This window comes from Bradyrhizobium liaoningense (assembly GCF_018130955.1).
Taxonomy (GTDB): domain Bacteria; phylum Pseudomonadota; class Alphaproteobacteria; order Rhizobiales; family Xanthobacteraceae; genus Bradyrhizobium; species Bradyrhizobium liaoningense_C.
The window spans coordinates 1-56,975 of record NZ_JAFCJM010000029.1 but is presented as its reverse complement, the minus strand read 5'-3'; the positions used below and the strand labels follow the sequence as shown (position 1 = coordinate 56,975).

Sequence of the window (56,975 nt, the reverse complement as noted above, 5' to 3'; positions counted from 1 at the left end):
TTTGCGCGTCATCAACTCGCCTGCCGACGACCTCGCCTTCGAGCGCATCGTCAACGTGCCGAAGCGTGGCCTGGGCGATGCCACCGTCCAGATGCTGCACGACCACGCCCGCAAGCGGCGCATCCCGCTGTTCGAGGCGGCGCGCGCCGTGGTCGAGACCGACGAGTTGAAGCCGAAGGCGCGCGGATCGCTGCGCGAGGTCGTGACGCAATTCGACCGCTGGCGCGCCCAGCGCGAGGTCACCGCGCATACGGACCTTGCCCAGATCGTGCTGGACGAGAGCGGCTACACGGAGATGTGGCAGAAGGACCGCTCGGCGGACGCCGCGGGCCGGCTCGAGAACTTGAAAGAACTCGTCCGCTCCATGGAGGAGTTCGAGAACCTGCAAGGATTTCTCGAGCACATCGCGCTGGTGATGGATCGCGACCGCGGCTCGGAGGAAGACGCGGTGTCGCTGATGACGCTGCATTCGGCCAAGGGGCTCGAATTCGACAACGTGTTCCTGCCCGGCTGGGAGGAAGGCCTGTTTCCGAGCCAGCGCACCCTGGACGAACAGGGCCGCGCGGGCCTGGAAGAGGAACGCCGGCTCGCCCATGTCGGCCTGACCCGCGCCCGGCGGCGCGCAAAGCTGTATTTTGCGACCAACCGGCGGATCCATGGCACCTGGTCGACCACGATCCCGTCCCGCTTCCTCGACGAGCTGCCGGCGGCCAATGTCGAGATCACGGAATCCAAGGGGGGCTCGGCCTGGGGCGGCACCGGCGGCTACGGCGCCTCGCGCTTCGACGACATGGAGGCGTTCGGCTCGAGTTATACGACGCCGGGCTGGCAGCGCGCGCAGGCGAATCGCAACCGCGGGCAAGGTGGGAGCCAAGGCGGCGGCCGTGGTGGCGGCGGGCGCGGTGGTTTCGAGGAGGAAGCTTCGTCGTTTTCGTCCTCGCCCGATTTCGGCGGCAGCTTCGGTTCGCGCCGCCGCGGGCCGATGACGATCGAGGGCGAGCTGGTCGCCAAATCGACCGGCACGACCTCGGAATTTGCGCTGAATGACCGTGTCTTCCACCAAAAATTCGGCTATGGCCGCGTCGTCAAGATCGACGGCAACAAGCTCACCATCGCCTTCGACAAGGCCGGCGAGAAGAAGGTCGTGGACAGTTTTGTGCAGAGGGCGTGAGTGCCTAGGTGTTGCGGCGGCGTTACGCCGCCGCCTTTACCCTGTGCACAGCCCTTGACCACCGCGAACTTCCCCGTATCAGATGCACCCATGCTCCGGGGTTCCGTTACATCAATCGTGCTTGCATTGGTCATACCGCAGATCGCGGCGGCCGAGACGATGAGCTTTGGCGATTCGATCGGAATGCTGGCCAAGAGTTGTGGCGCCGAAATCGTCGCCAATTGCCGCGGCGTGAACCCGGATTCGACCCGCCTGAAGGAATGCCTGTCCCGCAACCGGGACGTTCTGACGCCGCAGTGCCAGAGCGACTACCTCGCGGCCTTCGACGCCATCCAGAAGCGGGTCGCCGCGCGCGTGACGGTCGCGAACGCCTGCGGACGCGAGATCGTCAAGGTCTGCGGCGGGTCGACCAAGGAGACCAGCAAATCGATCCCCTGCCTGATCTCGACGCCCAAGGGTATCGGCAACAACTGCCTGAAGGCCGTCGACGACGCGGGATATCGCTGATGCGCGCGACCCTGCTCAGCCTGTCCCGGATCGGACTTGCCATCGCACTCACTCTGGCGGCTGGCGCGGTGCGCGCGCAGAACGCCGCTGCGCCGGCAGCGCCGCCAACCCGGGACGACATCGTCGCCAAGCTCAATCATTACGAGCAGGATGGCGAGCTCGACGGGCCTGCGCTGAAGCAGCAGGTGCTGGAGCGGGCGAAGACCCGGATCAAGAACGATCCGGGGCCGGTCAATCGGCCGCTGATCGCGCCTGATCTTGCCAAGCTGCCGGCCTTCAACGCGGCGATCCAGTTCGACAGCGACACGCCCATTATCCAACCCGCGTCGTATCAGACCGTCGGCCGCATCGCGGATGCACTGGTCCACGCCTCGCTGCTGCCCTACACGTTCCTGATCGTGGGCCACGTCGAGTCCAACACGAAGACGCGCGAAGCCAACGCAATCCTGAGCCAGCGCCGCGCGGACGCGATCCGCGACGTGCTGGTGAACACGTTCAAGATCTCCGCAAAACGGCTCCACTCGATCGGCCTTGGCGAAGAGCAGTTCCTCGACCGGGCGAAGCCGACCTCGGCGGTGAACGGCCAGATGCAGATCATGACGCTGGCAAAGGTCCCGGACGAGCAGCCGGCGGCACCCGCCAAGCCGGCCGCGCCGGCGAAGAAACCGGCCAAAAAACGATAATCGATCGCATCTCGCGTCAAACGCGGAACTCCTTGAATTATTGCCCGTTTTGCTTGCTATGCACGCCACGCTGCGCTGCGCCGCGCGACAATTGAGCCGGTTTGTGCGGGGGGCATCCTGATGCTATAGGCTTTCCAATCTTCCCAACCTGAACACCGCGCGAGACCGAGATGGGTGGCTATTTTCAACGCCAACTTGCCGTTTACGTCGAATACCATCGCGACCCCCGGAACACCGCGATGCACGTGGTGGGGATCCTGCTGCTGTTCACCGGCGCCGTGATGCCGCTGACGCTCGTCAATGTTCCCCTGTTCGGGGTCGAGGTCAGCCTCGCCGTGATCCTGGCGCTGCCGGTGCTCCTCTACTGGCTCCTGCTCGACATTCCGCTCGGGCTTGGCATCCTCGCGACCTCGGTTGCGCTGTTCTCGATCGCCACGACTGTCGCCCATCAGACCAGCATCGCCATGATGTGGTCGATCTGCGGCGTGATGATCGCGCTCGGCCTCGCCGCGCAGGCGATCGGCCACAAGGTATTCGAGGGCCGCGAGGCCTCGCTGTTCACGTTTCCATCCCATCTTTTTCTCGGACCCATGTTCGTCATGGCAAAATTGTTCATTGCTTTGGGCTTTCGTCGCGATCTTGCCGCGATCCTCGCGCCTGTTCCGGCAAATTCGCTTTCGACTCGATAGGCTTCTCAGGGAGCAGCACCTTTATTCATGACGCGTGTACTCGTTACCGGTGGCAGCGGTTTCATCGGACAGCATCTTGTAGCGGCGCTCCACGATAGGGGGCACAAGGTCCGCATTCTCGATGTCCGCCCGCCGACCGCGCTCAGTCCGGACATCGACTTCGTGCAAGGATCGGTGCTCGACCGCGCCGCGGTCGATCGCGCGCTTGCGGGAATCGAGCAGGTCTATCACCTCGCCGGCCTGCCGGGCATGTGGGTCGCCAACAAGCAGGACTTCCACGACGTCAACTGCGGCGGCACCGAGGTCGTGCTCGCGGCGGCGCAGTCGCGCGGCGTGTCGCGCTTCCTGCACTGCTCGACGGAATCGATCCTGTTTCCTTACTCCGACCTGGGCAATGCCCGTGCCGAGGAGGCGCTGCAGCCGGCGGACGTGATGCCGGGTGCCTATACGCGCTCGAAGGCGCTCGCCGAGCATCATGCGGCCCGCGCCGCGGCGGCCGGATTTCCGATCGTGATCGGTACGCCGACCATGCCGATAGGCCCGACCGACCACAATCTGACGCCGCCGACCGCGATGCTCTGGCGTTTCCTGCAGCAGCGCCTGCAGCCGCACATCAACTTCCTGGTCAACCTCGTCGACGTGCGCGACGTAGCCACCGGTCTGGTGCTCACCATGGAGCGCGGACGGCTCGGACAACGCTACATCCTCGGCGGCGAATGCGTGCGCCTGCGCGAGATCCTGCGCATGATGTCGGCGATCTCGCGTCGGCGGCAGCGCCCGATCGAGGTCCCCGGCAGGCTCGCCGAGTTCTCGGCGACCATGCTCGAATATCTCGCCGACCATTTCACCCACCGTGCCCCCGACGGCACCGGCGAGGGCGTGCGCATCGCGCTCCACGCCAGCGACCTCTCGATCGAGAAGGCGCGGACCGAACTCGGTTATGCGCCCCGCCCGGTCGAGCCGGTGCTGCGCGACACCATCAACTATCTGCTCGCCCGGGGTGCCCGACCGGCCTCCGCCGGGCTGAAACATCCCGCCCTCAGTTCACGCGCCGGCTGACTTGCAGCCGCGATCCGCGTAAGAAGCGTCCCCATGTCCTTTGATTTCAGCAAACTTCTTTCAATCGCCTGGGGTGGCTGGACCACGACCTGGCCGACCAAATTGCTGGCGCTGATCTGGCTCGCCTGGCTCGCGAGCTGGGTCGGGGCCTCGTTCTGGCAGGGCCGCACCCAGAAGCAGGTGATGACGCTGGAATCCGGCCGCTACCGCCTGCCGATCCTGATCGGCGGTATCTTGTTCACGCCCTGGACGGCGGAAGTGCTGAACGAGAAGCCGCTCTGGGTCTTCAGCGAGACCGGCGTCTACATCACGGCCCTGATCGTGCTGGCCGGCATCTCCTTCACCTGGTGGGGACGGCTGCATCTCGGAAAGTTCTGGTCCAACACCATCACCCACAAGGAAGACCACCGCGTCATCGACACCGGGCCCTATGGCATCGTGCGTCACCCGATCTACACCGGGCTGATCGCGGGCATGCTCGCGACCGGCATCGCGGTCGGCACTGTGACGGCGATCCTCGGCGCCATCCTGATCTCCTTCGGCATGTGGCAGAAGGGGCGTATGGAGGAGGTGTTCTTGTCGAAGGAGCTCGGCGCGGACGCCTATGGCGCCTATTGCCGCCGGGTCCCGATGATCATCCCGTTCCTGTCGCCGCGCTGAAGCAGCCGGGTAAAGCGCAAGGTCGTGTGTTTAATGAAAGTTGAATCTATCCGCTTTACGCAATCGTAGCCCGGACCGGGTTAGAAGGCAGCGTTTGATAGGGGCTGCCCAAATGACTGTATTGAAGCGTTTTCTGATCGACGAAAGTGGGACTACCGCGATCGAGTACGGGCTGATTGCAGCGGGCATCGCGCTCGCGATCATCGCGACGGTCAACAATCTCGGGACCGTCCTGTTGAACAACAAGTTCGCGTCGGTCAGCGCCAGCCTCAAGTAACCGTCCAGCGACCGCCGCTCGGCGCTGCCTTCGCGGGCCCGCGGCCGGCTGTGTGAGACCTAAAGCCGCAGAGCGCATCGGATCGCGCTATCTTCGGCTGCATCCATACATTTTCGTCTTGTTAGAAATCCTCTAATTGTGCGGCCTCAGACATCTTAGACCTTCTCTAAGATGCGTTGGCGGCCCGTGCTGTTGACTTTCCGCACCCCGTCGTCTCCTAGCAGATCAGCCGCCGCTGTCGCGCGGTCATTGTCCAAAGGGAGAACTTGATGAAGGGCCTTGTCGGAAAGTCGCTGCTCGTGGTGTCGATGGTGGTGTTGGGCGCATCCGCTGCATCGGCTGACGGCTTCAAGAATTGCACCAAGCTCGACAAAGCTTCCTGGAAGTCGGTGGATCAAGCTGAAGCCAAGGCGAAGGCCGCCGGCTACGAAGTCCGCCGCACCAAGATCGAGGGCTCCTGCTACGAAGTCTACGGCGTCAAGGAAGGCAAGCTGTACGAGCTGTTCTACAGCCCCGAAGATCTCAGCCTGAAGCACACCATCGCGAAGTAACCGCACGGACGTGCCTGACGACGTCAAAACCCTCCGCACCGATCTGGCCGCGCCGGATCGTGCGGAGGCGCAAAATTCGGTGCCGGTGTGGGACCGGCCGCTGCGCGCTTGGCATTGGGCGCTCGCCTTCTTCGTGCTGGTCGCCTGGTTCACGCCGACCGTCTATGACCGCGCGCATCGCGTCGCGGGCTACACAATCATCGCGCTGCTGGTCTTCCGCCTCGCTTGGGGCTTTTTCGGCACGCGCTATTCCCGCTTCAAGCGACTGATGCCGCGGCTGCGCGCGATGCCGTCCTATCTGTGGGGGCTGCGTCACGGCAAGACCGGACGCTATCTCGGGCTCAATCCCGCGGGCGCCGCGATGCTCGTCGCACTGCTGCTGGCGCTTTCGATCTCGGCGATCACCGGCGCCATGCAAGTCACCGTCACCTTCTTCGGCGTATGGTGGGTCGAGGACACTCACACTTACGCATCCGATGCAGTCATCGTGCTCGTGATCGTGCACGTGCTCGGTACGATCCTGATGAGCATCCTCCAGCGCGAGAACCTGCCGCGCGCGATGATCACGGGACGCAAGCGGCGCCACGTCGCCGGAAAATAGTCCGCACGCGCACACGTCGAGCATGGCGACTGATGCGCACCGAGTTCCGCAAGCGTCAAATGGAACTCAACTCGTAGTGTTCTTTCCCTGTGTTATCCACCTCACGAACGGCGCGGCGGCGTGAGCCTATCCTCCGATGCGTGGACGGATCGGCCGTCCATCCGAGCGCGGATGACGCTCGTGTGATGCTTGGAGCACCCAGATGTCTCAGGACTTACTCACGATCAAGCAGGCCGCGACCATCCGCAAGGATGGCAGCGTGGAACTCGTGACGCACAACGCCTCGCTTGCGCCGGGCCGCTACTCTTTCGCCAACTACGACGAGTTCACCGCGTACTTGAAGGAACTCGGCGGACGCAACTCGGGCCGCGGCGTGCGCGGGACGATGGCGCGCAAGGGCCTGTACACGCGGAGCGGCGTCACGTTTGGCGACCCCGTACTCGATGCGATCTCGTCGTCGACCGGCTCGCTCGTGATCGGAGACAAGACGATTGATCTTCGCGAATTCCTCGACCGGGTGATGGACGATACAGCCGCTGGCGGCGTCATTCTCGCCTCCCCTGCGCTGAAGTTCACCGGCATGGTCAACGGTGCGGAACGCTGGGCCTCCGATGATGGCTCGACGGTCGAATATCGCCTGGGCAAGGGACGGCTGACCTTCCACGCCTGGAAGAAGAGCTCCATCACCCAGTATTGGTCGATGGGCGCTGAAGTCACCGTCAGCAACACGCCGGCCAATTTCCAGGTCGCCGACATCACGTCGCACTACTACATGTCCGTCGACGCGCCCTGCCAGGTGGTCAAGGTCGATTCCGACTCCGATCGCCACGACAGCTACGTCGACGAATATGAGTGGGGCTGGAATTCGCAGCAACCCGAGCGCGTCGCCTCGCTCTGTCGCGCGGTCTGGCACGGCATGAAGTTCGCCGACCTCGTGACCGCGGGCAGCGGCTGCGAGATCTTCAGGAACGACAACTGGCCGATCGGCTTCCCTGCCGACTGGAACACGATCAGCACCGTGCCGAACCTCAACGGCAACTGGACCGACGGCTCTTCGCGCAGCGCCGTCATCTCCATCGACTTCAAGGCGATCACGGTCAACATGTCGGCCTTTGGCCGCCCCACTGCGCACGGCACCGTGCAGGACGGATCATCGATCAGCGTGACGTTCCCCGACGACAAGACCTATACGGGTCAGCTCATCGCGCCGAACCGCATCCGATGGTCGAACGGATCGACCTGGACCAAGATCATCAACACCGTGATGGATCTGAACGGCAACTGGACCGACGGAAGCGCCCGGAGCGCCGCGATCACCGAAGGCCCGTCCGCGATCAAGGTCGACATGTCCGACTACGACCGTCCGAACGCGCAGGGGTCGATCGTCAACGCCTCGACGATTTCGATCACCTTCCCGGACGACAAGACTTACACGGCGCAGCTCCAGCCGCCGAACCAGATCCGCTGGTCGAACGGATCGGTCTGGACCAGGAAGCCGTAAATCCGGCGAGCGACGCCCCGGAGGAGGCTGCCGCTTGCAGCCTCCTTCCGCGACTTCTGCAATGCAGGCGCGAGTTCGTTGGCACCGAGCCGATGGATACCGGCGGCGAAAAGGAAGCCCGCCAACCTGGGCGGGCAAAGGATTGATCAGGGAGGAAACGCTCTGACAAGGGAGCGCCCATGCAATCTCGGTGATTCGGTTGCACGCGGTAAGATCGTATGATTACGGTCATCCGCGCCGGCGCCCTGACCTCTCCAGGGGGCTCCGGCGCGCGTCCAACAGGGGAACTCCATGAATTTCTCGAGCATTTTCGCGCGCATCGTCGCGGTTATCGGCGCTTGCGCCGTTCTGTGGCGACGCATGCAGGGCGTCCCGCAGAAGGCGGCCTGGGGCCAGGCGCCGGAGATTCCGGCCGCCAAGCCACAAGGCGCGGTCCCGACGCTGAAGATGCCGACGGCGCGGGGCTGGAGCGAGGGGCAGAAGCCGATCGCGGCACCCGGCCTCAAGGTCAACGCCTTCGCGACCGGGCTCGACCATCCGCGCTGGATCAACGTGATGCCGAACGGCGACGTGCTGATCGCCGAGGCGACGCAGATTCCCGGCCCGGCCCGCAGCATGTTTCACCTTGCGATGCAGGCGACGATGCGGCGCGCGGCGGCGCTCGGCGTCAGCGCCAATCGCATCACGCTGTTGCGCGACAAGGACGGCGACGGCGTTGCCGAGCACCGAGGCATCTTCATGGAAGGGCTGAGCCAGCCCTTCGGCATGGCACTGGTCGGCGATACGTTCTACGTCGGCAACACCGACGGCGTGGTGGCGTTTCCCTACACCGCAGGCGCGGACCGCATCACCGCGCAGGGCAAGACGCTCGTCACGTTCAAGCCCGCCGGACACTGGACGCGGAGCCTGCTGCCGAGCTCGGACGGCAAGAAGCTCTACGCCGGCGTCGGCTCGCTCAGCAACATCGCGGAGATGGGCATGGAGGTCGAGCAGGGCCGCGCCGCCGTCTACGAGCTCGATCTCGCTGATGGCACGAGCCGCATCTTCGCCGCCGGCTTGCGCAACCCGGTCGGCCTCGCGTGGGAGCCGAACACGGCCACGCTGTGGACCGTCGTCAACGAACGCGACGGCCTCGGAGACGAGACGCCGCCGGACTACCTTACCTCGGTGCGCGACGGCGGCTTTTACGGCTGGCCGTATTGTTACTGGGGACAGACCGTCGATGATCGCGTGCCGCAGGATGCCGCGATGGTCGCCAAGGCGATCACGCCGGACTATGCGCTTGGCGGCCACACCGCCTCGCTCGGCCTGTGCTGGATGCCGGCCGGCACCCTGCCCGGCTTCCCCGACGGCATGGCGATCGGCCAGCATGGCTCGTGGAATCGCAGCACACTGAGCGGCTACAAGGTGGTGTTCGTGCCGTTCGAGAATGGACGGCCCTCCGGACCGGCGCGCGACATCCTCTCGGGCTTCCTCGCTCCGGACGAGAAGGAGTCCTATGGACGGCCGGTCGGCGTGACGCTCGGACCCGATGGCTCGCTCTTGGTGGCCGACGACGTCGGCAATGTCATCTGGCGCGTCACCGGCGCCTGACCACAGCCTCGACGCTCGCGCGCGAGCTCATGCCAGGCCTGCGCAAAACGAATCAGCCGATGGCGTTCGAGACCTTCGGACGCCACGGCCAGCTTCATCGCAGCCTCGGCTAACGCTTGAGGATCGTACTCGCAACTCATGACGCCGATTGTAGCCGGCTAAGTGCGACCATGGGGTGGCAAATCGTTCCGTATGATTGCGGGCGTATGATTGCGGAGGCCGCGCTCACGTCCCCACGCTGAGCGTGGCGCGCTGCTTGCGCAGCAGGGCGATGACAGACAGTGCCGTGATCAGACCCGTCTTCGGGTTCTCGGAAGGGATATTCTCGATCGACATCGCGAAGCGGGCGGAATCGGATTCGACCTCGATACGGTGCACGTTGCGTGTCACGGTCGGGTCGGCCCAGATCTGCACGGACGTGCGGTCCGGACCGACGCCCGCGAGCGAGAGCGCAACAGCGACGTTCAAATTGGCTGGAAATCCCTTCGCTGCCTCGCGCGCCGTGCCCTCGAACAGCTTGAGGGGTTCGCGCAGCCCGTCGATGTCAATGTTGTTCTGGATGATAAAGGGCGCGCCCTTCAGGCCGTCGATCGGCTTGCGCGTGACCATCTTGACCGAATGGATGGTGCCGACGGCGGCAGCCGCCACCGCGTCGAGCCCGATCAGTGCGCCCGTTGGCACGACGATGCGACCGCCATTGGACCGCGCGATGTCGACGAGATCGTCGTTGTCGAGCAGCGCGCCGACGCTGACGACGACCGCCGTCTTGCCGCGCTTCACCGCCGGCTCGACGATGGCGCGAAGCTGGCTGCTCGGCGCGCATTCGACCACGATCTCGGCGACCTCGCCGAGCTGGTCGAGGGGCAAGACAGACGGATGGCAGCGCAGGCTACTCAGGAACGATTGATGCTTGCTGACATCGCGCACCGCGACCGCTGACAGCTCCAGCCCTTCGATGCCGCGATCGAGTTCGCGCGCGATCTTCGAGCCGATCGAGCCCAGGCCCGCGATTGCGACGCGCAAGTTCTTCTGCTGACCGTCGACCATGGCACAACCCCTCTTCGCTCAGAATATTCCATAGCTCAGCTATCGCGATCGCGTAAAGCATCGTCCGGGATCGAACCGGCTCACATCGCGGCGCGACTGCAACAACGGCAGCCAATGCTCTGCCTTCGCGATCATGTGCATCACGCCGCCGCGAACCAGTCACGGCAGCAAATGACGCAGCCGTGATGCTGCACGGCATCCTCAGAAAATCTGGACAGCTTCCTTCCGAAAAATCACGCGGCTCTCAAGCTTAGCGTGAGGACGCCGCCATTGGCCACCGCCTAGCATCACGGCACGGGGCTCGATTTGTTTAAAGGATGAAATGCAATGGCGACCACGGCAGTATTTTCCAAAAACACCGGCGTGCTCACGGAGTTCGGCGACAGTCTCGATAACTCCATCGTGACCAGCCGCGACGCAGCCGGCAATATTCTCGTCAATGGCGGTGCCGTGTCGATTCTCGGCGACAAGCCGACCGTTGCCAACACCACCGAGATCGACGTGTTCGGTCAGGCCGGTGACGATACCATCTCGCTGAATGAAGCCAATGGCGCGTTGCCGTCCGCGCATCTGTTCGGCGGCACGGGCAACGACACGCTGATCGGTGGCTCCAGCGCGGACATGCTGTTCGGCCAGGCCGGCAACGATACTCTCAGAGGCCAGGGCGGCAACGATCTCCTGTTCGGTGGTGCCGGCAACGACGTCATGGATGGCGGCACTGGCGACGACCAGCTCTTTGGCGAGGCCGGCAACGACCGGATGATCTGGAATCCCGGCGGCGGCACCGACCTGTTCGAAGGCGGCGACGGAACCGACACGGCAGAGGTCAATGGCGGCAACGGCGCCGAGACCTTCGCGATCACGCCAAACGGCACGCGCGTGCGCTTCGACCGCCTCAGCCCGGCGCCGTTCTCCCTCGACATCGGCACCACCGAAAATCTCGTGGTCCACGCCAATGGCGGCGACGACGTCATCACCGCGAGCAACGGTCTTGCAACCCTCATCCAGCTCACGCTCGATGGCGGTGACGGCAACGACAGGATCACCGGCGGTGACGGCAACGATGTCCTGATCGGCGGTAACGGCGACGACATCGTTGCCGGCGGACGCGGCAACGACACCGCCCAGCTCGGCAGCGGCGATGACACCTTCATATGGAATCCCGGCGACGGCAGCGACATCGTCGACGGCGGCGACGGCACGGACAAGTTGGTGTTCAACGGCGCGAACATCAGCGAGAAGATCGCGATCTCCGCGAACGGAAATCATGCGAGGTTCATGCGCGACGTCGCCAATATCACGATGGACCTGACGAAGGTGGAGCAGATCCAGTTCAACGCACTCGGCGGTGCCGACAATATCATGGTCGACGATCTCACCGGTACCGGCGTGACCGCTGTCTCAATCGACCTCGGCGCAAGCGGCGGCACGCAGGGCGACGGCTCGAGTGACACCGTGACGATCAACGGCACCGGCGGCGCCAACCATATCCAGGTGACGGCTACCGGCACCACGGTGACCGTCAGCGGCCTGCAGGAAGTCGTCACGCTGAGCAATGTCGAGGCCGGCGATCGCCTGGTGATCCAGGGTCTCGGCGGCAACGACGTGATCGACGCCTCGACGGTTTCGGCCGGCGTGATCGGCCTGACCATCGACGGCGGCACGGGTAATGACACCATCACCGGCAGCCGCGGCGACGACCTTCTGATCGGCGGTGACGGCAACGACAATGTGAATGGCGGCATCGGCAACGACTTTGCCAACCTCGGCGCCGGCAACGATACCTTCACCTGGAATCCCGGCGACGGCAGCGACACCGTGGAAGGCGGCGCGGGCACCGACACGCTGGTGTTCAACGGCTCGAATGCCGCCGAGACCATGGACATCTCGGGCAATGGAAGCCGGGTGCGCCTGTTCCGCGACGTCGGCAATATCGTGATGGACCTCAACGCCGTCGAGCGCCTTCAGCTCAACGCGTCAGGCGGAGCCGACCAGATCACGCTCAACGACCTCACCGGCACCGGGGTCCAGCGCGTCACCATCGACCTCGCGGGTACGCCGGGCGGCACCGGCGCCGATGGCGCCGCAGACGTCGTCACCATCAACGGCACGGCCGGCGAGGACCATATCAATCTCGTCAGCAGCGGCAACTCGGTGCTGGTGAACGGTCTGTCCGAACAGGTCACGGTCGCCAATGTCGGCGCCGAAGACTCCATGGTGGTCAACGGGCTCGCCGGAAATGACGTCATCAATGCGTCGCTGATCAGGGCGGGGCAACTCGCCAACCTCACGATCAATGGCGGCGACGGCGACGACAGCATCATCGGCAGCGCTGGCAAAGACACCGTATTCGGCGGCCGGGGCAACGACGTTGCGCTCCTCGGTGCGGGCGACGACACCTTCGTCTGGAATCCGGGCGACGGCAACGACATCGTTGAAGGTCAGGCCGGCTTCGACACGCTCAGGTTCAACGGCGCAAACATCGCGGAGACCATCGACATCTCCGCCAATGGCAGCCGAGCCCTCTTCACCCGGAACGTTGCCAACATCACCATGGACCTGAACGGGGTCGAGCGCATCGAGTTCAACGCACTCGGCGGAGCCGACACCATCAATGTCAACGACCTCACCGGCACCAGCGTGAATGAAGTCGATCTCGACCTCGGCGCCGGCGATGGCGCGGCAGATACGGTGGTCCTCAACGCGACCGCAGGCGACGACGTCATCACCGTGACCAACAACAATGGCGTGGTCACCGTGACCGGCCTCAAGGAGGAGGTCAAGATCTCCAACTTCGGCGCCGGCGATCGTCTCGTCATCAACGGGCTCGGCGGCGACGACGTCATCACGGCGTCCGGGCTCGGCAACAGCGGTCTCCAGCTCACGGCAAACGGCGGCGACGGCGACGACATCCTGATCGGCAGTGCCGGCAACGACGTGCTGAGCGGCGGCAACGGCGACGACGTCCTGATCGGTGGCGGCGGAATCGACGTCCTCGACGGCGGGCCGGGCAGCAATGTCGTGATCAACGGCGGGGGTGCAATCGCCCCGGTCGTAGGCGCGGCGCTGCTCAGCCAGGCCATGGCCGGCAGCTTCGTCACGGACGGCGGCCCAGGCGGGATGCCGATTGCCGATCCACATCAGACGGAAGCGCCGGTGCTGGCACCGCCGCAGCACGCCTGAAGACGAGCTCGCCTGTTCCGGAGGAACCAGATGACGACCGATCTCAAGACAGGGAGCGATGAGTCTGGGCTCAACGCGCTCCTGACGTTACTGCACCTCCAGAACGTCCCGGCCGATCGCGAGCAGATCAGGCATCGGCTGGGAACGGACCTCCTCGGCGCACCGGATATCCTCCGGTGCGCCAGGGATCTCGGACTGAAGGCGCGCGCCTGCCGCAGCGACTGGCTGCGCCTGATGAAGACACCCCTGCCCGCCATCGCGATGCTCCGCGACGGCAGCTTCATGGTGATCGCCAAGGCCGGCGCCGAGGCTGAGATCGAGAAGGTGCTGGTTCAGCCGCCGCAGGAGCAGCGCCCCCGGCTGATGACGCGCGCCGAACTCGCCGCGATCTGGGATGGCGACCTCATCCTGATGACGCGGCGGGCCGGCCTCTCCGACCTCACCCGGCGTTTCGACATCAGCTGGTTCCTGAGCGCGATGGGCAAATACCGGCGCCTGCTCGGCGAGGTGCTGGTCGCCTCGTTCTTTCTCCAGCTCTTCTCCCTCGTCTCGCCGCTGTTCTTCCAGGTGGTGATCGACAAGGTTCTGGTTCACCGCTCGGTGACGACGCTCGACGTGCTGGTGATCGGCCTCGTGACGATCTCATTGTTCGAAACGATACTGGGCATCATGCGGACCTATCTGTTCGCGCACACCACGAACCGGATCGACGTCGAGCTCGGCGCGCGGCTGTTCAGGCATTTGCTGGCGCTGCCGATGTCCTACTTCCAGGCGCGGCGTGTCGGCGATTCCGTGGCGCGGGTCCGCGAGCTCGAGAATATCCGCAATTTCCTGACGAGCTCGGCGCTGACGCTCGTGATCGACCTGCTCTTCACCTCGGTCTTCCTCGCCGTGATGTTCGCCTATTCGCCGCTTCTGACCGCGATCGTGCTTACCTCGTTCCCGTTCTACATCGCCATCTCCGCCGTGGCGGCGCCCCTGTTCCGCCGAAGGCTGGACGAGAAATTCCGCCGCGGCGCCGAGAACCAGGCGTTCCTGGTCGAAAGCGTGACCGGCATCGAGACGCTGAAAGCCATGGCGGTCGAGCCGCAGATGCAGCGGCGCTGGGAGGAGCAGCTCGCCGGCTACGTCACATCGAGCTTCCGCGTCCTGAGCCTCGGCAACACCGCAAGCCAGCTCGTGCAGTTCGTGAGCAAGGTCGTCACGGCCTCGATCCTCTATTTCGGTGCGCGGCTGGTGATCGGCGGCAGCATGTCGGTCGGCGAACTCGTCGCCTTCAACATCCTGGCCGGCCGGGTGAGCACGCCGGTGTTGCGGCTGGCGCAGCTTTGGCAGGATTTTCATCAGGCGCGGCTCTCGATTGCGCGGCTCGGCGACATCCTCAACACCACGCCAGAGCCGACCTATGCGGCTGCGCGCGCGGCACTACCCGGCATCCAGGGCCGAATCCGCTTCGACCACGTTACGTTTCGTTACCGCGTCGACGGCCAGGAGGTGCTGAACGACGTGTCGTTCGACGTGCCGCCCGGACAGACGGTCGGCATCGTCGGCCCGTCGGGCTCCGGCAAAAGCACCTTCGCCAAACTGGTGCAGCGGCTTTACGTGCCGCAGGGCGGTCGCGTCCTGATCGACGGCATGGATGTCGTGATGGCCGACCCCGCATGGCTGCGTCGGCAGATCGGCGTCGTGCTTCAGGAGAACGTGCTGTTCAATGCCACCGTTCGCGAGAACATCGCCCTGAGCGATCCGGCGATGCCGATGGAGCGCGTCATCGCCGCGGCAAAGCTTGCCGGCGCGCATGACTTCATCCTGGAGCTGCCCGAGGGCTACGACACCGCGGTGGGCGAGCGCGGCTCGACACTATCAGGCGGCCAGCGGCAGCGCCTCGCGATCGCCCGCGCTCTCGTGAGCGATCCGAAGATCCTGATCTTCGACGAAGCGACCAGCGCGCTCGACTATGAGAGCGAGCGCATCATCCAGCAGAACATGAAGGAGATCGCGCGCGGGCGCACCGTTCTGATCATCGCGCACCGGCTGTCCACCGTGCGCGGCGCGGACCGCATCTTCACGCTGGAGCGCGGCCGCCTGGTCGAGGACGGCTCCCATGAGGCGCTGATCAAGACCGGCGGTCCCTATGCCGCGCTCTATCGTCTCCAGGGAGGGCTCCATGAGGTCGGGTAATCCAGCCGCAGCCGCGGCGATCAAGCCAAACGTTGTCCCGTTTCGCCAGACGGGCGGCACACCGACGCAAGAGCTGGGTTTCCTGCCTGCCGCCCTCGAAGTCATGGAAACGCCGCCCTCGCCGATCGGCCGCGGCATCGCGGCAATTGTCATCGCGTTGTTCTGCGTGGCCCTGGCCTGGGCGGCGTGGGGCACCATCGATATCGTTGCGTCAGCGCCGGGGAAGATCGTATCGAGCGGACGCAGCAAGGTGGTTCAACCGTTCGAGACCAGCGTGGTACGCGCCATCCGCGTTCAGGACGGACAGATAGTCAAGGCCGGCGACGTGCTGATCGAGCTCGACCCGACGGTCAATGCAGCCGACCGCGATCACCTCCGCGACGATCTTCGCGCCGAGCAGCTCAATATCGCACGCCTGCGCGCGGCCATCGCAAGCGGCGAACGAGGGAACGTCGATCTCGTCGCGCCCGCCGATGCCGATCCCGCGCTGGTGGAGACCCAGCGCCAGCTTCTGCTCAACCAGATCAACGAGCATCACGCCAAGGTCGCCGCGCTCACGCGGCAGCAGGGCCAGAAGGAGGCCGAGCACCAGACCACGCTCGCCGCGATTCACAAGCTCGAGCAGCTCATCCCGGTGATCCAGCAGCGCGTCGATATCCGCAAAACGCTGATGGAGAAGGAGATCGGCTCCAAGCTGACCTATTACGAGGTGCTGCAGCTGTTGGTCGACCAGCAGGAGGAGCTCAGCATCCAGAAGAGCCATCTGCGCGAGACGGACGCGGCCGTCGCCGCGATCCAGGAGACGCGCGCCCAGGCGATCGCCGAATTCAGGCGCTCGCTTTCGGACGATCTTGCCAAGAGCGAGCAGAAGGCCAATGGCCTCGTCATGGATCTGATCAAGGCCCAGCAGAAGACCAGCCTGCAACGGCTTACAGCGCCGGTGGACGGCGTCGTGCAGCAGCTCACGATCCATACGGTCGGCGGCGTCGTCACCCCGGCGCAGTCGCTGCTGGTGATCGTTCCAAGCGACAGCCAGCTCGAAATCGAGGCGATGATCTCGAACCGCGACATCGGCTTTGTCGAGGCCGGGCAGAGTGCCGAGGTCAAGGTCGACACCTTCAATTTCACCCGCTACGGCCTACTGCACGGCACCGTGCTCAGCGTCTCCCAGGACGCGATCATCCGCGAGCGGCCGATGGATCGGCCGCGCGACCGTGCGCTCGGCCCGGAGCGAGACAGCAGCGAGCCGATTGGCCAGGAGCTGAGCTACAGCGCACGCATTTCGCTCGACCGTACCCGGATGCAGATCGACGGCCGGGCCGTCAATCTGTCACCCGGTATGGCCGTGACCGCCGAGATCAAGACCGGGACGCGCACAGTCCTGAGCTATGTGCTGTCGCCGCTGCGCCGCTACAGCCAGGAAGTCTTGCACGAGCGGTGAGTCCGGGGCGAGATGCGGACAAAGTGAACCATATCCGGGCCGGTGCGAAAGGCGTAGTCTCGCACGCGCGCACCCGGGAGGAAGCCATGCCAGAGAGCGTGATGTTTCACGATGGAAATCGGCAGTTGCAGGACCAGTTCGACAGCCGCCGGATTTCGGACCGGCTGGAGGAGAAGCTCACCCGCAAGGAATTTTCGACAGACGACAAGTTGTTCATCGAGAGCCTGCCCTACTTCTTCCTCGCGACTGCGGACGCCGACGGACGGCCGGATTGCTCGTTCAAGGGCGGCCCGCCGGGCTTCGTGCGCGTGACCGGCCCGTCCGAGATCGCGTTCCCCGACTATGACGGCAACGGGATGTTCAAGAGCCTCGGCAACGTCACTGTCAATCCAAGCATCGGCCTGCTCTTCATCGCCATGCACGGCAAGCCACGGCGGCTGCGCGTCAACGGCGAGGCGCGCGTGAGGGACAATGATCCGCTGCTGGCCGAGACCGTCGGTGCCCAGCTCATCGTGCGCGTCACCGCGCGGGCGATCTTTCCGAACTGTCCGCGCTACATTCCGGCGATGCAGATGACCGAGCCGTCGGCCTACACGCCGCAGGCCGGATGCAACGCGCCGGAGCCGAAGTGGAAGGAATTTGCGGACTTCAAGGACTACATCCACCCGCGCCAGCCGACCTTCAAGGGTTGAGCTGGACGCGCTTGTCGGCCTCAATGACGAGCCGGCGCCGGGTTGGAAACAGCGTCAGGCCGTGGCGTTCGGCGACGAGACCCCACAGGCCCTTTGGCGCGAACAGCATGACGAGGATGCCGAGCGTGCCGAGCAGGATGAGATAGTACGCGCCGAAATCGGCGAGGTAGCGCTGCATCAGATAGAAGATGATGGCGCCGACCACCGGCCCTTCCATCGTGCCGATGCCGCCGATAACGACAATGAAGATGACATAGGCGGTCCAGTCCAGCACCGAGAAGGCGGCGTCCGGCGAAATGCGCGCCTTTTGGAGATAGATGAGCGCGCCGATCATCCCGGTCATGGCGGCGGTCGCGACATAGACGGCGAGCTTGATGCGATAGATGTCGACGCCGAGGCCCGCGGCCGCGGCTTCGTGGTCACGGATGGCGCCGAGCGCCAGGCCGCGGCGCGAGCGGAGAATGAAGTAGACGGCGGCCAGCGTGGCGACGACCAGTGCCAGCGCCACCCAATAGGAGACGATGTCGCGCGCCGCCGGTGTGCGCAGGTCGAGCAATGTCTTCACCCATTCGATGCCGGGCACAGACGAAGTGATCGTCGGCGTCAGCGACGTCCCGGTGCCGCCGCCGAGCGGTTTTATCTGCGCGAAGACCAGGCGATAGACCTCCGCCACCACCCAGGTGCCGATCGCGAAATAGGCGCCGCGCAGGCGAAAGACAATCAGCGCGGTCGGCAGCGCGAACAGCGCGGAGACGACACCCGCGATCGGAATCGCGAGCAAGGGATTGAGGCCGCCGATCAGCGTGAGCGCGAACAGCAGGTAGCCGCCGAGACCGACGAAGGCCTGCTGTCCCACCGAGATCAGGCCGGCATAGCCGGCGAGCAGGTTCCAGCATTGCGCCAGCGCCAGCATATAGAACAGGAAGATCAGATCCTGGATCAGGGTGCGGCCGGCGAACATCGGGAGCAGCGCCAGCACCAGGACAATGAGAAGGGCGATGGACGCGGCGATGCGCGAGGCGCCGCCCGCGGTCTCGATGCGGAAGGTCTGCACGGGCCTTGCTGCGGCGTCATCCATCGCGGTCAATCCTGTGCCCGCGGGAACAGGCCGCGCGGCCGGACCACGAGCACCGCGAGGAAGGCGAGATGGCCCGCAAGGATCTGCCACTCCGGATCGATGCGCGCGCCGATGGTCTGCGCAAGGCCCAGCACAATGCCGCCAGCGAGCGTGCCCCAGAAGCTGCCGAGCCCGCCGATGATGACGGCCTCGAAGGCATAGAGCAGTCGCGCCGGCCCGATGGTCGGATCAAAGTTCGCGCGCAGCCCGAGATAGAGCGCCGCGATCGCGATCACGACGAAGGCAAGCCCCATCGCGACGGCAAAGATGCGCCTGTGATCGACGCCCATCAGCTGCGCGACCTCGAGATCATCAGACGTGGCGCGGAAGGCGCGGCCGATCGGCGTGCGATAGAAGATGAAGTTGAGCAGCACGATCACCGCGATTGCGGATAACAGTGTCAGCAGCGGCACGACGCCGACCGCGATGCCGCCGCCGAGCGGGATGGAGGCGGTCTCGATCGCACCGGAGCGCAGCCGCTGGCTGTCGGCGGAAAAGAGCTGCAACAGGCCATTCTGGATGATGATGGAGAGGCCAAAGGTGACGAGCAGCGGCGGCAGCAAATCGCGCCCGAGCGTGCGGTTCAACAGCACGTGCTGGAGCGCGAAGCCGATGACGAACAGGATCGGGACCGCCACCAGCACCGCAACGAAGGGATCGAGGCCGAGATTTGTCGCGACGAGCAGGATCGCGAAGGCGGCAAGCACGATGAGGTCGCCGTGGGCGAGGTTGACCAGCCGCATCACGCCGAACATCAGCGACAGCCCGGCCGCGAACAGGGCGTAGAGGCCGCCGAGCAACACACCCTGGATCAATGCATCGAGCCAGCCGGTCATCTCACGCCCCGAAATACGCGCGGTGGATCTGGTCCCGCGTGAGGTCGCGCGGACGGCCGGTAAGCGACAGGCGCCCCTCCTGGAAGCAGTAGATGCGATCGGCAACCTTCATCGCCTGCACGATGTCCTGCTCGACCAGCACGACGCTGGTGCCCTCCGCCTTGATCTGCGGCAGGGCCGCGTAAATGTCGGCGATGACGATCGGCGCAAGCCCGAGGCTGATCTCGTCGCAGAGGAGAATGCGGGGATTGGACATCAGGGCGCGGCCGATCGCCGCCATCTGCTGCTGGCCGCCCGACAGGGTCGGCGTCGCAAAGAACCGCCGCTCCTTCAGGATGGGAAACAGGGCATAGACGCGGTCGAGCGTCCACGCGCCGCTCGCCCTGCGGCCATAGCCGCCGATCAGGAGGTTCTCCTCAACCGTGAGCGAGGGAAACAGCCGCCGCCCCTCCGGCACCAGCGCGATGCCAAGCTTCACGATCTCGGCCGCCGGCCGCGCGCCGATCGGCGCGCCATCGAGCAGCACGCTGTCGGGTGCGCCGTGGATGAGGCCTGCAATGGATTTGAGGAAGGTCGACTTGCCCGCGCCATTGGCGCCGATGATGGCGATGGTTTCCCCTCGATCGAGCGTCGTGTCGACGCCATAGAGCGCCTGGAAGTCGCCGTAGAAGGCCGTGAGGTTGCGCGTCTCCAGCAGCGGCATGGTTCAGGCCTCGATGCCGATATAGATCTGGTACACGTCGGGCCGCTTCATCACTTCTTTCGGCACGCCTTCTGCGATCTTGCGGCCGAAATTGAGCACGACCAGCCGGTCAATCACGGCAAGCAGCGCGTGCACGACATGCTCGATCCAGAGGATCGCGACGCCGGTCTTGCGGATCTCGCGGATGGTGGCGACGAGCTCGGTGCATTCGCCCTCGGTCAGGCCACCGGCGATCTCGTCGAGCAGCAGCAGGCGCGGCGCTGTCGCGAGCGCGCGCGCCATTTCCAGCCGCTTGCGCTCCAGCAGTGTCAGCGAGCCCGCCAGCGCATTGGCGCGCCTGAGCAGGCCAAGGCGCTCCAATATCTCGCCGCAGGACTGCGCAACCTCGCGCTCACTCTGGTGGCGGCCATAGACCGCGCCGACGAGCAGGTTCTCGAACACGGTGAGCTTTTCGAAGGGCTGCGGGATCTGATGCGTGCGGCCGATGCCGGCGCGGCAGCGCGCCGGCAGCGCCACGCCGAGGAGATCGCGGCCGTCGAAGCGGATGTGGCCGGCGGTCGGTGTGAGACCGCCGGCGATCAGGTTGAACAACGTGGTCTTGCCGGCGCCGTTCGGCCCGATGATGCCGACCGCCTCGCCGGGTGCGACCACGAGATCGAGATCGTCGGCGACGACGATCGAGCCAAAGCTTTTCTTCAGGCCGGCGACTTCCAGCAGCATGAGATGTCAACGCGCCGCGCGCTCAGGCGATGGCCTCCATCTGGCCGCCGACGGGAATCGTCGGCGCCGTCTTGTTGTCGGTGATGACGATCTCGTATTTGCCGTCCTTGAACCGCCACTGGCCACCGACCAGCGGCGTCTTCGCGACGTTCTTGGCGGCGAACGGCGGCAGGTTCGCACCGCCCCACTGCACCTTGCCGACGACGGTGTCGAGATTGGTGGCGGCAATCGTCGCGGCGATCGCCTTGCCGTCGCGGTCCGGCGTGCGCTTGAGCACGTCGACGGCGACCTCGAACAACGCGTGCCCAAAGCCGATCGGCTGGGTCCATTGCTTCTTGGTCGCGGCTTGATAGGCGCCGGCGAGATCTTTTGCGCTCATGCCGTTCAGCGACGATTTGAAGGGATGGCTCGGCGACCACCACACTTCCGACGACAGATTGTGGCCGTCCTTGCCCAGCGCCTCGACGGCGACGGGGAACAGGATCGCCTTGCCGATGGAGGCGACCTTCGGCCTGAAACCCTGCTGAAGCGACTGCTTCCAGAACGTGGTGAAGTCAGGCGGCAGCACCACGCCGGTGATGATCTCGCAATTGGCCGATTTGAACGCGCCGATCTGCGCCGAAAAGTTGTCAGTGAGGTTCTGGTAGCGACCGGGATCGGTGAGCTTGTAGCCGCCCTTCTCCAGCACCGGCGGGAAGCCGACGGCCTTGTCGCCCCAGGCATTGCCGTCGCCGTCGTTGGGAAACAGGCCTCCGACGGATTTGTTGGTCGCGACCTGGCTCCACATGTTGGTGAAGACGGCGATGACGTCCTCGAGCCCCCAGAAGAAGTGATAGGTGTAGTTGAAGCCTTTCCATGCTGGCGGCCCGCCCCCGGGATTGGCCTGGCGGCCGATGAACCAGGGCTGCCACGGCGCAACGGTGGAGATGCACGGCACCTCCTCGATCTCGCACTGGGTCGAGACCGGGTTCGTCGTCTCCGGCGTCGATGCGACCAGCATCAGGTCGATCTTGTCCTGGACGATCAGATCCTTCGCGACCTCGGCGGCGCGATTCGGATTGGACTGGCTGTCCTTCACCACCACCTCGACTGGCACGGTGGCGTTTCCGACCTTGATGCCGGCCTTCGTCGCTTCCTTGAAGCTGGCGATGATGAAGTTGTCGGCCTCGGCGAAAGCGGCGAGCGGACCGGTCAGCGGCGAGACATAGCCGAGCTTGATCGCGCGCGTCTGCGCGATCGCCGGCGCCTCCAATCCCACCGACAGTGCGGCACCGGTTGCGGCGGAGTATTTCAGGAGCGTGCGGCGATCGATGGAGTGACGATGAGTCGAGCTGATCTTGTGGCAGGTCATCTGCGCGTCCTCCCCTCTGGATGCGCCGGATTCCCATCGTGGATCGATTGACACACGGGCCGGCGTTCGATATTCGAACTAACGTTCGTATGTCGACCAGTGTCCGCCAGACCTCAGATGGAGTCAACAGGCCGCCTCATGACGCAAGCTCCGCCAGCCCACAAGGGCGAGCCCGGGCATCGCAACGGCGAGCCGGGGCATCGCAAGGGCGAGCCCGACGACAAGGAGTTCATGACGACGCTCGCCAAGGGCCTCGCGGTGCTCGGCGCGTTCGGACGGCAGCGACCGACCATGACCCTGTCGGAGGCCGCTGAGGTCACGGAGCTCTCGCGCGCAACCGCGCGGCGCGTGCTGCGCACGCTGACCCAGCTCGGCTATGTCGAGCAGGACGGCCGCTCGTTCTCGCTCGCGCCGCAGATCCTCGACCTGGGTTTTGCGTATCTCTCGACGCAAAGCTGGATCGACCGCGCGACGCCGTTGATGCGCGAACTCAGCGAGCGGCTCGGCGAGTCCTGCTCGGCCGCGATCCTGCAAGGCAATGACATTGTCTATGTCGCGCGCGTCCCGGCCCGCAGAATCATGTCTGCGGCGCTGTCGGTCGGCAGCCGCCTGCCGGCGCTGCACACCGCGCTCGGGCGGGTCATGTTCGGCTACCTCGACGAGGCCGAGATCTGGCGGCGGCTGAAGTCGCAGCGGATCGAGGCCTATACGCCGCAGACCATCACCGATCTGCAGGCGCTGTTCGACCGCATCCGCTCCGACCGCGCCCAGCGCTTCTCGATCGTCGACGAGGAGCTCGAGCGCGGCCTGCGGGCGCTTGCCGTGCCGGTGCTCGATCGCAGCGGCCAGGCGGTCGGTGCGATCAATCTGTCGACGCATTCGACGCGGACGACGCGCAACGAGATGCGCGAGCATTTTCTCCCCGAGCTCAACCGCATCGCCGAGCAGGTCTCCGCGATGACGGTGTGATCGACGCCCTCCCCTTGCCAATCGGCGGGGCTGGCCGTATCGTTTTGCCAAGTTCGGAATACGGACACTAGTTCGATAATCGAACGCAAATGGGGAGATGATGCGATGGCTGGCAAGGCAGCGGCAATGGCGATCCCGCCGGAGCACACGGGCAACGTCAAAGTCACGAGGCCGCAGACCGGTGCGGAATATCTGGATTCGCTGCGCGACGACCGCGCCGTGTTCATCTACGGCGAGCGGGTCAAGGACGTCACCACACACCCGGCGTTCCGCAACACCGCGCGCATGACCGCCCGCCTCTACGACGCGCTGCACGATGACAAGCACAAGGACAAGCTGTTGGTGCCGACAGACACCGGCAATGGCGGCGTGACCCACGCCTTCTTCAAGGCACCGAAGACCATGGACGACCTTCTCGCCGGTCGCAGCGCGATCGCCGAATGGGCCAGGATCACCTATGGCTGGATGGGCCGCGCGCCCGATTACAAGGCCGCGTTCCTGGCGACGCTGGGCGCGAACGCCGACTTCTACGATCCGTACCAGGACAATGCGAAACGCTGGTACAAATTCAGCCAGGAGCGCGTGCCTTTCATCAACCACGCGATCATCCATCCGCCTGTCGATCGCGACCGTCCGCCGAACGAGGTCGCCGATGTCTGCTGCCATATCGAGAAGGAGACCGACGCCGGCCTGATCGTGTCAGGCGCAAAAGTGGTTGCGACCGGATCGGTGCTGACCAACTACACGTTTGTCGCACATCACGGCCTGATCCCGCTCCAGGACAAGAAGTTCGCGGTCGTGTTCATGGTGCCGACCAATGCGCCCGGCGTGAAATTCATCTGCCGCACCTCCTATGAGATGAGCGCGAGCGTGATGGGCAGTCCGTTCGACTACCCGATCTCGAGCCGGCTCGACGAGAACGACGCCGTGTTCATCCTCGACAAGGTGCTGGTGCCCTGGGAGAACGTGTTCGTCTATGGCGACATCGAGAAGGCCAACAATTTCTTCCCGCGCACCGGCTTCCTGCCGCGCTTCGTCGTGCATGGCTGCACGCGGCTTGCAGTGAAGCTCGACTTCATCAGCGGACTTCTCTTGAAGGCGACGGAGGCCGCGGGCACCAAGGATTATCGCGGCGTGCAGGCCAATGTCGGCGAGGTCATCGCCTGGCGAAACCTGTTCTGGAGCCTGTCGGATGCGATGGTGAGGGATCCAAAGCCGTGGATCGGCGACTATGTGCTGCCCAACATGGATCCCGGCAACGCCTACCAGATCATCGCCACCATGGCCTACACCAAGGTGAAATACCTGATCGAGCAGACCGTCGCCTCCGGCCTGATCTATCTCAACAGCCATTCCAGCGACTTCAAGAACGGCGAGATCCGCCCCTATCTCGATCGTTACTTGCGCGGCTCCAACGGCTACAAGGCCGAGGAGCGCGTCAAGCTGCTCAAGCTGCTGTGGGACTGCATCGGCAGCGAATTCGGCGGCCGCCACGAGCTCTACGAGATCAACTATGGCGGCTCGACCGAAGAGATCCGCCGCTACTGCCTGTTCGGCGCACAGGCCTCCGGCAATGCCGATCGGTTCAAGGGTTTTGCCGAGGACTGCATGGCCGAGTACGACCTCGACGGCTGGAAGGTGCCTGATCTCACCGACCCCGGCGAGCTCAGCTATCACATGATGAAGAAGTGACCTTTGCCGGCGGAGCGGCACCGCCGCTCCGCCCGCTGCTGCGGGGCTGTGGTGACATGAATATGCAGACCATCGATCCCAAGCGCTTCCGCTCCGTGATGGGCGCCTTCCCGACCGGCGTCGCCATCGTTGCGACCGAGTGGGAGGGCGACCTCTTTGGAGCGACCATCAATTCGCTGACGTCGGTGTCGCTTGCCCCCTGCATGCTGCTCGTCTGTACCAATGAAGGCAGCGCCACGGGCACGGCGATCCGGCAGCGCGGATTGTTTTCGGTCAACATTCTCGGCCAGCACCAGTCCGAACTGTCTGCCCGTTTCACCGGCAAGCTCAAGAACCGGTTCGACGATCTAGCCATTGCCTTCAGCACCGACGGCCTGCCGCTGCTGCAGGGCGCCGCGGCGCAGCTCTGCTGCCGGGTGACCGCGGTCCACAAGGCCGGCGATCACGACATCATTTTGGGCGAAGTGCTCTCAGGCGAGGAAGCCGCCTGCAATCCGCTGGTGTTTCACAAGGGATCTTACGGCGGTTTCCAGCCCGGATGACGCTCCCGCTCACATGTCGCTGAGCCGCCGTCGACCGCGAGCGTCTGCCTTGTGATCAGCTCCGCGTCTTGCCGCCGTCATAGACCTTCATGCCGGCGGCGGGATCGAGATCGGTCTCGGTCGCCTCGGTGAGCCGCGCCATCATCATGTAGAAGCCGAGCGCGACGATCGATTCCACGATCTCCTGATCGCTGAAGTGCTTGCGCATGGCGCCAAAGGCGGCGTCGTGCACGCGCACGTTCTCGACGACCTCGCGACCGAAAAAGAGCAGTGCCTGCTCTGCGGCGTTCAGCGACGCGTCGGCATAGTCGCCGCGCTCCACCGCGTCGATCTGGCTCTGGGCCACACCGACGCCGAGCGCGATCGGCACGTGCTGGCGCCACTCATAGGCGCCGCCCTCGAGTTGCGCGGCCTGCAGGATCAAAAGCTCGCGGTTGACCGCGCTGAGCTTCTGCTTGTGCAGGATGGAATTGCCGAGCCGCATCGCCGGGATCATGTTGGCTTCGGCATGCGCCATCATGCGAAAAATGTTGAGCTTGACCGGCATGCGGTCGAAGGACGCGCGGATGTCGCCGCTCGTCGCCTCCGGGTCAATCAGGGGCAGCCTTGCCACGCGTCTCTCCCTCGCGTTGTTTCTTGTTCGTTGCATCGCCCCTACCCGTCCGCTAGTCAAGACCAAGCGAACGTAAGGTGAGCAGCCCATGAGCCGGATCTTCGGAGCCGTCCGCCAGAACGGATACATCGTCCGCGACATCCATGCCGCGATGGACCACTGGATCAACGTGATGGGTGTCGGCCCCTGGTATTACATGGACCGCGTCAAGACCGACTATTTCCGCCATCGGGGTGAAGACTCGCCCGTCGAGATGAGCATCGCGCTCGCCAATTCCGGTGATCTCCAGATCGAGCTGATCCAGCAGCGCAACGACGCGCCGTCGATGTACAAGGAGTTCCTTGACGGCGGCCGCGAAGGTCTCCAGCACATGTCCTACTGGAGCACGGACTATCAGGCGCTCTACGACCGCGCCTTGTCACTCGGCTACAAGGTCGGCCATGAGGGCCAGATCGGCGGGCCGCAGGGGCGCTTTGCCTATTTCGACACGCAAGCGCATCCGGGCACGGTGATCGAGATCTCCGACGTCAGCGGCGCCAAGGGCCAATTCTTCGAGCATGTCCGGCAGGCCGCACTCGGGTGGGATGGTTCGCGTCCCATCCGCGAGGTCGGCGGCGTGAAGCGCTAATCAGGCATCCTTCGCGTAAGCGCGCAGCTTCGTTGCGAGCACCGACAGCATCGCATCGCGCGCCGGATCGCGCGAGCCGCGCAGCCAGGCCGCCGCGAGCGGAAGGCGGCCGGCGGGGCCACTCCCCGTCAGCTTTAGCGGCACGAATTTGACGCCCGGAATCGCCATCCGCGTCGTCCAGCGCGGCACGATCGCAACGCCAAGCCGGGTCGCGACGAGACTGATGATGGTCTGCTTCTCGTCCGCCACCTGCACGACGCGCGGCGCGAGGCCGGCTTCCTCGAACAGCTTCATCGTCAGATCATGACTATGCGGACGCGAGCGACGGTCGGGCACGATCATCGGTTCTCCGGCGATCTCGGCAAACGAGACCGATTTTCGCTTGGCAAGCGCATGCCGCTGCGGAAGGGCGACGATCGCCGTCTCCATCAGCAGCGGCTGGAATTCGAGCCGCTTGTCCGCGCGATCGGGCGGACGGACGAAGGCAAGGTCGAGCGCACCGGACAGGATTTTTGGCAGGAGACGGATGGTCTTCTCCTCCAGGAGCTGGACGGCGACTTCCGGATGCTTTCCGCGAAAATCCCGCAGCAGCGGCGGCAACAACCCCGCAGCCGCGCTGTCGATCGCGCCGACGCGCAGGCGCCGCGCGCCTTGCGACCGCGAGCGGTTCCGCAGATTGCTCTCGACCGCTTCGACCCGGGCGAGGATGGCGCGCGCGTCGCGCAGCAATGTCGCGCCGTCCTCGGTGAGTGACACCGCGCGCGTCGTGCGAGCGAACAGCCGCGTCCCAAGATCGTCCTCGAGCAGCTTGATCTGACGCCCGAGCGCCGACGGCAGCATCTGGAGCTGCTGCGCGGCACGGCCGAAGTGCAGCTGCTCGGCGGCTGCCACGAAGCATCGGAGCTGGTGCAATTCCATTTGTCGGCCGTCCTCCCCGGCGCCGGGCGATTATATCATTTTTTTGTATAAACCCGAGCCAATTGAGTCCAGCCGATCCACCCGCCTAGGCTTCCCCGTGGCGTAACCAGACATGGCCGCCAACCAATAATGACCAATACATGGAGGTCCAAGGTGGCGAGCGAGCTTCAGACGCGCGTGCTGCGCAAGATTACCCTGCGCATCGTTCCTTTCATCATGCTCCTGTACTTCGTGGCCTTCATCGATCGCGTCAATATCGGCTTCGCGTCGCTGACCATGAACAAGGACCTCGGCCTGTCGCCGGCCGTCTATGGCTTTGGCGCCGGCATCTTCTTCTGGGGCTACTTCCTGTTCGAGGTTCCCTCCAACATCATCTTACACAAGGTCGGCGCCCGGATCTGGATCGCGCGCGTCATGATCACCTGGGGCCTCGTCTCGGCAGCGATGGCCTTCGTCCAGGGCGCAACGAGCTTCTACATCCTGCGCTTCCTGCTCGGTGCGGCCGAGGCCGGCTTCTTCCCGGGCATCATCCTCTATCTCTCCTACTGGTTCCCGGCGCAGCAGCGCGCGGCCGTCACCGCCCTGTTCATGGCGGCGGCGCCACTCTCCACAGTGCTCGGCTCGCCTCTGTCAGGCGCGCTGCTCGAGATGGACGGACTGCTCGGCTTCAAGGGCTGGCAATGGCTGTTCGTGCTGGAGGCGCTGCCTGCGGTCGTCCTCGGCTTCGTTGTTCTGGGCTATATGACCGACCGTCCCGAGCAGGCCAAGTGGCTCGCCGACGACGAACGCAACTGGCTGGTTCAGACCATGAATGCCGAGAACGCGCAGAAGGCGGCGACGGCGAGCCACAGCATCTGGGCGGGCCTCGCCGACATCCGGGTGCTCGCTCTCGCCTTCGTCTATTTCGGGACCTCGGCGGGCCTCTACACCCTCGGCGTCTGGGCGCCGCAGATCATCAAGCAATTCGGGCTGTCCGCGCTCCAGGTCGGCTTCCTCAATGCCGTCCCGCCGACGGTCGCCGTGATCGCGATGATCCTCTGGGCACGTCACTCCGACCGCACCGGTGAGCGTACGTGGCATGTCGTCCTGGCCTGCGTGCTCGCTGCGATCGGGCTTGGCCTTGCCGGCATGGCGACCAGCGTCGTCGCAGTGCTGATGGCGCTTACGCTCGTCAATATCGGCATCTCCTCCTCAAAACCGCCACTGTGGAGCATGCCCACGATGTTCCTGTCCGGCTCGGCGGCCGCAGCGGGCATCGCCACCATCAACTCGATCGGCAATCTCGGCGGTTTCGTCGGACCGGCCATGATCGGCTGGATCAAGGACCAGACCGGCAGTTTCGTCGGCGGCCTCTACTTCGTCAGCGGCCTGCTCGTCCTCTCCGCGGTGCTGACGCTGCTGCTCTCACGTTCGCAAACGGTCCGCACCGCGGCCGCCCCTCAACCCCGCTAATCCCACAATCGGAGCATTTTCATGCGCACCCACTCGATCGCAGCCATTCCCGCCGACGGCATCGGCCCCGAAGTCATCTCCTCCGGCATCCGCGTGCTGGAGGCGCTCGCCAAGCGCAGCGGCGACCTCGCCTTCAACTTTAGGACTTTTGACTGGGGCTCGGACTACTACAAGAAGCACGGCGTGATGATGCCGTCAGACGGCCTCGCAGAACTGAAGAAGTTCGACGCCATCTACTTTGGCGCGGTCGGCGCGCCCGACGTGCCCGATCACATCACGCTGTGGGGACTGCGCCTGCCGATCTGCCAGGGCTTTGACCAGTACGCCAATGTGCGTCCGACAAAAATCCTGCCCGGCGTCGCCTCGCCGCTGCGCAATGTCGGCGTCGGCGATCTCGACTGGGTCATCGTGCGCGAGAACTCGGAAGGAGAATATGCCGGCATGGGCGGCCGCGCCCATAAGGGCCTGCCCGAGGAGGTCGGCACCGAGGTCGCCGTCTTCACCCGCGTCGGCGTGACGCGCATCATGCGCTACGCGTTCCAGCTCGCGCAGTCGCGTCCGCGAAAGCTGCTCACCGTCGTCACCAAGTCGAACGCGCAGCGCCACGGCATGGTGATGTGGGACGAGATCGCGGCTGAGGTCGCGACCGAATTCCCCGACGTGACCTGGGACAAGATGCTGGTCGACGCCATGACCGTGCGCATGACGCTCAACCCGAAGAGCCTCGACACCATCGTCGCGACCAATCTGCACGCCGACATCCTCTCCGACCTCGCCGGCGCGCTTGCCGGCAGCCTCGGCGTCGCGCCGACCGGCAATATCGATCCGCAGCGCCGCTACCCTTCGATGTTCGAGCCGATCCACGGCTCGGCCTTCGACATCACCGGCAAGGGCATCGCCAATCCGGTCGCGACGTTCTGGACCGGTGCGCAGATGCTGGAGCACCTCCGCGAGAAGGACGCCGCCGCAAGGCTGATGGCCGCGGTCGAAAAGGTCTGCGCGGCAGGCGTGCTGACGCCCGATGTCGGCGGCAAGGCCACCACCAGGGAGGTGACCGACGCCGTGATCGACGCCATCCACGGCTCCAACGTCTGACCTGCGATGCGCGCCGAATGGACGGACGCGCGGGCGCGCGCGGTGCTGCGGCGCATGTTCGACGCCGCGATCGCCAGCGCCGATCCAAGGCTGACGATCGCGCGCGCGTTGCCGACGAAGCCCAGGGACCGGTGCATCGTCATCGGGGCCGGTAAGGCCTCGGCAGCGATGGCCGCCGGTCTCGACGCGGCATGGCCCGACGTGGACGTGTCGGGTGTCGTCGTCACCCGTCACGGCCATGCGGTCCCGGCGGGCCGCATCGAGATCCTGGAGGCGTCGCATCCGGTGCCGGACGCGGCGAGCGAGACTGCGGCACGGCGGATGTTTTCCGCCGTGCAGGGACTAACAGCGGATGATCTCGTCATCGCGCTGATGTCCGGCGGGGGATCGGCGCTGATGACGCTGCCCACGCCACCGATGACGCTCGCCGACAAGCAGGCCGTCAATCGCGCGCTGCTGGCGAGCGGTGCGACCATTGCCGAGATGAATGTCGTCCGCAAGCATCTCTCCGCGATCAAGGGCGGCCGGCTGGCGCTGGCCGCGCGTCCCGCACGCCTCGTCACACTGGTGATCTCGGACATCCCCGGCGATGATCCTGCGGCGATCGCCTCGGGCCCGACATTGCCTGATGTCAGCACCCGGGACGACGCGCGCGAGATCATCTCGCGCTTCGCAATCGAGCTTCCCGAAGCGGCGCGGCTCGTCCTCGAAACATCGAGCGAAACGCCAAAACCCGGCGAGATCGACACCGACGTCCGCATCATCGCCGCTCCCGTGCTCGCGCTTGATGCGGCCGCCCGGATCGCGCGCGACGAGGGGCTGACACCGGTGATCCTGGGGGACGCGATCGAAGGCGAGGCCCGCGAGCTCGGAACCGTGATGGCCGGAATTGCGCAATCGATCGCAAGACATGCGCAACCAACCGCAGCTCCAGCCGTTCTGCTGTCGGGCGGCGAGACAACGGTCAGCATCGGCCGCGGCCCTGCGGGTCGCGGCGGACGCAACACGGAATTCCTGCTCGCCCTCGCCGTCGCGCTATCAGGTGCGCCCGACATTTGGGCCGTTGCCGGCGACAGCGACGGCATCGACGGAACGGAGGATGCGGCAGGCGCCTTGATTGCCCCTGATACTTTGATGCGCGCGAGCGCAAAGGGACTCGACGCGCGCTTTTCTGGCGGCACATAATAGCTACACATTCTTCGACCATCTTGGAGACCTTGTGCGCACCGGGCCAACGCTTACAAATGTCAACGACATTCGCGCCGTGCTGATTCGAGCCGGCAAGATCTGACCAAGGATGAGGTGATCCATGCGTCGTCATCGACGGGCCAAGATTGTTGCAACCGTCGGCCCCGCCAGCTCTGCGCCGGAGATGCTGAAGGCGCTGTTTCTCGCGGGAGTCGACACCTTCCGTCTGAACTTCAGCCATGGCGAGCAGGAGGATCACGCGAAGGTCCATGCCGCGATCCGCAAGCTGGAGCAGGAGGTCAACCGTCCGATCGGAATCCTGATGGACCTCCAGGGTCCAAAGATCCGCGTCGGTACGCTGCGCGACGGCAAGATCGCGGTCGAGGCCGGCGAGACGATCCGCTTCGTGCTGACGGGCGCGGAAGGCGACCGGACTTCAATTCCGCTGCCGCACAAGGAGATTTTTGCGGCGGTGGCGCCCGGTCACGACCTGCTGATCGACGACGGCAGGGTCCGCGTCCGCGTCACTGGGCCCGGCGACGATTTCATCGATGCCAAGGCGATCGTCGGCGGCACCATCTCCAATCACAAGGGCGTCAACCTGCCGGGTACGGTGCTCGACCTCTCGCCGCTGACCGCGAAGGATCGCGCCGACCTCGAATTCGGCCTCAAGCTCGGCGTCGACTGGGTTGCAATGTCCTTCGTGCAGAAGCCTTCCGACGTCATCGAGGCGCGCGGCCTGATCGGCGAGCGGGCCGGGCTGATGGCGAAGATCGAAAAACCTGCCGCGCTCGAGCGCATCGACGACATCATCCAGCTCTGCGACGCGATCATGGTGGCGCGCGGCGATCTCGGCGTCGAGATTCCGCACGAGGACGTGCCCGGCCGTCAGAAGGAGCTGGTGCGCGCCTGCCGGCTGGCGGTGAAGCCGGTGATCGTCGCCACGCAGATGCTGGACTCGATGGTCGCAACTCCCACGCCGACGCGCGCCGAAGTCTCGGACGTCGCGACCGCGATCTACGACGGCGCTGACGCGGTGATGCTGTCGGCGGAATCGGCGAGCGGCCGCTATCCGCGCGAGGCGGTCGAGATGATGGACCGCATCATCCACAGCACCGAGCAGCACAAGATGTACCGTTCGATCGTCGAGGCGACGCAGCCGGGCGAGGAGCAGACACCGCCGCACGCGGTTGCGACCGCGGCTGCTGACCTCGCCTCCGTCGTTCATGCCGCCGCCATCGTCGCCTATACGTCGAGCGGCACGTCGGCGGCGCGCGTTGCGCGCAAGCGGCCGAGCTTGCCGATCCTGGCGATCACGCCGAGCCGCGAGGTGTCGCGCCGCCTCTGCCTGCTCTGGGGCGCGCATAGCGTCTTGTCACCGGACGTGCAGAGCTACGAGGAAATGGTCCAGCGTGCGACGACGTTCGCGCGCCAGGAGGAATTTGCGCGTCAAGGGGATCTGCTGGTCGTCGTGGCCGGCATCCCCTTCGCGCAAGCCGGCACCACCAACAACCTTCGCGTCGTCACGGTCGGCGCGCCGGATTGAGATCGCGCCGGCGCGATCAGCGCCGGGCTGGCGGAGGAGGTGTGGCGGCGACCGCGTCGGCCGGCTGCAGGTGACGCGGCACGATGATGGCCTGGCCGACGGTCAGCGGCGCATTTTCCGGCAGCGAGTTGATCTGCGCGATCGACCAGGCGGGGACGCGATGGACCGCGGCAATGCTCTCCAGCGTATCGCCGGCGCGAACAGGGAGGCGAACGCCGGAGTCCCATAGCTCCACCAGCGTGTTTGCGGGCACGAGATAGCGCAACGGCACGGCATCGGCCTGCGTCCGCACCGAAACGCGCGGCAGTTGCAAAACCATCTCGACGATCTGGCGGTGGATGTCGTCGGACTTCTCGATGTTGATGTGGGTGACGCGCTTGTTCTCCTTCAGGTCGAAGCTCGCATAATGGCCGCGAAAGCCGGGCTCCGCCACGACGTCGCCGCCGCCGAGCACGTCGTCGGAGAGGAAGATGTTGATGAAGCGCTCGACATTGAGCGGCACCTTGCCGGTCGCGTGCGCGGGATCGATGGTGATGATCAGGCTGATCGGGATGTTCTCCTTGGCCGCCATCTCGGCAAAGATGATCGAGCAGAGCCCGCCCATGGAGTGCCCCATCAGGACAATCGGCGCCGGCGCTTCACGATACTTCGTAAGCGCGCGATCGGCGACCAGCCGGCAGATCGTGAACTCGTAGACATCGGCGGTAAGGCCGGCGTTCGTGAGCTTCTCGGCAAGCCTGTCCATGCCGGTCGAAAACAGCGGTCCCATCGCGCCACGGAACAGATAGACCCGTGGCTGCGGCAGGGGCTCGGTGTCCGCGGGCGGAGCCGGCGCAACGGTCTCGACCGCGACGGGCTTGGGCTTCGACTTCGGCGGCGAGGCCACCGCCGTCGTGGACCACAAGGCGAGCAGCATTCCCGCCGCAAGCACCAGAATTCGCCCCGGATCGACCATGCGTCCCCAATACCACCCGAAGGGAGCAACCTATGGCTTCCCGGAGGGTTTACTGACCGTCGAATTGGCGGATTTTGGGGCGGGATTTGCCCTTGACAGGCAGCGCCGCTGCGCCCTCACCCAGCGCCGTCGAGCAGCACAACCCGGTTGAGCAGCGCGAGCAGCGTGCCGCGCTCGGCTTCGGTGAGCGGCGCGAGCATCAGGCGGTTGTAGGGCTCTGTCGTGCGCGCGGCATCGTTGATGAGCTTGGTGCCCTTTGCGGTCAGGACCAGCTCGACGGCGCGGCGGTCGGCCTTGGAGCGGTTGCGCTTGATGGAGCCGGACGACTCCAGCTCGTTCAGGATCTTGATCAGGTTCGGCAGCTTGAGCCGGAGCAGGCTTGCGAGGCTGCTCGGGGGAATGCCGGGGTTGTCGCGGATCAAAGTGAGGATCGCGTAGGTCGCCGGCGTCACGCCGAACGCGGCAAAGTGCTCGTAAAAGCCCTCGAAGAACTTCAGTTGCGCGAGCCGCAGCATGAAGCCCGGCGTGGCCCGAAGTGCCCGCAAATCCAGCGATTTCTTCCGTTCCGATTGAATTTGTCTCACGACTCACAGGCTCCGGTTTTGCCGACGGCGCCAGTCTACCTGTGCGAGGCGAATTGACACTGCGGAAAATAGATATAAAATATAACTATTATATATCGGCGGCGCCAAGGATCGGCCAAGACCGCAGGCACGAGGAGGAGACAATGAGCATCACATTGCTGCGGCAGGCGTGCGTCTGGACCTTGTTGCTGGCACCCGTGCCGGCACTCGCGCAGGACGCGGTGAAGATCGGCATTTTGAACGACCAGTCCGGTCCGTTCGCGAGCTATCAGGGCATCGGCTCCGTCGTGGCCGCCAAGATGGCGGTCGAGGACTATGGCGGGAAGGCGGGCGGCAAGCCCGTCGAGGTCGTGGCCGCCGATCATCAGAACAAGACCGACATCGGTATCGGCATCGCGCGGCGATGGTACGAGAACGACGGCGTCGACGCGATCTTCGACGTCCCCAATTCCTCGATCGCGCTTGCGGTGGCCGGCATGAGCGCCGAGAAGAACAAGGTGTTCGTGGGATCCGGCGCGGGCACCGCGCTCCTGACCGGCGAGAAGTGCACGCCGAACACGGTGCACTGGACCTACGACACTTATGCCTACGGTCGCGGCCTCGGCAAGGCGATCGTCCAGCAGGGTGGCAAGAAGTGGTTCTTCATCACCGCCGATTACGCGTTCGGCCATGACCTCGAGAAGCAGGCATCCGAGGCCGTGAAGGCATCCGGCGGCCAGGTGCTCGGCGCCGTCCGTCATCCGCTCGGAACGGCGGACTATGCCTCGTTCCTGCTTCAGGCCCAGGCTTCGGGCGCCGACATCATCGGCATCGCCAATGCGGGCGACGACACGATCACGTCGATGAAGCAGGCCGCCGAATTCGGACTGACCAAGGATCACAAGCTCGCCGGGCTGATCCTCGGCATGAACGGGCTCCCTGCCCTCACGCTGAAGTTCGCCCAAGGCGCCCAGATCATGAATCCGTTCTACTGGGATTTGAACGACGACACCCGCGCCTTCGCAAAGCGCTTCGCCGAGCGCATTCCGTCAAAAGCCTATCCGAACGACATGCAGGCCGGCGTCTACGCCTCCGTCATTCACTATCTCAAGGCGATCGACAAGGTCGGCGGCGCCAGGGACGGCAAGGCCGTGGTGACGGCGATGAAGGACACGCCGACCGACGATCCCTTGTACGGCAAGGGCTACATCCGCAAGGACGGCCGCAAGATCCACCCGCTTTACCTGCTCCAGGTCAAGTCGCCCGACGAGTCCAAGTCGGCCTGGGATCTGTTGAAGGTGGTCGGCACGATCAAGGGCGAAGACGCATTCCGGCCCGAGAGCGAGGGGCAGTGCCCGCTGGTGAAATAGCAGGACGGACGAAGCAACCATGAGCGGCATCGCGTCTTTCGCCGGCGACCCGTTTGCTCCGGACTTCCTGGCGGATCCCTATCCCGCCTACGAGGCCCTGCGCGCGCTCGGCCCCGTGTTCCGGATCGAGCGCTACGACATCTGGGCGATGGCGCGCTATGCCGAGGTCGAATCCGCGCTGAAGGACTGGCGCAGCTTCATCAGCGGCGAAGGCGTCGGCCTCAACGGGATGAACCCGGCGCTGCCAAAGCCGCTGACGCTTCAGATCGACCCTCCCGATCACGATAAGGGCCGCCGCGTGCTCGGCCGGACCCTGTCGCCAGGCATCGCCAGGAAGCTGCGCGAGACCTTCCAGAAGGAGGCCAAGACGAAGGTGTCGGAGCTGCTCGACAAGGGCACGTTCGATGCGATGCGCGATCTCGCGGAAGCCTATCCGATGAAGGTCTTTCCGGACGCCATCGGCATCCGGCCCGACGGACGCGAAAAACTTCTGGCCTGGAGCACCTTCGTCTTCAACAGTTTCGGTCCCGACAACGAACAGCTCGCCGCATCGCGTGCGGCGGGGCTCGCGGCCCAGAGCTGGATCATGGAGTGCTGCGCGCGCAATGCGTTGCAGCCCGACAGCCTCGGCATGATGATCTACGAGGCCGCAGACGAGGGCGAGATCACCGAGCAGGAAGCGACCCATCTGGTGCGGCCGTTCCTCACCGCCGGCGTCGACACCACCGTCAACGGCATCGGCAATGCGGTGCTGGCGCTCGCCACCCATCCGGATGAATATCGCAAGCTGCGCGCACGGCCGGAGCTGGCGCGCAACGCCTTCGAAGAAGGCCTGCGCTACGATTCCCCGGTGCAGACGTTCTTCCGTACCACCTCGCGCGACGTCGAGGTCGGCGGCGAGGTCATCCCCGCGCACCGCAAGGTGCTGCTGCTCATGGCGTCAGCCAACCGCGATCCGGCAAAGTGGGATCATCCTGACCGCTTCGACGTCGAGCGCAGCGCGACCGGGCATGTCGGGTTCGGCGCCGGCATCCATGCCTGCGTCGGCCAGATGATCGCGCGCCTCGAAGGCGAGCTGATCCTCGGCGAGCTTGCACGGCGCGTGAAGACCATCGAGCTCGCGGGCGAGCCGAAGCGGCTGCTCAACAATTCCCTGCGCGGGCTGACGAGCATGCCGGTGCGAGTGACGGCGGCCTGAGACAGCGCCGCTACTGAGTGCCGGCGACGCGCCTGAACCAGTCGTTCAGCAGCGCCTTCTCATAGCTGAGTTGGCCGATCGGGGAACGGCCGCCGCTCTGATAGCTGATGTCGCTCAGAACATCATCGCCGCTTCGCGTGCCCCCGCCTTTTCCGCTCAGGGTGTAATGCAGCCTGATGCGCGGCGGCGTGACGTCGCGCATCACCCTCACCTCCGTGCCGTGGCCGCGCGGCTCAAGCTGACCGGCAAGATCGATGTCCAGGACGTCAATGCTCATCGCCTGCCCCGGCGCGAGATAGCGGTTGCCGAGCGCTTCGAGATAGCCACGAAACTCCGCAAGGGTGCCGGCCCGCCCGCCTCCAGAGGACTCTGCATCGGTGTAGCGTTCCGGATTGACGAAGCGGACCTTGACGCCGGCAAAGCCCGGCGACGAACCGAACAGGACCGCCATCACCGTGGCTGCGATGAGGCATCTGCGGATCATATCAACCTCGCTTTCCGAACGGCTCAGCCGCAAGCCCTGCGAAACCTGCAACGCCGGAATTGACACCCTTATTCCGCTCCGGCACTTAGAATCATTCAATCGAGCTCCGGTCGGCACAGATGACGATGCCATCCTACATCGAACCGCTCAGCGGGACGCTTTATCCGCTGGATATTCCCCGCTGGTGCTCCGACGACCGCAAGCCGTTGATGATGACGCCGCTGATGGGCATCTCCCGCGATGATATCGATCGCAGCACGCGCTCGCTGTGGCGTTTTCGCGCGGCGTTGCCGGTCGACATCGCCAGGCCGATCTCGATGGGCGAAGGCTGCACGCCGGTGGTCCAGAAGGAATGGGGAGAGTTGAGGCCCTACTTCAAGCTCGAATGGTTCAACCCGACGGCCAGCTTCAAGGATCGCGGCACCACGGCGATGCTCTCGTTCGTCCGCCAGCTCGGCGTGAACGCCGTTCTGGAGGATAGCTCGGGCAATGGCGGCGCGTCGGTCGCCGCCTATGGCGCCGCAGGCGGAATGAAGATCAAGATTCTCGCGCCCGCGTCGACCTCGCCGATGAAGATCGCGCAGGTTCGTGCCTATGGCGCGGAGATCCAGCTGGTAGATGGACCACGCGAGGAATCGGAGGCGGAAGCGATCCGCCAGTCCAACGATACCTTCTACTCCAGCCACAATTGGCAGCCCTTCTTCCTCCAGGGCACCAAGTCGCTGGCCTACGAGATCTGGGAGGATTTTGGCTATTCGGCTCCCGACAACGTCATCGTACCCGTCGGCGCCGGCTCCAGCCTGCTCGGCTGCTATATCGGCTTCAAGGAACTGCTCGCTGCAGGGCAGATCGTGCGGATGCCAAAGCTGTTCGCATCGCAACCGCTCAACTGCTCGCCACTCGATGCGAGTTTTACGGTGGGCGTCGATACGCCCGTGGCGCGCGAGGTCCGCAAGACCATCGCCGAGGGCACGGCCATCAAGCATCCGCTGCGCCTGCGGCAGATGGTGGCGGCGCTGAAGGAGACCGGCGGCGGCACGGTCGCTGTTCCCGAGGAGGGCATCATCGCCGGCCTGAAGAAACTGGCCGCGACCGGCCTGTTTCCCGAGCCGACATCGGCAAGCGCCGCCGCAGCACTCGACGAGCTCACTCAACGCGGCGCGATCCGGCCGAACGAGCGCACCGTCGTCGTCATCACGGGCACGGGAATCAAGGCCGCGTCTGTCATGGCCGATATCCTCGGCTAGCGAGGCGTGATGGTCGTGGACGGGATCGAAATCCGCGACTTCGCGCCTGACGATGCCGCCGCCGTGCGAGCGCTGTTCATCCGCGTCAACCGCCTGTTGGCGCCGGCGGATATGCGGGACGCATTCGAAGGCTATATCGTGCGCTCGCTCACGGAGGAGATCGACCGGATCGCCGACTACTATGGCGAGCGCAATGGCGGCTTCTGGGTCGTCGCCGCCGGTGCAGACATCATTGGCATGTTCGGGCTCGAGCCGGCGGGCGATGCGGCCATGGAGCTGCGCCGCATGTATGTCGATCCCGACGCGCGACGCCGCGGCATCGCGCGGCGGATGCTGGACTTCGCCGAACAGGAATGCCGCCGGCGCAGCAGATTCAGGATGGATCTGAGCACGTCGGCGCTTCAGCGGGAGGCGCTCGCGCTCTACCGGAGCTCCGGCTACGAACTGGTCCGCGAAGAGATTGCGGACACCGCCAGCAACAAGACCCTGGGCGGCGGCATTCGCCGCTACCACTTCACCAAGGCGCTGTGATCGTCCGCTAGTTCCGCGGCGGTGCTGCGGCTGCCGCCGAGCGTGCGGGCTTCGGCGCGTTCGGATCGGCCGGCGCGCGCGAGCGCATCACCACGGCGTCGATCTCGGCAATCACGCGGCGCTGGATCAGCTCGTTCTTGTCAATCGAGATGTGGCCGGCGCCGGTGCCGCGCACGTCGACATTGTCGAGCTTGCCGCGGAGGCCGTCCGCGGCCCTGACGGGCTCGCCGGGGCCGTCGCCGATATAGAGGTTGATGTAGCGCTCGGCGCCGGTCGTGAGCCTGGTCTTGAACACGGAGTCGAGCCCGATCGCGAGCTTCACGGGAACGCCGAGCTGGTTGAGCTTGGCGATCATGTCGGGCAGCGCGGTCGCGCCCGAGGAGTGCCCGACCAGGATGATGGTCTTCAACCGGCCGGCCCTGTAGGCGGTCGCGGCCTCATCGGCGAGCGAGGACCAGGAGACGAAGTTGGCAACGGTGACCGGGATGCCCTGCGCCTGAAGCCTCGCACCGATCGTGTCGAGCCCGAGCGAGAAGATGTTGAGCACACCGCGCAGCAGATAGACATGCGTGGTCGCGGCCCCCGGCGCCGTCGGCGCGGCCTTCGCGCCCGTCGGGCTGATGGCAACTGCGGAGAGCAGCATAAGGCAAAGCGCCCAGATGCGGACGGTGGACAAGTGGCTTGCGCCGGCTGCGTTACGGCCGTGAGGTCTCATCGATCTTCCCTGGGGACACACGCTTCGCGATGGGGGAATCGTAACCTCCCCCTGCTCGCACACGCAACAAAGAGGCGCGTGAGTGGCGATCTTAGCGTCCTTGCGTGTCTTGCATGCAACAGTTGCCCGAAACCGGCCATGTAAGAGCCTGTTTTGAGACCATTTTTCTCGGGGGAATTGCAGGCGGGGGATCGCATTCCTATTTCAGGCTCCGCTGCTTTGCCCGCCAAATGCGGGTTCCAGCGCCCCTTCCCCATCCCGCCGGCTGTCCATGTCCTCCATCATTTCCGTTTCCAACCTGTCGAAGACCTATGGGTCCGGCTTCAAGGCGCTAAAGAACATCAATCTCGACATCAGGCGCGGCGAGATCTTTGCGCTGCTCGGTCCCAACGGCGCCGGCAAGACCACGCTGATCTCGATCATCTGCGGCATCGCCAATCCGAGCGAGGGCAAGGTCACCGTCGGCGGCGAGGACATCCAGACCTCCTACCGCAAGGCGCGCTCGCTGATCGGCCTGGTGCCGCAGGAACTCCACACCGACGCGTTCGAGAGCGTGTGGGCGACCGTGAGCTTTTCCCGCGGCCTGTTCGGCAAGCCGAAGAACCCGGCCCATATCGAGAAAGTGCTGAAGGACCTCTCGCTCTGGGACAAGAAGGACAACAAGATTCTCACGCTGTCCGGCGGCATGAAGCGCCGCGTGATGATCGCCAAGGCGCTGTCGCACGAACCGCAGATCCTGTTCCTGGACGAACCCACCGCCGGCGTCGACGTCGAATTGCGCAAGGGCATGTGGGAGGTGGTGCGCGGCCTGCAACAGGCCGGCGTCACCATCATCCTCACCACACACTACATCGAGGAAGCCGAGGAGATGGCCGACCGCATCGGAGTCATCAACAAGGGCGAGATCGTGCTGGTCGAGGACAAGGCCACCTTGATGCAGAAGCTCGGCAGGAAGCGGCTGACGCTGCATCTGCAAAACAGGATCAGTTCGCTGCCCGAAAGCCTCAGCCCTTACAAGCTCGAGCTCTGCGATAGCGGCGCGACGCTGGTCTACGATTACGACACCAAGGGCGAGCGCACCGGCATCACCAGCCTGCTCAGCGACCTCCGCAACGCCGGCATCCGCTTCAACGACCTCGACACGACGCAATCGTCGCTCGAGGACATCTTCGTCGACCTCGTGAGGACGTCATGAACTTCCGCGCCGTTCGCGCCATCTATTTGTTCGAAATGGCCCGCACCTGGCGCACGCTGCTGCAGAGCATCGTCTCGCCTGTGGTCTCGACCTCGCTGTATTTCGTGGTGTTCGGCACCGCGATCGGCTCGCGCATCGACCATGTCGAGGGCGTGAGCTACGGCACCTTCATCGTGCCGGGCCTCGTGATGCTGTCGGTGCTGACGCAGAGCATCGCCAACGCCTCCTTCGGGATCTACTTCCCCAAATTCGTCGGCACGATCTACGAGATCCTGTCCGCGCCGATCTCCTATTTCGAGATCGTGCTCGGCTATGTCGGGGCCGCCGCGACCAAGTCGATCATCCTCGGCCTGATCATTCTCGCCACCGCGGGGCTCTTCGTTCCCTTGCATATTCATCATCCGATCTGGATGCTGAGCTTCCTGGTGCTGACAGCCATCACCTTCAGCCTGTTCGGCTTCATCATCGGCATCTGGGCCGACGGTTTCGAGAAGCTGCAGATGATCCCGATGCTGGTGGTGACGCCGCTGACCTTCCTCGGCGGCAGCTTCTATTCGGTGAACATGCTGCCGCAGGGCTGGCGCACCGTCGCGCTGCTCAACCCCGTCGTCTATTTGATCAGCGGATTCCGCTGGAGCTTCTTCGAGATCGCAGACGTCAGCGTGGGCCTGAGCATCTTCATGATCAGCACGTTTCTCGCGATCTGCATGTTCATGATCTGGTGGATTTTCCGGACCGGCTATCGGCTGAAGAACTGACGCGAGCCATGGATGCGGTCACCGGCCGGCTGCTCGCGAAAATGTCAGCGTTGCGGGCAAGAATTGGCCAATCGGCCGCCTTGCTTAAGCCGGCACGGACGCTAACGATGGGCTCGCAGGTCGCTGGAACGAAAGCCGAATTCCGGGCATAGTGCAGGCCGGGGGACGGAGAGCCGCGGCGCTTGCTTAGAACAGGCCGGAGGCCAACAGTCAGATGCGTTCCTTTTTCATCGCTTTTTCATTGATGCTTATGAGCGCGGACCTCGCGCAGGCCAAGGTCGAGATCACAATCGACAAGGACAACCAGGCGATGACCGTCGCGGTTGACGGCGTCGAGCGCTATCACTGGCCGGTCTCGACCGGCATCCCCTCGCGAGAGACGCCGAACGGCTCGTTCCGCGCCTTCCGCATGGAAGAGGACCACTACTCCAAGGAATTCGACGACGCGCCGATGCCGCATTCGATCTTCTTCACCAAGATCGAGCACGCGATCCACGGCACCGACTCGGTCGGCCGGCTCGGCTCACCCGCCTCGCATGGCTGCGTCCGGCTGTCGCGCGAGAATGCCTCGCGGCTTTACGCGCTGGTCCAGGACCAGGGCGTGCTCAACACCACGGTGACGCTGACAGGCTCGGCGAGCGTGGCTATGGCGCGCAATCCGCGCGGCAGCAATTTCGCCCGCCGCGGCACCGTCCCGCAGGATCAGTACACCGCCGCCGGCGATCCCGTCGATCTCACCCCGCAAGGCGTGCCCTACGGCCGCCGCACCATGCCGCAGGACGACGGCTACATCTATCCGGCCGACGGCACCGACACCGGCGCGCGCTATCCGGCGCCGCGCGACACCCGCCGGCTCTATGGCGGGCAGGTCTATCCGCCGCAGCAGTCGCCGCAGTATCAATCCTACGATCCGAGCTACGGCCAGCAGGGCTATTATTACCGGCAGCCCCAGCCGTACTACCAGCCGCGCGGCGGCTACTACTATCAGAACTGACGGCGGCCCCGCTTCAACCACCCTCGAGGGCCGTGAACGCGTTTTCTTTACGCGAACCGGGCCTGGGGCGAGATGGCTGTAGACTGGGGCAAGGCGCCAAAAAAGCGGTCAATCCCCTTTTCCTCTTGCCGTTTGAGTCCCGATGCCCTCCCCTGCTGCAACGATCCTGACCACGCTGTGCGTTCTTTTTGCAGGACAGGCCATGGCCCTGGACTCCTTCGATCTCGAGGCGCATCGCGGCGGGCGGGCGCTGTTGCCCGAAAACACCCTGCCTGCCTTCGCCAACGCCTTGAGCATGGGCGTCGATACGCTGGAGCTCGACACCGGCGTGACCGCGGATGGCGAGGTAATCGTGTCGCACGAGCGCACCCTCAACCCCGATCTCACCCGTGACGCCGCCGGCGGCTACGTCGCCCCACCCGGCACGCCGTTCGTGAAGCTGCGGCTCGACGAGGTCAGAGCCTACGACGTCGGGCAGATCCGTCCCGACAGCAATTACGCAAAATCGTTTCCGGACCAGCGCGCGCTGCCGGGCGCGCAGATCCCGACGTTGAAGGAGGTGTTCGCGCTGGTGCGCAAGTCCGGCAACACGCGCGTGCGTTTCAACATCGAGACCAAGATCGATCCCAACCGCCCGGACGAGACGCTCGACCCCGAGACGTTCGTCACGAAACTCCTTGGCGTCATCGACATTGAGGGATTTTCCGGTCGCGTCATGATCCAGTCATTCGACTGGCGGACGTTGCAACTGGTGCAGCGGCAAGCGCCGAAGATTCCGACGGTGTATCTGACGATCCAGCGCGGCTCCGCACCGACCGTCGCGCTCGACAAGGCGACCAGCTGGATGGCGGGCTTCAACCCGGCCGACCATGCCGGTTCGCTGCCGCGCACGATCAAGGCGGCGGGCGGCGCGATCTGGTCTCCCTATTTTGGCGACGTCAATCCGGCGCTGGTCACGGAGGCCCATGCGCTCGGATTGCGCGTCGTGGTCTGGACGGTCAACAAGGCCGACGACATGACGCGCATGATCGAGATCGGCGTCGACGGCATCATCTCCGACCGACCCGACCTGTTGCGCCAGGTCGCGGGTGAGAAGGGCATCGCGCTGCCGGCGGGGACGCCTGTCAGTCCGTAAGCCTTCTACTCCCCGTCACGCAGGCGGCGATAGAGCGCGCCGACGATGTTCGAATAATCGTCGGTCCAGACCCGCTGCTTGTCGTCGAACTCGGTCTCCTCCCATTGCTTGGAGGCGGCGAGCTTGCCGATATCGGCCTCCTCGCGCGCGGAGATGACGACGTCGGTCGAGAAGATGTAATCGGCATCGCGGCCGGAATCCTCGTTGAAGACCCAGCTCTTGAGGTCGTTCGCATCGGCAATGCCGACCACGACGGTTTCGAGATCGAGATGCCGGTTGGAAACGTGCATCACGACGGCGCCATGCGGAGCGAGCTTGTCCTTGTAGATCTTCATGGCCTCTTCGGTCGCCAGATGAATCGGGATCGCGTCCGAGGAATAGGCGTCGACGATGATGAGGTCGTAGGCGCCGTCCGGCTCCTTGGCGAACGTCAACCGCGCATCGCCGATCACCGGCTTGATGTCGGGCGCGCAGCTATTGATGAAGCGGAAATATTTCGGGTCCCGCGCGGTATCGACCATGCTCTGGTCGATCTCGAAGAACTTCCAGCTCTCGCCGGGCTCGGAGGCGCAGGAGAGCGTGCCGGCGCCGACGCCGATCACGGCGACCTTCAAGGAGCCGCCCTTGCGTTCGCGGATCGCGGTGACGGCCTGACCGATGCCGCCATCCCTGTGATAATAGGTGATCGGTTCGGGCCGGCCCTCGACCGGGGTGCCGTCATTGTTCTTGAAACGCTCGGCGCCGTGAATCGTGGTGCCGTGCATCAGCACGTGGAAATAGCCGCCGGGCGTCACCACGATCTTGTGTACGCCGAAGAAGCTGCGGATCGTCTCGACGCGGCCGTCATCCGCCGGATAGATGCGGGTCAGTGCCAGCGCGAGCACGACGGTCGCAAAAATCTTCCAGCGGTTGGCATTGAGCACCAGCGCGAGCAATGCGGCCAGCATGCCAACCGCGCTGGCGACCCAGACGCGATGATCCTCGAACCAGGTCGCGACCTCGCCCGTTGAATAGGACGGCGCGATCAGTGCAATGACGAGCACGATCAGCAGCAGCCAGTAGCCAGTCATGACGCGCGCGAGCCGCTCGTCGGCCGAGGGACGGCAGAGCGCGGCGAGCGCGATCAGGATCGGATACTCGGCGATCCAGGAGAAGGTGAAGGGCGCAAGCAGGCCCGCGAACAGCCCGCCGACCATGCCGCCGAAGGACAGCGCGACATAGAAGCCGGTGAGGTACTTTGCGGCGGGACGCGTGCGCGCGAGTTCGCCGTGGCAGGCCATGGCGATGATGAAGAAGCACAGTTGATGCCCGCCGAGCGTCAGCAGCAGGTTCTGCTCGCCGCCGAAGGCCAGCAAGAAGATAACGCCGGCAATTGCCAATGGCTGGAGCAGCAGCATCCATTTGTGCGGCAACAGCGGCCGCGACTGGAACACCAGCACCCAGGTGAGGAGATAGAGCGACAGCGGCAGCACCCACAGCAGCGGCGCGGCCGCGACGTCGGTCGAGATGTGCGCGGTGACAGCGATCAGCAGGCCCGAGGGCACCGCGGCGAGGAAGATCCAGCGCGCGCGTGTGATGACGCTTGGCGCGGGTGCATCGGTATCCTCCGTCCGCGCATCGGCGATGGCGAGTGCCGGAGAGCGCAACAGCAGCACGCCGCAGGCGGCGATTAGCAGGATCAGAAGGCCATAGCCGCCAGTCCACAGCAGATTCTGCGTGCGGAGCGTGAACATCGGCTCCAGCAGCACGGGATAGGACAACAGGGCGAGGAAGCTGCCGATGTTCGACGCGGAGTAGAGGAAGTAAGGATCGGGTCCGTCCGGATGGCCGGTGCGGACGAACCAGGCCTGGAGCAGCGGGTTGTTGGCGGCGAGCGCGAAGAACGGCAACCCGATCGACACCGCGAACAGGCCGAGCAGCCAGAACGCATAGCCCGAATTCGGCGGCTCGCCGAAGGAGGTGGCGATGCCGAGCGGCAGCGTCGTGAAGGCGAGCGCCAGCAGCACCAGATGCACGACCACGGGGATCCGCCGATTCCTGATCTGCATCAGGAAATGCGCGTAAGCGTAGCCCGCCAGCAGCAGCGACTGGAAGAACACCATCGCCACCGACCACACCGCGGGCGACCCGCCGAGCCGCGGCAGCACCATCTTGGTGAACAGCGGCTGCACCGAGAACAGCAACAGCGCGCTGACGAAGATCGCGGCCATATAGACTGTCAGCACCAGCCGGTTTCGCGACGACGACGGCTGCTCTGCGGCGGCAGATTGGACGATGGAATCCATGAAAACTCCGGCTCACCCCGGCGGGCGCCGGCGCGCCGCAATGGAGCACATGCGACATGAACGAGCAATAAATGCTGCGTGACATTGCAGTGAGCGGCACCTCATATACAAACGTCATTCCGGGACGGCACGAAGTGCCGGACCCGGAATCTCGAGATTCCGGGTTCGATGCTTCGCATCGCCCCGGAATGACGCCCCGGGAAACCTCATGACCGAAACCGACGTCGTCATCATCGGCGCTGGCCATAACGGCCTCACCTGCGCGGCCTATCTCGCGATGGCGGGCTTGCGCGTGCACGCCGTCGAGCGCCGCAAGGTGGTCGGCGGCGCCGCCGTCACCGAGGAGTTCCACCCCGGTTTCCGCAACTCGGTCGCGGCCTACACGGTGAGCCTGCTCAACCCGAAGGTCATCGCCGACTTGGGGCTCGCCGGGCACGGCCTGCGCGTCGTCGAGCGCCGCGCGCAGAATTTCCTGCCCGCCCCCGACGGCAGCTATCTCCTCACCGGCGAAGGCCGGACGAAAGAGTCCGTGCGGAAGCTCAGCGCGCACGATGCCGACGCGATCGACGGATTTTCGCGCGAGCTCGAAGCCATCGCCGACGTGCTCCGGCAGTTCGTGCTGCGCGCGCCGCCGAACCTGCTCGATCACTTTGGCACGGGCGCGATCCGCGAGGCCGTCAATGCGCTCGGGAGCGCCGGCATTTTGCGCAAGCTGACGCTGGAGCAGAGCCGCAGCCTGCTCGATCTCTTCACCCGCTCCGCCGGCGAGATGCTGGACGAGCGGTTCGAGAACGACCTCGTCAAGGCGCTGTTCGGCTTCGACGCCATCGTCGGCAATTATGCGAGCCCCTATGCGGCCGGTTCGGCCTACGTCATGCTGCATCACGCCTTTGGCGAGGTGAACGGCAAGAAGGGCGTCTGGGGCCACGCCATCGGCGGCATGGGCGCCATCACGCAGGCGATGGCGGCGGCCGCACGCAAGCACGGCGTCACCATCGACACGGATGTCGGCGTGCGCGAGGTGATCGTCGAGCGCGACCGCACCGCCGGCGTGATCCTCGATAACGGTACGACCATTCGCGCAAAGTACGTCGCCTCCAACGTCAATCCAAAGCTGCTCTATACGCGGCTGGTCGCAGCGGAGGCTTTGCCCGCGGACTTCCTCACCCGCATCCGCCACTGGAAGAACGGCTCTGGCACATTCCGCATGAATGTGGCGCTGGATCGCCTGCCTTCCTTCTCCGCGCTGCCAGGCGACGGCGACCATCTCAGCTCGGGCATCATCCTCGCGCCCAGCCTCTCCTATATGGACCGCGCTTATCTCGACGCACGCGCGCACGGCTGGAGCCGGGAGCCCGTCGTGGAGATGCTGATCCCCTCGACGCTCGACGACACGCTGGCGCCCGCGGGCAAGCATGTCGCGAGCCTGTTCTGCCAGCACGTCGCGCCCGAGCTGCCTGACGGCAGATCCTGGGACGACCATCGCGAGGAGGTCGCCGATCTCATGATCGCGACAGTGGACCGCTACGCGCCGGGCTTTGCGGGAAGCGTGCTCGGCCGCCAGATCCTCTCCCCGCTCGATCTCGAGCGGCAGTTCGGCCTGTTGGGCGGCGACATTTTTCACGGCGCGCTGACGCTGAACCAGCTCTTCTCGGCGCGGCCGATGTTGGGACATGCGGACTATCGCGGGCCCGTCCGGGGCCTCTACCATTGCGGCTCCGGCGCCCATCCCGGCGGCGGCGTCACCGGCGCGCCCGGCCACAATGCGGCGCAGGTGATCCTGCGAGATCACCGCGCGCTGTTCGGCCGAGCTTGATTTTCACGCCTGGAAACGCACCCGAAACGAATGTTGCGGTTCTGCAACGTGCGGAATAAATCCCTAATCCGCTAATTGCGCGGGCAGCGCCGCCGCACAACAATGCGGGGATGTAGGCCTGTCGCGGTAGCGCGCTGCCGCGCAGGCGTTTTTTTTGATTTGTTACGGACCGCCGCCATTGTCTGGGGGGACACACATGTTTTGGATTGGCAAGCGATTGGAGCGCAACCGGCGTCACGTCGTTCGGAACGCCCTCTCCAGATAAATTGGCGATACAGATCGCACAGGCCGAAATCGCGCCTGGCTTGTCGGGCTGATGTTAGCAGTGGCGACCTTCGGCCTGCTGGCGCCGCGCGCGGCCCATGCGCAGTTCGTCTGTAATCAAAACGGAACGGCGGGCCTGGGCGGCGGCGGCAGCGCGGCGACCTCCACCAACGACATGGCCTGCGGCCTCGGCAACAGCGCCAGCGGCGGTACCAGGTCGGCGTCAGCAACTCGGCTTCCGGCGCGAACAGCGTCGCGCTGGGCCTCAGCAGCACTGCAAGCGGCGGCGGCAGCATCGCGGCCGGCGAACAATCCTCGGCGAGCGCCGCTGGCGCCGCAGCCTATGGATCCTTCAGCTCGGCAAGTGGAGCATCGAGCTCGGCCTACGGTTTCTCCAGCACGGCCATTGGGAATTTCGGCTCGGCCTACGGTGTCAACAGCGCGGCCTCCGGCACCAGTTCGGCGGCGTTTGGGGTCGGCGCTCAGGCGGCTGGCGACTTCAGCGTGGCCTCCGGCCACAACAGCAACGCGAGCGGCACCAGCAGCACGGCAGTCGGCGACCTGGCCACGGCCAGTTCGCTCGGTGCCACGGCGATCGGCACGGGCGCGCTGGCCAGCAGCCTCGATCCGACCCAGGAGTATTCTACCGCAATCGGCGCCAACGCCCAGGCCCAAGGCAGCAAATCCATCGCCATCGGCGGCGACAGCGCCGGCAGCAGCGCCCTTGCCAGTGGCCCCAGCGCGATCGCAATCGGCTCCGGCTCCAGCGCCACCAGTCTCAATGCGATCGCTGTAGGCGCAGGTGCGCAGGCAAGCAACCTCGACACTTTGGCCTTTGGCTCCGCCAGCAACGCGTCCGGCATCGCTGCCATGGCTTTTGGGATCAACAGTCAGGCTACCGCCACTGCTGCGTCGGCGTATGGGTTCAGCAGCACGGCGACCGCCTCCGGTGCGTCGGCGTATGGGGTCAACAGCGCAGCGTCCGGCGCCAATGCGTCGGCGGTTGGGACAGGCAGCGCGGCAAGCGGTACCAACAGCGTGGCCTTGGGCTTCTCCAGCAGTGCGAGCGGCAACGACAGTACCGCCGCCGGCAATCAGTCCGTCGCGAGTGGCAGCTCCAGTTCGGCCTATGGGTCCAAGAGCACAGCGATCGGCCTCAACAGCTCGGCCTACGGCTTCCTCAGTTCGGCGGCGGGAACATCGAGCTCGGCCTTCGGCGTCGCCAGCACCGCAGGCAATACAAATGCCTCGGCATTCGGCAACGCCAGCCTGGCGTCCGGGCTCTCCAGCACCGCCGTCGGCACGGCGGCCAACGCGAACGGTGCCTTCAGCTCGGCATTCGGCACCAATGCAAAGGCGAGCGGAGCGAACTCCATCGCGCTCGGCGGCAATGTGGCGGGTGGTGCCGGCAACGCCGCCCTTGCCAGCGCCAGCAACGCGATCGCGATCGGCAACGGCGCCCAGGCCACCAACACCAACGCCATCGCGCAGGGTTTTGGTGCGCAGGCCACCGGCGTCAATTCGATTGCGCTCGGCACCAACGCGATCGCGACCGGCTCGATCGCAGTGGGCAACACCGCCTCGGCCTCGAACGGCGGATCGGCGTTCGGCGATTTCGCCAGCGCCACCTGCCCGGGTTGCGTCGCGAACGTGTCCTCATCGACGGCGATCGGCAATACCGCGAGTGCCACCACGGTCAATGCAGTAGCGGTCGGCCAGAGCGCCAACGTGCAGGCGGCGAACGGCACGGCCATTGGCGCCGGCGCAGTCGTGCAGGCTGCCGCCACCAATTCGGTGGCGATCGGACAAGGCTCAGTGGCGAGCGCGCCCAACACCGTGTCGTTCGGCTCGGCCGGCAATGAACGGCGCGTCAGCAATGTGGCGGCCGGCATCGCGCCGACCGATGCAGTGAACGTGAGCCAGCTTTCCGGCATCGCCACCGGCGTGCAGACGCAGATCTCCAACCTGCAAAATCAGATCAGCACCAACCTCGTTCAGGCCAATGCCGGCACGGCACTGGCGCTTGCTGCCACCGGACTGCGTTACGACGACCGCCCGGGCAAGGTCTCGATGGCCGGCGGCGTCGGCAGCTACAAAGGCCAGACCGGCCTCGCGCTCGGTGTCGGATATACCCATGACAACCGGCTGCGCTTCAACGTGTCGGTGTCGGGTGTCGCGAGCCAGAATGATTATGGCGTGACGGGCGGCGCGTCCTGGACGCTGAACTGAGCCGTGATCATCTGGATCGCAAGCGCCCGCGCGATGACGAAGGAAGCTGAGTGACCCCGCTGAAGACGCTCTCTCTTGCCATAGGCCTGACCGCGACTGCGACCGATGCATTTGCCCAGCAACCTTCGAGCTGGGAAAACATGCCGCGCATGAATCTGGAGCGGCAATTTGCCGGCCCGCTGCAGGACACGATCGTGCAGCGCTGGCGCGACCCGATCGACGGAACGGTCTGCTACATCTACGTGCCGATCAGCGCTGAACACTCGCCGCCGACGCCAGGCGGCTTTGTGCGATATGGCGCCAACACGATCGGCACGATCAGTTGTCACCCCGCAACATACCCCTCGGCCGCGCGGCCGTAAAAGCAACGACCCGCCCGGCGTGTTGCGCCGAATGGGCCGGTTGCACGAAGTCTAGACGGCGTCGCAGGATTCGACCGGCAGCGAGCGCAAATCCATCTCCATCATCATCGCGAACGGCGACAGCGTCTCCACCGGCGCATGTTTCGGTGTGCTGGCCGAGAGCGCGCCGGCAAAAGTTCCGAGAACGCAAACACAGGCAACAATCAAAATGAACTTGGTCATTTGACCTCCCCTTGTTTTTGGTAGCGGCCATCATCGCGCACGGCGCTTAAGGCCCGGTTCCATTCCGGGGGCGACCTGTCGGCGCGGTGAATCCATCATGAATCCGCTGCGAGAGCGGCCAAAAGCCAGGCCAGCAAGCGGATGAGCGGCCTGTGGATCGCGGGAGCGAACCTGTGGATCGCGGGAGCGAACCTGTGGAGAAAGGTGAGGATGAGCTGTGGATGCGCCGGTGGTCGGCGACCCGGGGGCTGCAAGGATACAATATGGCGAGCTTCGCGCCTCGCGAATAGGCGTGGGCCCTTTGGGCATCCGTTTTTTCCGCCTGGACAACCTGTGGAGAAGTGCGCCCCTAAGCTTGTGAATAAGCCTGTGGACCCGGGCTGGAGACTGGGTGGAAAGCCGGTGGACGCACGGCCACCAAAAGACGACTTTGCCCGCAAGGGATCGCTCCCCCGCGGGCACAGCCAAAATAGCCATCTATGAAGAAAATATGCCCCCGCCGGGACGGTAGGCGAAATTACTTCAAGGAGCTGCTAATCGAACCGAACTTGTCATTCAGGGTGGTGCCGAGGCTGTTGACCACGGTAATGATCGCCAGCGCGATGCCGGCGGCAATCAGGCCGTACTCGATGGCGGTCGCGCCCGATTCGTCAGACCAGAACTTCGTGAGCATGCTCTTCAAGATTTGCCTCCATTTCCAGTTGCGTTGGTTGCTTGCGACATCCGGCAATATACGGGGCACAACCTGCAGTTAAGTTAATCCCGGAACCGCAATTTTTCTGGAAGAATTGGAGTAAAAGCTCCAAAAATTGAACCCACAGACCGAGCCAGATCGACATCCATGCCCCTCTCTCCTACCCACCGCGCGAGCTTCTCGATCGGCGACGAAGCCGCAGCCAAGCGCGTTGTCGACGTGCTCACCGAGGTCTTCTTCGATGGCGACGCGGCCGTCGCGGCATTCGAGCAGCCGGACGGCCGTTGGGACGTCACGCTGCACTTCGCCGACCCGCCGGATCAGGCTTTTTTGCGGGAAATCGTCGCGAAAAATGCGAGCAGCGAGATCGCCGCGACGCTTGCCTTCGACACCGTCGAGGCAAAGGACTGGGTCAAGGCGAGCCTCGAAGATCTCGTCCCCGTCCCCGCCGGACGCTTCGTCGTCCACGGCAGCCACGACCGCGCCCGCGTGCCCCACAACAAGCTCGGGATCGAGATCGAGGCGGCGCTGGCTTTCGGCACCGGACACCACGGCACGACGCGTGGCTGTTTACTCCTCCTTGACCATATCCTGAAAAGCGCGCGTCCTGCGAACGTGCTCGACCTCGGCACCGGCACCGGCGTGCTGGCCATCGCCGCCGCCAAGGCGCTGCACCGCGCGGTGCTGGGCAGCGACATCGATGCACCGTCGGTGCGCGTGGCGCGCGAGAACGCTGCGCTCAACGGCGTGCGCAACGCCGTGCAGATGATCCGCGCCACCGGCTTTGCCGCGCCCGACTTCGCACGGCGCGGCCCGTTCGACCTGGTGCTGGCGAACATCCTCGCCAATCCCTTGCGGCAGCTGTCGGGCCCGATGGCGCGGCACCTGGCGCCGGGCGCCCAGGTCATCCTTTCGGGCCTCCTGACCCCGCAGGCCCCGGCCGTGATCGCGGCCTACCGCGCGCGTGGGCTCGTGCCGCTCAGGCATTTGCGGATCGAGGGGTGGAGCAGCCTGTTGCTGCGAAAGGTGGGGTGAGCCGATGCGGCGCGTTATTCCGCCGGCTTGTCGTCGCGGCGCGTGCTGCTGCCGCGCTCGTCGCGCAGGCTGCGCTTGGCACGGCGCTCGGCGAAGCGGTCGATCATCTGGCTGAGCTTGCCACGCGGCTTCTTGGGCGCGGCCTTGGCGGAGCCGGAACGGACCGGCGGCGAGATCTTCTCAAACGTGAACGCAGGCATCGTGTGTCCCCTCGCCGTTGAGATGAAACACTTGCTTGTATTTCCCTGTTAACCGGACCCGGCCGGAAGGGCCCGCATCCGTATCCACTCAACGCGAATGGAATAATTCAAGCACGCTCCATGCCAGATGCGCCGTGATTGTGCCGACATTGCGGACTCATCCCCATGATCCTAAACTAGCCACAACATGTTCGAGGCACACTTCCAGACATTCGAGGAGCCGGAGGCCGGCGTCGCGCTCACCGCGCGGCTCGCCGCGTTCCGCGAGGAACTCGCGCGCCGCAAGCTGACCGGCTTCGTGATTCCGCGCGCCGATCAGCAGCAGAACGAGTATGTCGCGCCGTCCGAGGAGCGGCTGGCCTGGCTGACCGGTTTTACCGGCTCCGCGGGGCTCGCAGCCGTCCTGCCCCGGGAGGCGGCGGTGTTCGTCGACGGCCGCTATACGCTCCAGGCGGCGAAGCAAATCGACGGCAAGGCCTGGGCGGTCGAATCGCTGATCGATCCGCCGCCGGAGACCTGGCTGTCCGCGCACCTGAAGCCCGGCGATCGCCTAGGTTTTGATCCGTGGCTGCACACTTCTTCGGCAGCCGAGCGTCTCGCCGCCGCCTGCGCCAAAGCGGGCGCGGAGCTGGTGGCGGTCGACAGCAACCCGGTCGATGCGGTGTGGCCGGACCGGCCGCCGGCGCCGATCGCACCGGTCGCAGTGCATGGCCTGCAATATGCCGGTATCGCCGAGCCCGAGAAGCTGAAGCAGATCAAGAGCGAGATCGAGCGGCTCGGCGTCGACGCGCTGGTGCTCTCGGACAGCCACGCGGTGGCCTGGACCTTCAACATCCGCGGCGGCGACGTCGCGCATACGCCGCTGCCGCTGTCCTACGCGCTGGTACCGAAGGACGGCCGGCCGACGGTCTTCATCGACCACCGCAAGCTCTCCAACCTGACGCGCGACCATCTCGAGCAATCCGCCGATGTCCGCGAACCCGATGCATTGGCGCCGACGCTGATGGCGCTCGCCAAGAGCGGGGCTTCCATCGCGCTCGACAGCGCGACCGCGGCAGATGCACTCAGCCGGCTGATTGCGAGTGCCGGCGGCAAGCCGGTGCGCGGCAGCGATCCGGTCGCGCTGCTGAAAGCCGTCAAGAACAGCACCGAGATATCAGGCACCAAGACCGCGCATCAGCGTGATGCGGTGGCGCTGGCGCGCTTCCTCGCCTTCATCGATCGCGAGGCGCCCTCGGGCAAGCTCACCGAGATCGACGCGGTGGAAGCGCTGGAAACCTTCCGCCGCGACACCGGCGCGCTCAAGGACGTCTCGTTCCCGACCATTTCAGGCACGGGGCCGAACGGCGCCATCGTGCACTACCGTGTCACGCGCAAGAGCAACCGGCGCATTGCCCGCGGCGACCTCCTGCTGATCGATTCCGGCGCGCAGTATGAGGACGGCACCACGGACGTCACGCGCACCATGGCGGTCGGCGAGCCGACGGAGGAAATGCGCGACCGCTTCACCCGCGTGCTGCGCGGCCATATGGCGATCGCGCGCGCGGTCTTCCCGGACGGCACCACCGGCGCGCAGCTCGACACGCTGGCGCGGCAATATCTGTGGGCCGCCGGCGTCGATTTCGAGCACGGCACCGGCCACGGCGTCGGCAGCTATCTCTCGGTGCATGAGGGCCCGGCGCGGATCTCGAAGCTCGGCACCACGCCGCTGAAGCGCGGCATGATCCTCTCCAACGAGCCCGGCTACTACAAGACCGACGGTTTTGGCATCCGCATCGAGAACCTCGAGCTCGTGGTTGCGGCAGATATTACTGGCGCCGAAAAATCGATGAACGCATTCGAGACGCTGACGCTCGCGCCGATCGACCGGCGGCTGATCGACGTCCGCATGCTGAGCCAGGACGAACTCGACTGGCTCAACGCGTACCATGCCCGTGTCCGCGCCGAGGTACGGCCGGCGCTGGACGAGCCGACCAGGGCGTGGCTGGACCAGGCGACGGCGGTGTTGACGTAGCGTTCGCATACCACTGTCGCGTTCAGCGCAACGCTTGCCCCGCCATAGCGGTCAGCATCGCGCATAGCCGCATGCCGAAACGTCCGTATTCGCAGGCTTCGCGAAGCGGCTAGTGTCGATCGCATGCACGGCATGACGGGCAAGCCGACGTCTGCGGCCACGGAAAAGAACATCGCGAGCTCGCGCGTGATGCTGCCGTTGCTCGTCTGCATGACGGGCGTCGCGCCGATCTCGCTCTACATGCTGGTTCCGGCACTTCCCGTACTGGCGACGACGTTCGGCCGCGATATCTCGGTCGCGCAGATGACGGTGTCGCTGTACATGGTCGGCATCGCCTGCTCGCAACTGATCATGGGCCCGCTGTCCGACAAGTTCGGGCGGCGCCCGGTTCTGCTCGCAGGGCTCGCGCTGATGGTCGCGGCGAGTATCGCCTGCGTCTTCGCAGAGAGCCTGCCGCAACTGATCGCCGCACGCTTCTTCCAGGCGCTCGGCGGGGCCACCGGCATGGTGGTGAGCCGCGCCATCATCCGCGATCTCTACGAGCGCGAGCGCGTGGGCGCCATGATCAGCCTCGTCATCGCCGTCATGATGATCGCGCAGATGCTCTCGCCTTTGACCGGCGGCCTGATCGAGACCGCATTCGGCTGGCGCGCGATCTTCTACGCGACCACCGCAGGCTCGCTTGCGGTCGCGGTCGGCATTGCGCTGGCGCTGCCGGAGACGCGCCGCGACCGCGCAAGCGGCAGCGGCTTTCGCGGCGATGTCGGCAGCCTGATCCGCAACCGCGCCTTCGTCGGCTACGTGCTGTGCCAGGTGCTGGCCTCGCAGATCATCTTCACCTTCGCCGGCGGCGGTCCGTACATCGTGGTGACGCAGATGGGCCGAACCACGGTCGAATATGGCGCGTGGTTTGCGACCAGCAGCCTCGCCTTTCTCGTCGGCAATCTCCTCTGCGTGCGTTTTGCGCCGCGTCACTCGCTGGAGAAGCTGATCTGGTTCGGGCTTGCATTGCAGCTCGGCGGCAGCCTGTTGAACCTGGTCTGGAGTTTAACCGGACTGAACGAGGCCCCTGGCTGGCTGTTCGGCACCCAGATGATCGTGATGGCCGGCAACGCCATCGTGATGGCGAATTCCGCAGCCGGCGCCATCAGCGTCCGCCCCGAAGCCGCCGGCACCGCCTCCGGTGCGATGGGCTTTCTGCAACAGGGCCTCGGCGCGCTGATGTCGCAGTTCGGCGCCTATCTCGGCGGCCACTCCACAACGACGCTGCCCCTGACCGCGGCGATCACAGCCATCTCGCTCCTCTGCGCCTCCGTCATGATCTTCGTCGTCCCGCGCCGCGAGGTGGTGGTGAGCGAAGAGCTGATCGAGCAGGCGGAGGAGGAAGAGAGCGCGATGTTGTGAGTGCATCCCGGCGGCGCACTACCCCTCTCCCCTTGTGGGCTAGGGGATTCCCGGATTTTGTTCTTGGGTGGCAAGAGCATAGCCCTCGAGCGTGGCGGC

At 65.1% G+C, this 56,975-nt stretch carries 52 protein-coding genes and 2 pseudogenes (1 of these 54 running past the window's edge); 38 read left to right on the top strand and 16 right to left on the bottom strand.

All coding sequences use genetic code 11. The features are described from left to right. The 11 genes from JQ632_RS23010 to JQ632_RS22960 all read left to right on the top strand — a co-directional run. On the top strand, positions 1-1,171 hold the 3' portion of the coding sequence (locus JQ632_RS23010) for an ATP-dependent helicase (RefSeq protein WP_212404864.1). It extends 1,436 nt beyond the left edge of the window; the window shows 1,171 of its 2,607 coding nt (coding positions 1,437-2,607); its start codon lies off the left edge, out of view; the stop codon is at positions 1,169-1,171. Between the two features lie 90 nt (positions 1,172-1,261). Continuing rightward, the gene (locus JQ632_RS23005) at positions 1,262-1,678 is read left to right on the top strand and encodes a hypothetical protein (RefSeq protein WP_212404863.1); all 417 of its coding nucleotides are present in this window, start codon (positions 1,262-1,264) and stop codon (positions 1,676-1,678) included. Then, positions 1,678-2,361, top strand: coding sequence for an OmpA family protein (locus JQ632_RS23000; protein WP_212404862.1), 684 nt, complete (start codon positions 1,678-1,680; stop codon positions 2,359-2,361). Before JQ632_RS23005 ends, JQ632_RS23000 begins: the two co-directional genes overlap by 1 nt. Before the next feature lie 170 nt (positions 2,362-2,531). Continuing rightward, positions 2,532-3,050: a DUF962 domain-containing protein gene (locus JQ632_RS22995; protein WP_212404861.1), complete on the top strand. Its 519-nt coding sequence runs from the start codon at positions 2,532-2,534 to the stop codon at positions 3,048-3,050. Between the two features lie 27 nt (positions 3,051-3,077). Beyond that, complete coding sequence (locus JQ632_RS22990) at positions 3,078-4,109, top strand: NAD-dependent epimerase/dehydratase family protein (RefSeq protein ID WP_212404860.1); 1,032 nt, start codon at positions 3,078-3,080, stop codon at positions 4,107-4,109. Between the two features lie 33 nt (positions 4,110-4,142). After that, the gene (locus JQ632_RS22985) at positions 4,143-4,769 is read left to right on the top strand and encodes an isoprenylcysteine carboxylmethyltransferase family protein (protein WP_212404859.1); all 627 of its coding nucleotides are present in this window, start codon (positions 4,143-4,145) and stop codon (positions 4,767-4,769) included. Positions 4,770-4,881: 112 nt separating this feature from the next. After that, on the top strand, positions 4,882-5,046 hold the full coding sequence (locus tag JQ632_RS22980) for a Flp family type IVb pilin (protein ID WP_212404858.1): 165 nt from the start codon (positions 4,882-4,884) through the stop codon (positions 5,044-5,046). A gap of 269 nt (positions 5,047-5,315) precedes the next feature. After that, a complete protein-coding gene (locus tag JQ632_RS22975; protein ID WP_212404857.1) occupies positions 5,316-5,597 on the top strand; it encodes a PepSY domain-containing protein in 282 nt (93 codons plus the stop codon). Between the two features lie 43 nt (positions 5,598-5,640). Next, positions 5,641-6,198: a cytochrome b/b6 domain-containing protein gene (locus JQ632_RS22970; protein WP_249152468.1), complete on the top strand. Its 558-nt coding sequence runs from the start codon at positions 5,641-5,643 to the stop codon at positions 6,196-6,198. Positions 6,199-6,400: 202 nt separating this feature from the next. After that, positions 6,401-7,699 (top strand): hypothetical protein, encoded by a 1,299-nt coding sequence (locus JQ632_RS22965; RefSeq protein ID WP_212404855.1) that lies wholly within the window; start codon positions 6,401-6,403, stop codon positions 7,697-7,699. 291 nt (positions 7,700-7,990) lie between these two features. Beyond that, on the top strand, positions 7,991-9,292 hold the full coding sequence (locus JQ632_RS22960) for a sorbosone dehydrogenase family protein (protein ID WP_212404854.1): 1,302 nt from the start codon (positions 7,991-7,993) through the stop codon (positions 9,290-9,292). A gap of 225 nt (positions 9,293-9,517) precedes the next feature. On the opposite strand, the gene JQ632_RS22955 is transcribed toward JQ632_RS22960, so the two are convergent. Beyond that, on the bottom strand, positions 9,518-10,339 hold the full coding sequence (locus JQ632_RS22955; protein WP_212404853.1) for an aspartate dehydrogenase: 822 nt from the start codon (positions 10,337-10,339) through the stop codon (positions 9,518-9,520). Between the two features lie 327 nt (positions 10,340-10,666). Here JQ632_RS22955 and JQ632_RS22950 point away from each other — a divergent pair, with 327 nt between their 5' ends. The 4 genes from JQ632_RS22950 (at position 10,667) to JQ632_RS22935 (ending at position 17,836) form a co-directional block, all read left to right on the top strand. After that, on the top strand, positions 10,667-13,522 hold the full coding sequence (locus JQ632_RS22950) for a calcium-binding protein (protein ID WP_212404852.1): 2,856 nt from the start codon (positions 10,667-10,669) through the stop codon (positions 13,520-13,522). Between the two features lie 30 nt (positions 13,523-13,552). Next, positions 13,553-15,703: a type I secretion system permease/ATPase gene (locus tag JQ632_RS22945; RefSeq protein WP_212404851.1), complete on the top strand. Its 2,151-nt coding sequence runs from the start codon at positions 13,553-13,555 to the stop codon at positions 15,701-15,703. Further along, positions 15,690-17,144 (top strand): HlyD family type I secretion periplasmic adaptor subunit, encoded by a 1,455-nt coding sequence (locus JQ632_RS22940; protein ID WP_212404850.1) that lies wholly within the window; start codon positions 15,690-15,692, stop codon positions 17,142-17,144. Before JQ632_RS22945 ends, JQ632_RS22940 begins: the two co-directional genes overlap by 14 nt. Positions 17,145-17,230: 86 nt before the next feature. Continuing rightward, positions 17,231-17,836: a pyridoxamine 5'-phosphate oxidase family protein gene (locus JQ632_RS22935; protein WP_212404849.1), complete on the top strand. Its 606-nt coding sequence runs from the start codon at positions 17,231-17,233 to the stop codon at positions 17,834-17,836. On the opposite strand, the gene JQ632_RS22930 is transcribed toward JQ632_RS22935, so the two are convergent. From JQ632_RS22930 to JQ632_RS22910, 5 genes are read right to left on the bottom strand one after another with little or no spacing between them, the layout of a single operon-like run. Beyond that, complete coding sequence (locus JQ632_RS22930; protein WP_212404848.1) at positions 17,826-18,914, bottom strand: branched-chain amino acid ABC transporter permease; 1,089 nt, start codon at positions 18,912-18,914, stop codon at positions 17,826-17,828. The genes JQ632_RS22935 and JQ632_RS22930 overlap by 11 nt on opposite strands. Before the next feature lie 5 nt (positions 18,915-18,919). Beyond that, positions 18,920-19,789 (bottom strand): branched-chain amino acid ABC transporter permease, encoded by an 870-nt coding sequence (locus JQ632_RS22925; RefSeq protein WP_212404847.1) that lies wholly within the window; start codon positions 19,787-19,789, stop codon positions 18,920-18,922. A gap of 1 nt (position 19,790) precedes the next feature. After that, a complete protein-coding gene (locus JQ632_RS22920) occupies positions 19,791-20,492 on the bottom strand; it encodes an ABC transporter ATP-binding protein (protein ID WP_212404846.1) in 702 nt (233 codons plus the stop codon). Positions 20,493-20,495: 3 nt separating this feature from the next. Further along, positions 20,496-21,212 carry an ABC transporter ATP-binding protein gene (locus JQ632_RS22915; RefSeq protein ID WP_212404845.1) on the bottom strand — a complete coding sequence of 239 codons (717 nt, stop codon included), beginning with the start codon at positions 21,210-21,212 and terminating at the stop codon, positions 20,496-20,498. 22 nt (positions 21,213-21,234) lie between these two features. Then, positions 21,235-22,563 carry an ABC transporter substrate-binding protein gene (locus JQ632_RS22910; protein ID WP_212404844.1) on the bottom strand — a complete coding sequence of 443 codons (1,329 nt, stop codon included), beginning with the start codon at positions 22,561-22,563 and terminating at the stop codon, positions 21,235-21,237. 138 nt (positions 22,564-22,701) lie between these two features. Here JQ632_RS22910 and JQ632_RS22905 point away from each other — a divergent pair, with 138 nt between their 5' ends. The 3 genes from JQ632_RS22905 (at position 22,702) to JQ632_RS22895 (ending at position 25,766) form a co-directional block, all read left to right on the top strand. After that, positions 22,702-23,532 (top strand): IclR family transcriptional regulator C-terminal domain-containing protein, encoded by an 831-nt coding sequence (locus tag JQ632_RS22905; RefSeq protein ID WP_212404843.1) that lies wholly within the window; start codon positions 22,702-22,704, stop codon positions 23,530-23,532. Positions 23,533-23,637: 105 nt separating this feature from the next. Then, positions 23,638-25,224, top strand: coding sequence for a 4-hydroxyphenylacetate 3-hydroxylase N-terminal domain-containing protein (locus JQ632_RS22900; protein ID WP_249152461.1), 1,587 nt, complete (start codon positions 23,638-23,640; stop codon positions 25,222-25,224). Between the two features lie 56 nt (positions 25,225-25,280). Beyond that, on the top strand, positions 25,281-25,766 hold the full coding sequence (locus JQ632_RS22895; protein ID WP_212404842.1) for a flavin reductase family protein: 486 nt from the start codon (positions 25,281-25,283) through the stop codon (positions 25,764-25,766). Between the two features lie 55 nt (positions 25,767-25,821). Here the strand turns inward: JQ632_RS22895 and JQ632_RS22890 are convergent, their stop codons facing one another. Continuing rightward, positions 25,822-26,379 (bottom strand): carboxymuconolactone decarboxylase family protein, encoded by a 558-nt coding sequence (locus JQ632_RS22890; protein WP_212404841.1) that lies wholly within the window; start codon positions 26,377-26,379, stop codon positions 25,822-25,824. A gap of 88 nt (positions 26,380-26,467) precedes the next feature. On the opposite strand from JQ632_RS22890, the gene JQ632_RS22885 reads away from it, so the two are divergent. Next, entirely contained in the window at positions 26,468-27,007 is a 540-nt protein-coding gene (locus JQ632_RS22885) for a VOC family protein (RefSeq protein ID WP_212404840.1), read from the top strand. On the opposite strand, the gene JQ632_RS22880 is transcribed toward JQ632_RS22885, so the two are convergent. Further along, positions 27,008-27,925: a LysR family transcriptional regulator gene (locus JQ632_RS22880; RefSeq protein WP_212404839.1), complete on the bottom strand. Its 918-nt coding sequence runs from the start codon at positions 27,923-27,925 to the stop codon at positions 27,008-27,010. It abuts the gene before it with no gap. A 153-nt stretch (positions 27,926-28,078) separates the two neighbouring features. Between JQ632_RS22880 and JQ632_RS22875 the strand changes: the two genes are divergently transcribed. From JQ632_RS22875 to pyk, 4 genes and pseudogenes are all read left to right on the top strand, one after another. Continuing rightward, the gene (locus JQ632_RS22875; protein WP_212404838.1) at positions 28,079-29,377 is read left to right on the top strand and encodes an MFS transporter; all 1,299 of its coding nucleotides are present in this window, start codon (positions 28,079-28,081) and stop codon (positions 29,375-29,377) included. Between the two features lie 21 nt (positions 29,378-29,398). Next, positions 29,399-30,472 (top strand): tartrate dehydrogenase, encoded by a 1,074-nt coding sequence (locus JQ632_RS22870; protein ID WP_212404837.1) that lies wholly within the window; start codon positions 29,399-29,401, stop codon positions 30,470-30,472. 6 nt (positions 30,473-30,478) lie between these two features. After that, a pseudogene (locus tag JQ632_RS22865) lies at positions 30,479-31,763 on the top strand (glycerate kinase). 18 nt (positions 31,764-31,781) lie between these two features. After that, positions 31,782-33,206 carry a pyruvate kinase gene (gene pyk, locus JQ632_RS22860; RefSeq protein WP_212404836.1) on the top strand — a complete coding sequence of 475 codons (1,425 nt, stop codon included), beginning with the start codon at positions 31,782-31,784 and terminating at the stop codon, positions 33,204-33,206. A gap of 16 nt (positions 33,207-33,222) precedes the next feature. Here the strand turns inward: pyk and JQ632_RS22855 are convergent, their stop codons facing one another. Both JQ632_RS22855 and JQ632_RS22850 read right to left on the bottom strand, forming a co-directional pair. Then, positions 33,223-34,161: a LysM peptidoglycan-binding domain-containing protein gene (locus JQ632_RS22855; protein WP_212404835.1), complete on the bottom strand. Its 939-nt coding sequence runs from the start codon at positions 34,159-34,161 to the stop codon at positions 33,223-33,225. A gap of 116 nt (positions 34,162-34,277) precedes the next feature. After that, positions 34,278-34,745: a MarR family transcriptional regulator gene (locus JQ632_RS22850; RefSeq protein ID WP_312015653.1), complete on the bottom strand. Its 468-nt coding sequence runs from the start codon at positions 34,743-34,745 to the stop codon at positions 34,278-34,280. Positions 34,746-34,888: 143 nt separating this feature from the next. Between JQ632_RS22850 and JQ632_RS22845 the strand changes: the two genes are divergently transcribed. Both JQ632_RS22845 and JQ632_RS22840 read left to right on the top strand, forming a co-directional pair. Next, positions 34,889-36,094: an ABC transporter substrate-binding protein gene (locus tag JQ632_RS22845; protein WP_212404834.1), complete on the top strand. Its 1,206-nt coding sequence runs from the start codon at positions 34,889-34,891 to the stop codon at positions 36,092-36,094. Between the two features lie 19 nt (positions 36,095-36,113). Beyond that, a complete protein-coding gene (locus JQ632_RS22840) occupies positions 36,114-37,292 on the top strand; it encodes a cytochrome P450 (RefSeq protein ID WP_212404833.1) in 1,179 nt (392 codons plus the stop codon). A 10-nt stretch (positions 37,293-37,302) separates the two neighbouring features. On the opposite strand, the gene JQ632_RS22835 is transcribed toward JQ632_RS22840, so the two are convergent. Then, a complete protein-coding gene (locus tag JQ632_RS22835) occupies positions 37,303-37,776 on the bottom strand; it encodes a DUF3016 domain-containing protein (RefSeq protein ID WP_212404832.1) in 474 nt (157 codons plus the stop codon). 119 nt (positions 37,777-37,895) lie between these two features. On the opposite strand from JQ632_RS22835, the gene JQ632_RS22830 reads away from it, so the two are divergent. After that, positions 37,896-39,023, top strand: coding sequence for a threonine synthase (locus JQ632_RS22830; RefSeq protein WP_212404831.1), 1,128 nt, complete (start codon positions 37,896-37,898; stop codon positions 39,021-39,023). A 15-nt stretch (positions 39,024-39,038) separates the two neighbouring features. Next, a complete protein-coding gene (locus JQ632_RS22825) occupies positions 39,039-39,554 on the top strand; it encodes a GNAT family N-acetyltransferase (RefSeq protein ID WP_409363509.1) in 516 nt (171 codons plus the stop codon). Between the two features lie 7 nt (positions 39,555-39,561). Here JQ632_RS22825 and JQ632_RS22820 read toward each other — a convergent pair whose 3' ends face one another. Further along, a complete protein-coding gene (locus JQ632_RS22820) occupies positions 39,562-40,269 on the bottom strand; it encodes a hypothetical protein (RefSeq protein WP_212404830.1) in 708 nt (235 codons plus the stop codon). Between the two features lie 271 nt (positions 40,270-40,540). Between JQ632_RS22820 and JQ632_RS22815 the strand changes: the two genes are divergently transcribed. From JQ632_RS22815 to JQ632_RS22800, 4 genes are all read left to right on the top strand, one after another. Continuing rightward, positions 40,541-41,464 (top strand): ABC transporter ATP-binding protein, encoded by a 924-nt coding sequence (locus JQ632_RS22815; protein ID WP_212404829.1) that lies wholly within the window; start codon positions 40,541-40,543, stop codon positions 41,462-41,464. Beyond that, a complete protein-coding gene (locus tag JQ632_RS22810; RefSeq protein ID WP_212404828.1) occupies positions 41,461-42,222 on the top strand; it encodes an ABC transporter permease in 762 nt (253 codons plus the stop codon). The genes JQ632_RS22815 and JQ632_RS22810 overlap by 4 nt, the downstream gene beginning before the upstream one ends. Positions 42,223-42,436: 214 nt before the next feature. Continuing rightward, the gene (locus JQ632_RS22805; RefSeq protein ID WP_212404827.1) at positions 42,437-43,216 is read left to right on the top strand and encodes a L,D-transpeptidase; all 780 of its coding nucleotides are present in this window, start codon (positions 42,437-42,439) and stop codon (positions 43,214-43,216) included. 202 nt (positions 43,217-43,418) lie between these two features. Next, positions 43,419-44,351, top strand: a complete 933-nt coding sequence (locus JQ632_RS22800; RefSeq protein WP_249152459.1) for a glycerophosphodiester phosphodiesterase — start codon at positions 43,419-43,421, stop codon at positions 44,349-44,351. Between the two features lie 5 nt (positions 44,352-44,356). Here the strand turns inward: JQ632_RS22800 and JQ632_RS22795 are convergent, their stop codons facing one another. Further along, on the bottom strand, positions 44,357-46,636 hold the full coding sequence (locus tag JQ632_RS22795; protein ID WP_212404825.1) for a spermidine synthase: 2,280 nt from the start codon (positions 46,634-46,636) through the stop codon (positions 44,357-44,359). Positions 46,637-46,844: 208 nt separating this feature from the next. Here JQ632_RS22795 and JQ632_RS22790 point away from each other — a divergent pair, with 208 nt between their 5' ends. The 4 genes and pseudogenes from JQ632_RS22790 to JQ632_RS22780 all read left to right on the top strand — a co-directional run bounded on the left by JQ632_RS22790 (position 46,845) and on the right by JQ632_RS22780 (position 51,307). After that, positions 46,845-48,452 carry an NAD(P)/FAD-dependent oxidoreductase gene (locus JQ632_RS22790; RefSeq protein WP_212404824.1) on the top strand — a complete coding sequence of 536 codons (1,608 nt, stop codon included), beginning with the start codon at positions 46,845-46,847 and terminating at the stop codon, positions 48,450-48,452. 444 nt (positions 48,453-48,896) lie between these two features. Continuing rightward, a pseudogene (locus JQ632_RS40495) lies at positions 48,897-49,487 on the top strand (calcium-binding protein); the annotation flags it as partial. A 99-nt stretch (positions 49,488-49,586) separates the two neighbouring features. Continuing rightward, entirely contained in the window at positions 49,587-50,945 is a 1,359-nt protein-coding gene (locus JQ632_RS22785; protein ID WP_249152457.1) for a YadA-like family protein, read from the top strand. Positions 50,946-50,995: 50 nt separating this feature from the next. After that, positions 50,996-51,307 carry a hypothetical protein gene (locus JQ632_RS22780; RefSeq protein ID WP_212404822.1) on the top strand — a complete coding sequence of 104 codons (312 nt, stop codon included), beginning with the start codon at positions 50,996-50,998 and terminating at the stop codon, positions 51,305-51,307. 51 nt (positions 51,308-51,358) lie between these two features. Here the strand turns inward: JQ632_RS22780 and JQ632_RS22775 are convergent, their stop codons facing one another. Continuing rightward, positions 51,359-51,529, bottom strand: a complete 171-nt coding sequence (locus JQ632_RS22775) for a hypothetical protein (RefSeq protein WP_212404821.1) — start codon at positions 51,527-51,529, stop codon at positions 51,359-51,361. A 517-nt stretch (positions 51,530-52,046) separates the two neighbouring features. Then, entirely contained in the window at positions 52,047-52,202 is a 156-nt protein-coding gene (locus JQ632_RS22770) for a Flp family type IVb pilin (protein ID WP_408918115.1), read from the bottom strand. 168 nt (positions 52,203-52,370) lie between these two features. Here JQ632_RS22770 and JQ632_RS22765 point away from each other — a divergent pair, with 168 nt between their 5' ends. Beyond that, positions 52,371-53,258, top strand: coding sequence for a 50S ribosomal protein L11 methyltransferase (locus JQ632_RS22765; protein ID WP_212404819.1), 888 nt, complete (start codon positions 52,371-52,373; stop codon positions 53,256-53,258). 14 nt (positions 53,259-53,272) lie between these two features. Here JQ632_RS22765 and JQ632_RS22760 read toward each other — a convergent pair whose 3' ends face one another. Continuing rightward, the gene (locus JQ632_RS22760; protein WP_212404818.1) at positions 53,273-53,458 is read right to left on the bottom strand and encodes a hypothetical protein; all 186 of its coding nucleotides are present in this window, start codon (positions 53,456-53,458) and stop codon (positions 53,273-53,275) included. A 187-nt stretch (positions 53,459-53,645) separates the two neighbouring features. Here JQ632_RS22760 and JQ632_RS22755 point away from each other — a divergent pair, with 187 nt between their 5' ends. Together JQ632_RS22755 and JQ632_RS22750 are read left to right on the top strand one after the other, a co-directional pair. Next, positions 53,646-55,472 carry an aminopeptidase P family protein gene (locus JQ632_RS22755; protein WP_212404817.1) on the top strand — a complete coding sequence of 609 codons (1,827 nt, stop codon included), beginning with the start codon at positions 53,646-53,648 and terminating at the stop codon, positions 55,470-55,472. 123 nt (positions 55,473-55,595) lie between these two features. Next, positions 55,596-56,876 carry a multidrug effflux MFS transporter gene (locus tag JQ632_RS22750; RefSeq protein ID WP_212404816.1) on the top strand — a complete coding sequence of 427 codons (1,281 nt, stop codon included), beginning with the start codon at positions 55,596-55,598 and terminating at the stop codon, positions 56,874-56,876. Positions 56,877-56,975 lie beyond the last annotated feature (99 nt).

Bases quoted from the DNA above. Each gene is read 5' to 3' on its own strand.
- JQ632_RS22915 (WP_212404845.1), bottom strand. From the start codon at position 21,212: ATGCTGCTGGAAGTCGCCGGCCTGAAGAAAAGCTTTGGCTCGATCGTC.
- pyk (WP_212404836.1), top strand. From the start codon at position 31,782: ATGCGTCGTCATCGACGGGCCAAGATTGTTGCAACCGTCGGCCCCGCC.
- JQ632_RS22905 (WP_212404843.1), top strand. From the start codon at position 22,702: ATGACGCAAGCTCCGCCAGCCCACAAGGGCGAGCCCGGGCATCGCAAC.
- JQ632_RS22980 (WP_212404858.1), top strand. From the start codon at position 4,882: ATGACTGTATTGAAGCGTTTTCTGATCGACGAAAGTGGGACTACCGCG.
- JQ632_RS22795 (WP_212404825.1), bottom strand. From the start codon at position 46,636: ATGGATTCCATCGTCCAATCTGCCGCCGCAGAGCAGCCGTCGTCGTCG.
- JQ632_RS22815 (WP_212404829.1), top strand. From the start codon at position 40,541: ATGTCCTCCATCATTTCCGTTTCCAACCTGTCGAAGACCTATGGGTCC.
- JQ632_RS22950 (WP_212404852.1), top strand. From the start codon at position 10,667: ATGGCGACCACGGCAGTATTTTCCAAAAACACCGGCGTGCTCACGGAG.
- JQ632_RS22930 (WP_212404848.1), bottom strand. From the start codon at position 18,914: ATGGATGACGCCGCAGCAAGGCCCGTGCAGACCTTCCGCATCGAGACC.
- JQ632_RS22785 (WP_249152457.1), top strand. From the start codon at position 49,587: ATGGCTTTTGGGATCAACAGTCAGGCTACCGCCACTGCTGCGTCGGCG.
- JQ632_RS22910 (WP_212404844.1), bottom strand. From the start codon at position 22,563: ATGACCTGCCACAAGATCAGCTCGACTCATCGTCACTCCATCGATCGC.
- JQ632_RS22760 (WP_212404818.1), bottom strand. From the start codon at position 53,458: ATGCCTGCGTTCACGTTTGAGAAGATCTCGCCGCCGGTCCGTTCCGGC.
- JQ632_RS22820 (WP_212404830.1), bottom strand. From the start codon at position 40,269: ATGAGACCTCACGGCCGTAACGCAGCCGGCGCAAGCCACTTGTCCACC.
- JQ632_RS22965 (WP_212404855.1), top strand. From the start codon at position 6,401: ATGTCTCAGGACTTACTCACGATCAAGCAGGCCGCGACCATCCGCAAG.
- JQ632_RS22830 (WP_212404831.1), top strand. From the start codon at position 37,896: ATGACGATGCCATCCTACATCGAACCGCTCAGCGGGACGCTTTATCCG.
- JQ632_RS22775 (WP_212404821.1), bottom strand. From the start codon at position 51,529: ATGACCAAGTTCATTTTGATTGTTGCCTGTGTTTGCGTTCTCGGAACT.
- JQ632_RS22790 (WP_212404824.1), top strand. From the start codon at position 46,845: ATGACCGAAACCGACGTCGTCATCATCGGCGCTGGCCATAACGGCCTC.
- JQ632_RS22810 (WP_212404828.1), top strand. From the start codon at position 41,461: ATGAACTTCCGCGCCGTTCGCGCCATCTATTTGTTCGAAATGGCCCGC.
- JQ632_RS22935 (WP_212404849.1), top strand. From the start codon at position 17,231: ATGCCAGAGAGCGTGATGTTTCACGATGGAAATCGGCAGTTGCAGGAC.
- JQ632_RS22840 (WP_212404833.1), top strand. From the start codon at position 36,114: ATGAGCGGCATCGCGTCTTTCGCCGGCGACCCGTTTGCTCCGGACTTC.
- JQ632_RS22800 (WP_249152459.1), top strand. From the start codon at position 43,419: ATGGCCCTGGACTCCTTCGATCTCGAGGCGCATCGCGGCGGGCGGGCG.
- JQ632_RS22945 (WP_212404851.1), top strand. From the start codon at position 13,553: ATGACGACCGATCTCAAGACAGGGAGCGATGAGTCTGGGCTCAACGCG.
- JQ632_RS22805 (WP_212404827.1), top strand. From the start codon at position 42,437: ATGCGTTCCTTTTTCATCGCTTTTTCATTGATGCTTATGAGCGCGGAC.
- JQ632_RS22920 (WP_212404846.1), bottom strand. From the start codon at position 20,492: ATGCCGCTGCTGGAGACGCGCAACCTCACGGCCTTCTACGGCGACTTC.
- JQ632_RS22960 (WP_212404854.1), top strand. From the start codon at position 7,991: ATGAATTTCTCGAGCATTTTCGCGCGCATCGTCGCGGTTATCGGCGCT.
- JQ632_RS22990 (WP_212404860.1), top strand. From the start codon at position 3,078: ATGACGCGTGTACTCGTTACCGGTGGCAGCGGTTTCATCGGACAGCAT.
- JQ632_RS22855 (WP_212404835.1), bottom strand. From the start codon at position 34,161: ATGGTCGATCCGGGGCGAATTCTGGTGCTTGCGGCGGGAATGCTGCTC.
- JQ632_RS22755 (WP_212404817.1), top strand. From the start codon at position 53,646: ATGTTCGAGGCACACTTCCAGACATTCGAGGAGCCGGAGGCCGGCGTC.
- JQ632_RS23000 (WP_212404862.1), top strand. From the start codon at position 1,678: ATGCGCGCGACCCTGCTCAGCCTGTCCCGGATCGGACTTGCCATCGCA.
- JQ632_RS22765 (WP_212404819.1), top strand. From the start codon at position 52,371: ATGCCCCTCTCTCCTACCCACCGCGCGAGCTTCTCGATCGGCGACGAA.
- JQ632_RS22885 (WP_212404840.1), top strand. From the start codon at position 26,468: ATGAGCCGGATCTTCGGAGCCGTCCGCCAGAACGGATACATCGTCCGC.
- JQ632_RS22995 (WP_212404861.1), top strand. From the start codon at position 2,532: ATGGGTGGCTATTTTCAACGCCAACTTGCCGTTTACGTCGAATACCAT.
- JQ632_RS22770 (WP_408918115.1), bottom strand. From the start codon at position 52,202: ATGCTCACGAAGTTCTGGTCTGACGAATCGGGCGCGACCGCCATCGAG.
- JQ632_RS22835 (WP_212404832.1), bottom strand. From the start codon at position 37,776: ATGATCCGCAGATGCCTCATCGCAGCCACGGTGATGGCGGTCCTGTTC.
- JQ632_RS22900 (WP_249152461.1), top strand. From the start codon at position 23,638: ATGGCTGGCAAGGCAGCGGCAATGGCGATCCCGCCGGAGCACACGGGC.
- JQ632_RS22955 (WP_212404853.1), bottom strand. From the start codon at position 10,339: ATGGTCGACGGTCAGCAGAAGAACTTGCGCGTCGCAATCGCGGGCCTG.
- JQ632_RS22845 (WP_212404834.1), top strand. From the start codon at position 34,889: ATGAGCATCACATTGCTGCGGCAGGCGTGCGTCTGGACCTTGTTGCTG.
- JQ632_RS23005 (WP_212404863.1), top strand. From the start codon at position 1,262: ATGCTCCGGGGTTCCGTTACATCAATCGTGCTTGCATTGGTCATACCG.
- JQ632_RS22870 (WP_212404837.1), top strand. From the start codon at position 29,399: ATGCGCACCCACTCGATCGCAGCCATTCCCGCCGACGGCATCGGCCCC.
- JQ632_RS22940 (WP_212404850.1), top strand. From the start codon at position 15,690: ATGAGGTCGGGTAATCCAGCCGCAGCCGCGGCGATCAAGCCAAACGTT.
- JQ632_RS22925 (WP_212404847.1), bottom strand. From the start codon at position 19,789: ATGACCGGCTGGCTCGATGCATTGATCCAGGGTGTGTTGCTCGGCGGC.
- JQ632_RS22880 (WP_212404839.1), bottom strand. From the start codon at position 27,925: ATGGAATTGCACCAGCTCCGATGCTTCGTGGCAGCCGCCGAGCAGCTG.
- JQ632_RS22750 (WP_212404816.1), top strand. From the start codon at position 55,596: ATGCACGGCATGACGGGCAAGCCGACGTCTGCGGCCACGGAAAAGAAC.
- JQ632_RS22985 (WP_212404859.1), top strand. From the start codon at position 4,143: ATGTCCTTTGATTTCAGCAAACTTCTTTCAATCGCCTGGGGTGGCTGG.
- JQ632_RS22895 (WP_212404842.1), top strand. From the start codon at position 25,281: ATGAATATGCAGACCATCGATCCCAAGCGCTTCCGCTCCGTGATGGGC.
- JQ632_RS22975 (WP_212404857.1), top strand. From the start codon at position 5,316: ATGAAGGGCCTTGTCGGAAAGTCGCTGCTCGTGGTGTCGATGGTGGTG.